We start from the raw sequence: 53,195 nt of genomic DNA on the forward strand, positions 1-53,195 counted from the left end.
TCGGCGAAGATCGTCTGCGGTGACGTCGCCACGGAGAACGCAACGGTTCAGCTCATCGACACCGTGCTGATGCCCAAGTCCTGACAGGACTCCGGCGTGCTGAGTACAGGGCTCCGGGCATTCCGTCGCGGTGAGTGGTGTCAGAACGCGTAGCGGATCGGCAGCCAAGGAGCGTGGGTGTGCACCAGGCGGCGTACGGTCTCCACCGCGGCCGCCTTGGTGGTGTTGCGGTACCGCACGTTCCAGCTGCCGTTCTCCGAGCGCTTGGGCTGCTGCAGGTCGGGGCGCCAGATGGCGTCCTCGGCGCGCGGATGCCAGGCCATGTTGACGTCGTGCAGGTCCCGGTTGTGGGTCAGCATGATCACTTCGGCCGCCGCATGGTCCTTGACCGTGCGGGGCAGGACATCGTCCATGTGCTGGAGCAACTGTGCCCAGGCCTGTTCCCAGCCGGGTCTGATGACGACGGGGGAGAGGTTGAAGTGGACCTCGTAGCCTGCCTCGACGAAGTCCGCCGCCGCCGCGATGCGGTGCTCCACGGGGCTCGTGCGGATGTCCAGCAGTCGTGAGTCGTCCGGCGGCATCAGGGAGAACCGGACGCGGGTCCGTGCGCGGGGTTCGAGCAGCAGGAGGTCGGGGTTGACGAACTTCGTCGCGAACGACGCCTTGGCCGTGGGCCACCGGGCGAAGGCGTGCACCAGGTCGGCGGTGTTCTCGCTGATCAGGGCATCGACCGAGCAGTCGTTGTTCTCCCCGATGTCGTAGACCCACGCGCTCGGGTCGCACTGGTTCGCAACGTTCTTGGGTCCTTGGCCGGCGACATGGCGTCTCAGGCGGGCGATGATGCGGTCGGTGTTGGTGAAGACGGTGACCGGATTGGCGTAGCCCTTGCGTCGCGGGACGTAGCAGTAGGCGCACGCCATGGCGCATCCGTTGGCGGCGCCCGGGGCGATCCAGTCGGCCGACCGGCCGTTGGGCCGCACGGTCAGTGTCTTCTTCTCGCCGAGAACCAGCACCGTGCTCTTGATCCGCACCCAGCGTTCGGCGCTTCCCCTGTTCCCGTGCAGTTCCGGGATGCGCCAGTGCGAGCTGACGGGCAGGACCTCGGCGTCCGGGAAGCGCGCGAGGATCTGCTCGCCCCGCGGGGAGGCCGCCGCGCCGGGCTCGGCATGGATCTCCCGTACCGACAGGATGCGGCGCGCCTGCTCCGAATCGCGGAAGAGCGGGCCCGGAGGCGTCGGCACCTGCGGGCCTGTGCGCAGCTCCTCAAGGCCGAACAGGGCGTCGGGGTCCTGGTCCGGGCTGCCGGACGGCTGGGAGGCGGGCTTGGAGGGGGTGGGCATGGCTGCTCCGAAATGTGTCGCGTCACGACCAACCGTACGAGAACGCCAGGTTCGGTGGAATTGGATGACGAGTCCTTCCTGACACGACCGAACCGCCCATCGTGGTGGAAACCGGATGTCATTGCATCTGTCAGAGGCGCATGAGGGGAATCCAGATCATGAAGCTGCGAGACGAACTGCCGGTGGATCACCACCTGGCCCGCGTGTACCGCTACGGCGCCGCCTTCTGCGGCGTCATCCTGATCGTCTTCGGGTGTCTGGGCTTCGCCGACTCCCTGAGCCCGTTCGACACCGCGGGTGACACGATCGCCGGCATGACGACCAACGGCGCACTCAGCGTCATCTCGACCGTCGTCGGGCTTCTGCTGATCGCCGGGGCGCTCGTGGGCGGCAACTTCGCGTCGACGCTCAACATGGCCGTCGGCGCACTGTTCCTGATGAGCGGTTTCGCTCACATCTTCGTGCTCGACAAGCCCGCGAACATCCTCGACTTCGGCATGACGAACGTGATGTTCAGCTTCGTCATGGGTCTGGTCATCCTCACGTTCGGCATGTACGGCCGGGTCACCAGCAAGCTCTCGCACGACAATCCCTACTGGCGGCGCCGCCACCCGGAGCAGGCCGCCCGCGAGTCCCAGGCCCGCCGACGAGCGGCCAAGGCGCTGACCGCCGCCGACGAGCAGTCCACGGAACGCACGTCCCCGTACCCGCCTCCGCTGAGTTCCGAACAGCCCTGAGGCCGGTGCCGCCCTTCGGCCCCGACCGGCCGGAGGGCGCCGGGAGCGGACGTTCAGACGTTCACCGAACCCCGTGCCGGCCGTCCGGGTGGCTGCTCATGCCCTTGGCCGCCGCCTGGGCGATGTTTCGCGCCATGCCACCGAACACCAGGGCGTGGAAGGGCGAGACGCTCCACCAGTAGGCGTGGCCGAACAGCCCCCTCGGGTGGAACAGTGCCCGCTGCCGGAAGACGGTGCGTCCGCGGCCGTCGCGTTCCGCGTACATCTCCAGCCAGGCCAGGCCAGGCAGTCGCATCTCCGCGCGCAGCCGCAGCAGGTGCCCCGGCTCGATCTCCTCCACCCGCCAGAAGTCGAGCGAGTCCCCGACGCGCAGCCGCTCGGCGTCCCGTCGGCCGCGACGAAGACCGACGCCGCCCATGAAGCGGTCCAGCCAGCCCCGCACGGCCCAGGCGAGGGGGAAGGAGTACCAGCCGTTGTCCCCGCCGATACCCTCGATGACCTTCCAGAGGGACTCGCGAGGTGCGTCGACCGTCATCGTGCGCTCGTCGCGGTACAGGCTGCCGCCGGCCCAGCCGGGGTCGGTGGGCAGCGGGTCGCTCGGGGCGCCGGGCACGGCCGCCGAGGACCAGCGGGTCGCGACCTCGGCGTCCTGCACGCGCCTGAGCGCCAGGGCCAGGGCTTCGCCGTAGGGCAGGGGCCGCCCGGGGGCGGCGGGGACGTACGCGGTGATGTCGTCCTCGTGGCAGACCACCTCGTGGCGCAGGGACTCGGTCAGGGGCCGGGCGATGGAGCGCGGCACGGGTGTCACCAGCCCCACCCAGTGGCTGGAGAGGCGGGGCGTGAGTACGGGCACGGGCACGATCAGGCGCCTGCGCAGACCGGCCACGGTCGCGTAGCTCCGCATCATTTCCAGGTAGGTGACCACGTCGGGTCCGCCGACGTCGAAGGTCCGGTTGACGCTGGCCGGCATGTTCGCGGAGGCGACGAGGTAGCGCAGAACGTCCTGCACTCCGATCGGCTGGCTGCGGGTGCGGACCCACCTCGGGGTGACCATGACCGGCAGCCGTTCGGTCAGGTAGCGGAGCATCTCGAAGGACGCCGACCCCGAACCGATGATCACCGCGGCCTGGAGGACCGCGGCAGGCACGGGCGCGTCGAGGAAGATCTGCCCGACCTCGGCCCGGGAGCGCAGATGCGGCGACAACTCGTGCGCCGGGACGCCCCGCGGTGTCAGGCCCCCGAGGTAGACGATCCGCCGCACCCCGGCCCTGTGCGCCTCCGCGCCGAAGACCTGCGCGGCCCTGCGGTCCGTCTCCTCGAAACCGGACCCGGTCCCGAGCGCGTGCACCAGGTAGTAGGCCACGTCGATCCCGCGCATGGCGCCGGCCACGGCGCCGGCGTCGGTGACATCGCCCCTGACGGTCTCGACGTCCGCGGCCCACGGGTGGTCGCGCAGTTTGCCGGGGGAGCGGGCCAGGCACCGGACCCGGTGGCCGGCCTTCAGCAGTTCCGGGACGAGCCGTCCCCCGATGTAGCCGGTGGCCCCTGCCACCAGACACGTCGATCCTGTCGCGCCCTTGGTCGCGTCGCCGCTCACTGAGCCTCCCTGACCTGGTGTTCCGGCTTCGCCGGTCCGTTCGTCGGTGTGCTGCCCGGCGGTATCAACCGCTTGCCACGGGTTCGGGCTGTGTGGACGGCAGGGAGCGCCTGCCGCCGCCCCCGGCGGTGCCGGAACCTTGTCCGATCCGGTCCCGCAGGCGGTGCAGACCTCTTCGCGCGTGGCTCTTGACGGTGCCGAGCGGGATGCCGGTCCGCTCCGCGATCTGCGCGTGTGTGAGGTCGTCGTAGAACGCCATGCAGAGCACTTCCCGCTGTTGGCTCGGGAGCCGGATCAGCTCGTCGACCAGGAGCACCCGGTCCAGCGACGCCTCCGGTGCGGGGGCGCCCTCGTGGGGTGCGGACACGGCGAGGGTGTGACCGACGGTGTCGACGAGCCTCAGACGCCGGGTCCTGGCGGCGAGCGCGTCGATGATCTTGAGGCGTGTGATGCCCACGATCCAGGCTCCGAGCGGTCCGCGCTCGGGACGGAAGCCGGCCCGCCCCCGCCACGCGGCGAGAAACACCTGCTGAGTGACGTCCTCCGCCTCATGGCTGTCGCCGAGGGACCGGCTCGCCATGCTGTGGACGAGTGGCCTCCATCGCCTGTACACCGCCGCGAACGCGAGCTCGTCGGCCCCGATGAAGCACCGGACGAGTTCTTGGTCGCCCGGAGTCTGCCCGGCGGGAAGCGACGGCTCGGCGGGACGACTGGTCGTACGCATGTCCTGGTCCTCCTGCCGGAGCGAAGTACGCAGGGCGCCGGAGCCATCTGTCTGCCGACGTCTGCACCTGTGCCACCAGTTTTGGAGGCACAAACGACGCAAGCAACACGCCTCGCTTGTGCGTCGTATGGTGAGGAGGTGACTCGCCCTGACGCGACCGGAAGAGACAGTGGCGGCCTCACCACCGGGGAGGTGGCCAGGAGGCTCGGCGTCGCCCCGACGACGGTCCGCTCGTGGGACCGCCGGTACGGACTCGGCCCGCCGCAGCACACCGGCGGCAAACACCGTCGATGGACAGCCGTGGACATCGCACGGCTGGAGCGGATGTGCGCGCTCACCGCTACCGGCCTGCCGCCCGCGGAGGCCGCAAGGCTCGCACTCGCCGACGAGCCCTACGACGCGGCTCCCACGGCCAGGAGCGCCCCCCCGGACGGTGTGCGCGCACAGATCGCGCGCAACCGGGCACGCACCGGCCTCCAGCTGGGCGACGTGCGCCAGGAGTGCCGGGGCATGGCGCGCGCCGCTCTCCGGCTCGACGCCGGCGCCCTGGACGAGCTCCTCACCACGGTGATCGCCGACTACGGACTGGTGTCCGCCTGGAACGAGGTGATCATGCCGACGCTCCAGGCCGTCGGCCGCAAGTGGGAGAGCGCGGGCGAGAGGTACGTGGAGGTCGAACACTTCCTGTCCTGGCACATCGCCGGCGCCCTGCGCCGTAGTGCCCCACCGGCCTCGTCCGAGCGGTCGGGCGCCACGACACTGCTCGCCTGCGTCCCCGGCGAGAACCACACCCTGCCCTTGGAGGTCCTCGCCGCCGCGCTCGCCCAACGGGGCCTGCCCGTCCGGATGTTCGGCGCCGCGCTGCCGGTCGAGGCCCTCGTCGAGGCGGTGCGCAGGACCGGGCCCGCGGCCGTCGGCCTCTGGGCCCAGTCCCGTACGACCGCCAGCCGGCCGCTGGCCCACCACGTCGCCGCCATGGAGTGGGGCGTACGCGGAGCCCGGCGGAATCCGGTCGTACTGGCTCTCGGCCCGGGCTGGGCCGGACACGCCGTACCGGGCCTGCTGCGACCGTCGGGACTCTCCGAGGCGCTGTCGGCCTTCGAGGCCGTCGTGACCAGGTGACGGCCGGATTCTCTGCTACAGATGGGCCGATGCCCGTAGCGGTCCCCAGCAGCGGCGCCCGGTGCGTGGCCGGCTGACAGCTGGTCAGTTCCTGTGTCGCGGCATGGCGAAGGAGACGGATGATGAACGATCGACAGCACTCGACGCCTGACGCCCTCGTCGTCGGAGCCGGTCTGGCAGGCATCGCCTGCGCGCTGGACCTGTGCCGGGCGGGACTGCGCGTCAAGGTGCTGGAAGCCTCGGACGGCGTCGGCGGCCGTATGCGCACGGACCGCAAGGACGGCTTCCTGCTGGACCGGGGCTTCCAGGTCTTCAACACCTCCTACCCGCAGGTGAGAAGGCGCCTCGCCCTGCGGGACCTGCGCCTGCGGCCGTTCACCCCCGGGCTCCTCGCCCTGACGTCCGCGGGACGGGTGCGGATCGCCGACCCCACCAGACGCCCCGGAGCTGCCGGGAGCCTGCTGCCCGGACGGGTCCTCTCGGCACGCGACATCGCCGCTCTCACCGCCCTCACCGCACGCGACGTCCTGCTTCCCGCAGGCTCCGTCAAGCGTCGGCCCGACCGCACCACCTCGGCCGCGCTCTCCCGCGCCGGAGTCTCACCGCGTGCGGTCGAGGACCTGTTGCGGCCGTTCCTGTCGGGGGTGTTCCTGGAACAGGAGCTGGCGACTTCCGCCCGCTTCTTCCACCTCGTCTGGCGCAGCATGGCCCGGGGCACCCTCTGTCTGCCCGCCGGGGGCATCGGCGCGGTGCCGGCCCAGCTCGCCGCCGGCCTGCCGGACGGCACACTCCACCTCGAAACACCCGTCGCCGCTGTGACCGACACGGGTGTGCTCCTCGAAGACGGCAGCGAACGGGCGGGAGCCACCGTCGTCCTGGCCACGGACGGGCCGACGGCGGGCCGTCTGCTGCCGGGCCTGCCGGTTCCGGACGGCCGCACGGTGACGACCTACTACCACGCGACCGACTCCTCGCCGCTGACGGAACCGACCCTGATCGTGGACAGCAGCCTGGCCGTCCTCAACACCTGCGTACTCACCGAGGTCACGCCCACCTACGCCCCGCCGGGCACCTCCCTGGTGTCGACCTCCGTGCTCGAAGGCGGTCCGCCGGCCGGGGACGCCACGGTACGGAGCCGCCTCGCCGAGTTGTACGGCACCGGCACGGACGCCTGGGAACCCATCGCCACGTACACGGTGAGGAACGCCCTGCCCGCGATGGTGCCGCCCTGGCCGCTGAGCCGCACCACGCGCTTCGCGCCGCGGCGCTACGTCTGCGGGGACCACAGGGCGACCGGTTCGGTACAAGGCGCCCTGGCCTCGGGTACCCGTGCCGCGCGGGAGGTACTGGCCGATCTGGCCCACCCGTGACCGCACGCGCCACGCACCGCGCATCCACGTACGGAAGACCGGCCGAAGTAGCCCGGGCGGCCGGACCCGGGGAGCGGAGCGCACTTCGAATCGGCTGCCGGGACGAGCGCCCACCAACGAACGAAAGGCCAGGTGACCGGTGCCCGAGGAGCACGGACAGGTGAAAGCGGTCGTCGTCGGGGGCGGGGCGGCCGGGCTTTCCCTGGCGCACTGGCTGACGAGGACGGGAACCACGGCTGTGACCGTGATCGAGGCTCCCGACGGGCCGTCGCGGCCGGCCGAACGGACCTGGTGCTACTGGGACGACGGGCCCGGTGAGTACGAGGAAGCGGTCGTCGCCTCCTGGTCGCGGCTGCGGATCACCGCGGCGGACGGTGCGAGGACCACCTGCGACCCCGCGCCCCTGCGCTACCGGATGCTGCGCTCCGCGTCGTTCGAGGAGCTGATCCGCTCCCGGCTGGCGCGGTACCCCGCCGCGCGCGTCCTGCGTGCCACGGCCCACGACGTGCGCGACGTGAGGGGAGGAGCCGAGGTGTACTGCACAGCCGCCGAAGGAAACGCGCTGACCGTGCGCGGCAGCCACGTCTTCGACTCACGGCCCCTGCGCCGCCGGCCACCCGCCCGCACCACGCTGCTCCAGCACTTCCGCGGCTGGTTCGTGCACACGGCGACCCCGTGCTTCGACCCGGAAGTGGCGGACCTGATGGACTTCCGGGTGCCGCAGCCACCCCGCGGACTCGCGTTCGGCTACGTCCTGCCGCTGGCGCCGGACCGGGCACTGGTCGAGTACACCGAGTTCTCCCGGGCCCCCCTGTCCACCACCGCCTACGAGACGGCCCTGCGTCGCTACACCGGTGACGTGCTGCGGCTGGGACCGCTCCGCGTCGAATCCACCGAGCAGGGGGTCATCCCCATGACCGACGCACGCTTCCCGCGCGGAGCCGGGCGGTCCGTCTTCCGCATCGGGGCGGCCGGAGGCGCCACCCGTCCGGCGACCGGCTACACGTTCTCCGCCGTGCAGCGCCAGAGCCGCGCCATCGCCGTCGCGCTCCGTGATGGAGGCGAGACCGTGCCGCGTCCCCACGGCCGGCGGGCACTGGCCATGGACGCGGTCGTCCTGCGCGCGCTCGACACGGGCCGGATCGACGGCCCCCGCTTCTTCACCGACCTCTTCCGCCGCACCCCGACGGAGCGGCTGCTGCGCTTCCTCGACGGCGCGAGCACCCCGTGGGAGGAGTTCGGCATCGGTCTGCGTACGCCCGTGGTCCCGATGCTCCGCACCGCTGCGGAGCTGCCCTTCCTGCCCCGCCGCACCCCCACCACGCACGAGGAGACATCCCGATGAGGACGACCCCCCAGCGCACCGCCGCCCGCCGGGGCCGGGACCGGCGGGCGGAGGTGATCCTGCCCGTCCCCGGGCGGGACCGCTTCACAGGCGACGCACCCCGCACCGCGGTGATCGGCGGCGGAATCGCGGGCCTCGCCGCAGCCACGGCACTCGCCGAACGAGGGGCCCGCGTCACCCTCTACGAGCGCGAGACGTCGCTCGGCGGCCGCCTGCGCGGATGGCGCACCGGCCTGACTGACGGCTCGGACGCGACCATGAGCCGGGGCTTCCACGCCTTCTTCCGCCAGTACTACAACCTGCGCGGTCTGTTGAGGCGCACGGATCCCGCGCTGGCGGCCCTCACACCCCTGCCCGACTACCCCCTGCGGCACAGCGGCGGACTGACCGACAGTTTCGCCCACGTACCGCGCACCCCGCCCTGGAGCGCACTCGGTTTCGCGGCCCTCAGCCCCACGTTCGGATGGCGCGACCTGGCCGCGATGGACCCGCGCGCGGCACTGCCGCTGCTCGACGTGCGGGTGCCCGAGGTGTACGAGCGGTACGACGAGGTCAGCGCGGCGGACTTCCTGGCGGACATCCGGTTCCCCGAGGCCGCGCGGCACCTGGCCTTCGAGGTGTTCTCGCGCAGTTTCTTCGCCGATCCGCGCGAACTGTCGGCCGCCGAGATGCTGCTGATGTTTCACATCTACTTCCTCGGCTCGTCCGAGGGCCTGCTCTTCGACGTACCTCGCGAACCGTTCCCGCAGGCCCTGTGGGAACCACTGGGCGCATACCTGGACCGGCTCGGCGCCGATGTGCGCACGGGCGCCTCCGTGCACGGCGTCCGGCCGGTCGAGGGCGGTGACGTGGAGGTGGAGAGCGAGGCAGGGGCCGAGCGTTACCAGGGTGCGGTCCTCGCCCTCGACGTGGCCGGCCTGCGCCACCTCGTCGAGGCGTCGCCCTCGCTGGGAAGCGCCGCCTGGCGCGAGGACGTCGCCGGGCTGCGCAACGCGCCGCCGTTCCTCGTCTCGCGTCTCTGGCTCGACCGGCCCGTGGGCGAGGGACGCGCCGGATTCCTCGGCACCAGCGGATACGGAGGCCTGGACAACGTCAGCGTGCTGGACCGTTACGAGGGCGAGGCGGCACGGTGGGCCCGGCGGACGGGCGGCTCCGTGGTCGAACTCCACGCATACGCCGTCGACGGGGGAGCCGAGCCGAAGGAGGTCCAGGAGCGGCTCGTCGCCCGGCTCCACGAGGTGTACCCGGAGACCGCGAACGCCCGGATCATCGACGCCCGCCACGAATGGCAGGCGGACTGCCCGATGTTCCCGGTCGGCGGCTACGCCCGTCGGCCGTCCGTGCGGACGCCGCTCCCGCGCGTGATGGTGGCGGGAGACACCGTCCGCTGCGACCTGCCGGTCGCCCTCATGGAACGCGCCGCCACGACCGGTTTCCTGGCGGCCAACGCCCTGCTCGCCGGATGGGAGGTGCGCGGACAGGTGCTGTGGACGGTGCCCCGCAGGGGCCGCTCCCCGGTCCTCCGGGCCCTGGCCGGCCTGGCCGGACGGCCCTGACCGGCAGGGTCAGCCGGGGAAGCGCCCCGCACTGCGCAGCGACCAGCGGCGCTCCGCGTAGGCCAGGTCGTCGCGCCACAGCCGCCCGGCGACCCGGCGCATGAGCGGCCTCAGGGCCGGGGCGGCGGCCTGTGCCAGCGCGAAGCCGCGCCGGCCCGACGCGGCGAGCACCGCCTCGACCACGGCGGTCCGCGGGCTGTCGCTTCCCTGCGGGGTCAGGGGCGTCGCATGGGTCTCCACCACGGAGGTGGCCCCTTCCCCCTCAGCGATGTGCATGACGACCGTCCGGGGTTCGGGCGCCGTGAACACCGCCCGCACGGGCACCACGAGACGTCCGGCGACCCGGAAGGAGACGTCGACGGCGAACGCGTCGTCGAGGTCGCCGGTGGGGGTGCCCACCACCCGCAGGTCGACGAACGAGTACGGGTGGAACCAGGATCCGTGCCACGGGTCCAGCCGGTTGGCGATCACGTCCTGCGGCTCGCACCGGCCCACCGTGGTGAAGACCGAATCCACCGCGTCGGCGGACGACGGGCGGGTGGGGAGCACCGGCCGGTCCAGTGGCTCCTCGCCCCCCGCCTCGTCGAGCCGTACCCATACCAGCACCCCGTCGTCGTGCGCGGGGTACGGCTCCCATCCGGCGAACGGGCCGCCGTCGAGGGCCAGTCCGTGCCAGCGGCACAGGAGCGTCCCGCACACCACCCTGCCCTCACCCAGCGGAGCCCCGAGGTGCGGACACGCGCCGGGCCCGGCCCGTACGGCGCCCGTCGGCGTACGCCACAGCACGACCTCCACGCCGCTCACGGTTCTGCCGTACGCACGGTCTCCGGTGATGGCCCGGGAGGAGCCGACGACGAACCAGTTCCCCGAGGGCCTCGCCGACGCCCGTTTCAGGGCCGCCGAGATCACGGACGGCTGCGCCTCCCGCCAGGTCGGGGCCTGTTCGAACCAACCGGGCCCCCGGCGCACCCGTAGCGGTGGCCTCCACCGTCCGCCGCCTGACAGGTCCTTCATCGGCTGTATTCCTCCCCTTGGGTCACCGGCCCGCGCACGGAGACGACCGAGGCAGGTGCCGGGGTACGGATCCGGGCACCCAGGATGCGTACGAGTCCGGCGGCCGCCGTGCCCGCCCTGCGGCGGCGCGGAACCACGCAGCGGCGGTGCAGCACGGGGTACCCGTCGGCGGCGATCGCGTCCAGGATGCCGCCGTACAGCGTGCGGGCCGTGCGGATGCAGGGCCGCACCCGGGGGTCCAGCATGTCGATGCCCGGCTCCGCCTCCTCGTACACCGCCCGGGTCATCGCGTCGACGGCCTCGAAGGCGGCGCGGATGCGCGGATCCGACAGACCCGTGCGGCGGCTCCACTCCAGCATCGGGCGGTCCACGCCGTGCGCGGCGAGCAGATCCGCCGGAAGGTAGACGCGCCCCCGGTCCAGGTCCTCGCCCACGTCACGCAGGAAGTTGGTGAGCTGGAACGCGACGCCGAGGGCAGCCGCGTGCGGTGCCGCCTCCTCACGGGGGGCGACCGTCCCGAGCACCGGCAGCATCTGCAGTCCGATCACGGCGGCCGAACCGTGCATGTACGACCGCAGGTCCCCGTACGTCGGATAGTCGGTGGCGCTCAGATCGCTGCGCATGGAGGCCATGAAGTCGGCGAACAGCCGCGTTTCGATGCCGTACCGACCCGCCGTGTCGGCCACGGCCCGCACCACGGGCTCCGCGCAGTCGCCCGTGTGCAGCCCGTGCGCGAGGTCGCTCTCCAGCCGCCGCAGCAGCCGGTCGCGTTCCTCCGGTGTCTCGCGCCGGTCGAGGTCGTCGACGATGTCGTCCGCCCAGCGGGCGAACCCGTAGAGGGCGTGGACCGCGCAGCGGCGTTCGACGGGCAGCAGCCGGGTGGCGAGGAAGTAGGTCTTGCCGTGGCGGGCGTTGAGCCGTCGGCAGTCCGCGTAAGCCGCGCGCAGACCGGGATCGGTGATGCCGGCGGCATCGAGTTCACGACGGGTCATGGGCGTTGCCCTTCGAAGCCGCTACGACGGTCCGCCCGGCGCCGGCCGGCTTCACCCGCACCTGCCGGGGCGGTCCCGTGACGCGGGCCGCGGCGAGCCTCCCGCTGATGAGGACCGTGGGCACGCCCACCCCGGGCGTCGTCCCGCATCCGGCCAGGACGACGTTGTCCCAGCCCCGCACGAGGTTGCGCGGCCGGAACGGGCCGGTCTGGGCGAAGGTGTGGGACACCGAGAAGGGGGTGCCCGCCGCGTGTCCCTGGGCCGTCCAGTCCACGGGTGTCACGAGCGTTTCACGGTCGATGGAGTCGCCGAATCCGTCCAGCCCGCGGCGCTCCAGCTCGGCGACGAGGCTGTCGCGGTAGCGAGGCCCGAGGTCGTGCCACGCGGCGGCCGACGGTCCGGTCGTGGTGTTCGGGCACGGAGCCAGGACGTAGTGCAGGTGTTTACCCTCCGGCGCGAGGCCCGGGTCGTGTGTGGTCGGCCTGGTGATCAGCAGCGACGGGTCACTCATCAGCTGCCCGGTGCGTGTCAGTTCGTCGAAGGTGCGCTCCCACGCGGCGCCGAAGGAGATCGTGTGGTGGGCGAGCTCGGGCCACGTGCGGTCCGTGCCCGCGTGGAGGATCACCGCGGACGGCGAGTGGCGCAGTGGGACGGGACGGCGCGGAGCACGACCCAGGAGGCGGTGCACCACGGGCAGATCAGGTGTCAGGATCACCGCGTCGCAGGCGATCCGCTCCCCGGACGCCAGGTGCACGGCCCGCGCGCGACCGGCGGAGCGCTCCAGTTCGGTCACCTCGCTCGACCAGCGGAACCGGGCCCCGGCGTCACCGGCAGCGTCCGCCATGGCCCGCGGCAGCGCGTGCATCCCGCCGCGGGGGTAGTAGACGCCCGCCACCGTGTCCATGAAGGCGATGACGGCGTAGGCGGCCAGCGCCCGGGCCGGTGCCACCCCCGCGTACAGCGCCTGGAAGGAGAACACCCTGCGCAGCCGTTCGTCGGAGATGAACCGGCGGATCTGTGGATCCAGCCGGCCGAAGCCGCCCAGGGCGGCCAGCCGGGCGAGGTCCGGGTGCAGGAGCTGGAAGGGGGAGTCGAAGTTCGTGTCGATGAACCGGCGCATCTGGGCCCGGTACAGCTGCTGCAGCCAGACGCGGAGCCTGCGGTACCCCGCGGCCTCGGCAGGGCCGGCGAAGCGGCGTACCTCCTCCTCCATGGCATCCGCGTCCGTGTGGACGTCCGCGTGGGTGCCGTCGGCGAAACGGGCCCGGTAGGCCGGGTGCAGCTCGACGAGCTCCACCCGGCGGTACAGGCTGTCGCCGACCGCGGCGAAGGCCTCGTCGGCCAGATGCGGCATGGTCAGGACGGTCGGGCCGGTGTCCACCTGGTATCCGCCGAGTTCGAGCCGGCCGGCACGGCCGCCCGGTACGGCGCCCCGCTCGACGACGGTCACCTGACGGCCCGAACCGAGCAGGTGCAAGGTGGCGGCCAGACCGGACAGACCGGCGCCGACGACCACCACATGGTCCGTGGACCCGGACACGCTCTTCACGCGGTCTCCTCGGTGTCGGCCGGCGCGGTGGTCCTGTCCGACGTGGTCCCGCTGTTCGGCGGGGTGTTCCGGTCCGGTACGTCGACCGCGGCCTTCTCCACCAGCGAGGCGAATTCGTGGCAGGCGTACGGATCCGCCCCGGAGGCCTCGAAGTGGCGCAGGCTCAGGGCACAGAGATCGGCGATCTCGGCCTCCACCACCGCCCGCGCGCCCGTGCGTTCCACGGCGGCACGCATCCGGGCGACCTCGGAGTCGGAACGTGCGACACCGTCCGGCCGCAGCGCGACGACCGCCTCGGTGTCGTCCGACGCGGAGGCGAGCCCCACGGCGACCGCGAGGAGGTAGGTGAGCTTCCGCCCGCGCAGGTCCTCGTCCGCGGGCTTGCCCGTCACCGCCGGGTCACCGAAGGTGCCCAGCAGATCGTCCCTGAGCTGGAAGGCCAGACCCGCACACCGGCCCGCGGAGCGCAGTGCCTCCACCGTGCGGGCGTCGGCACCGGCCAGTGAAGCGCCCATGGCGAGTGGCCGCTCCACTGTGTACAGGGCGCTCTTCAAGGTGGCGATCCGCACGGCGTCGTCCACTGCGGAGGATCCGGCCGCCTGAGCACGCATGTCCAGGTACTGCCCGGCCACCATCTCGCAGCGCATCGCCTGCCACTCGTCATGGAGCAGTCGCCCGTGCCGGGAGCCGAGCGCGGTGTCGGTGAGCAGGTCGTCGGCCCACGCCAGGGCCAGGTCGCCGGCGAGCACGGCGGCAGCGGTCGAATACGCCTCAGGTGCACCGATCATCTTCCCCGCGCGGTGCATACGGGCGAAGTCCGCGTGCACCGCGGGCGCCCCCCGGCGCGTCGGCGAGCCGTCCATGACGTCGTCGTGCATGAGCGCGCACCCCTGAAGAAGCTCAAGGGCCGCCCCGATCCGCAGCAGGGTCGCGGGATCGCCCTCGCCGCCGACGGCCCGCCATCCGCACCACAGGAACGCGGTCCGGAATCGCTTACCGCCTCGCTGGACGAACGCGGCGACCCGGCGCGCGACTTCTCGCGCGAACACGTCGTCCACGTCGTGTGCCTCACGCAGCCGTACGTCGAGATGCCGCGCGAGAACGTCGTTGACGGCCGCGGTGGCATCGCGAGCGGTACGCGGGGCTTCGCGGCCGCCGGTAGGGCCGGCCGTGCCGGCCCGCTCCGTCCGCGTATCAAGCATGGGGAGCCCCTTCGATCTGCATGCCTCGCATGACACGTGATTCGGCCGGCGGCCGGGATGCGGATGCGCCTGATTCCGTCCGGTGCGGAGCCTTGCCGGGCCGGACACCGGTGCCCGCGCCCCTCCGCCTGCTCGGTGCGTGCCCCGACAACTGGCCGTAGCCGTGGGCGAAGCACGACGGAGCCGGCGCTGTCGTGCTTCGGTCCCCGCATGTCGGGCGGGGCAAGGCTCCGCAGCGCGCGGTCAGGGCTGGGTGCGTGCCTGGTCGGCTGCCTGGGATGCGGCGCCGCTCTCGGTCGACGCTCCGGCGGTGCTGAGCTGTCCCCCGCTGGACTCGAGGTGCGCGCGGACGAACCACTGGAAGAGCTCCAGCCCGCGCAGCTGCTCGATGAGCATGTCCTGCGTCACCGGGTCGGATTCCTCGGTTTCCTGCATCGCGGACCGGTGGTCCTTGATGACCTCCGTGTACACGATGTTGAGGGCGCCGAGGTGTTCGATCGCCTCGGCTCTGCCGATCGAGTAGTCGTTCCACGAACGGTCGGCGACCAGGGCACCCGGTGTCCCCTGCGGCACGCCGCCCAGGGTGGAGATGCGCTCGGCCAGGTCGTCCGTCATGGAGCGCACCTGATCGACCTGCGGGTCGAGCATCTCGTGCACGGCGATGAAGTGCGGCCCGACGACGTTCCAGTGAATGTGTTTGAGGGTCAGGGCGAGATCGTTCAGTGAGTGCAGTCGCATCTGCAGCAGGGAGATGACCTCGCTGCTTACCTCTGTGGTCATGCCCGGCACGGTGTAGGAAAGCTGTGGACGCTGGGGTGACACAGTGGTGCTCCTCGAAGGTTGGCCGTTGAGGTTTTCAGACAACCAGCCGGGTGAGGTTCCCGCCTTCCGGCCGCGCCGGGACGGGCGGCCGTTCACCGGGGCGGGCGCATGGGGCGGGCTCGTGCGGCCGGCCCGGGTGCCCGTGGCCGCGCCGGGGAGGTCGTCATATGCCGCCCTCATATCCGTGCGTGGCGCCCGGGCCGCGCACCGGCCTCGACCGGTTCGGCGGGCTCGGTCGGCGGCTTCAGCACTCCGCGCCGCTGATGGCCGGACCGAGGGGCCTCCTCCACGTCTCCGAGGTGCCCGGCCCCAAGGAACGGAGCATGCTGACGGGAGGACCCCGCTCAGCCGGGCAGTCCGCATCCCGTCGGCGAGGGAGCAGCGACGTGGCATCCGACCGCATTCCGCAGAGCCCCTCCGACCTCGACGCCGTAGTGGCCGCACTGCTCGACGAGTACGGCCGGGTCGTCTGGTGGTCGCGAGGTGCGACGGAACTGCTGGGCTGGTCGGGTGAGGACATGGCAGGCACGCCGGCACGGCGTTTGCTGCGGGCTCCCGCTCCCGGGGCCCGGCCACGCAGCGAAGGGACAGGGCGTTCCCGGACGCTCCGGCTGCTGCACCGCTCCGGCCGGGTGATCGACGCCGACGTCCGGCTCGTGGAGGCGGACACGGAGACCGGAGTTCTGGCCCTGGCGTTGCCGCCCGGCGGGCCGGGCAGCTGGGACCAGGCGCGCGATCTCGCCAGGGCCCTTCTGGCGCAGGGCGCTTTCGGTGTGGCCCGGCTCGACATGGACCTGCGCCTCGTGCACGCCAACGCGGCCTTCGAAGCCCAGCGGCCGACGGGAGCCGACGACGACTGGTTCCTCGATCTGCCGGACGCCCGGGGGGCGGCGACCGTACGGTCGACCGTCCAGCACGTCGCCGAGACCGGCACCTTCGCGACCGGGGTCGCGTACGGCATCGGGCCGGGCCGCGAGGAGGCGGCGCTGCTGCTGAGCTGCTTCCGCATCGAGGACCCGTTGGGGGAGCCCGTCGGCGTGGCGGTGGTGGCGACCCTCGGCGACGAGCCACGAGGTCCGCGGCTCAGGGACGCCTACCGCCAGGCGCTGGAGATCGGCGACTCGCTCGACGTCGTGAAGGTAGCCCAGGACCTCGCGGAGGTCCTGGTGCCGGCGCTCGGCGACCTCGCCCATGTGGACTTCCCCGACGACGTACTGCAGGGGCGGGAACCGCCTCACGGCTACATCGGGCAGCTGGCTTCCGCGCCGCGCCGGGCGGCTGTGAAGTCGGCGGACGGCCCGTGGCCGGCCGCACTGGTGCAGGTCGGCGAGAGGGTCCCCACGGTTCCCGAGCGCCCCGGGACGGACGCCAAGATCATCGGTGACGTGCTGGTCGCGGACGCCGAGCGCGCCCGCGAGATCCTCGGCCACGATTCCGGACTGATCGCCAAGTTCATGCCCGAGGGCATGCACGACTCGCTCGGCTGCCCGCTGTACCGAGCCGGGAGGTTCTACGGCTGGGCCTCCGTGTACCGCGTCCGCAACGCCGCTCCGTTCGACGACGCCGACGTCAAACTGATGCGGGACCTGTGCGCCCGTACAGCCCTGGCCATGGACAACGCCTTCCGCTACACCCGGGAGCACCAGACCGCCGTCGTGCTGCAGCGGAGCCTGCTGCCGCCCGCCGCGACAGAGAGCGCGGCGGCGGAGACCGCGGGGGTCTACCTCCCGGCCGGCGGGAGCGTCAGCGTCGGAGGGGACTGGTACGACGCCTTCCCGATGTCGTCCCTGCGGATCGCGCTCGTGGTCGGCGACGTCGTCGGCCACGGTCTGGAAGCCGCCGCCACCATGGCCCGCCTGCGGACCGCCGTGCAGACGCTCGCCGATCTCGACCTGCCGCCGGACGAACTGCTGACCCACCTCGACGACCTGGTGCAGCGGATGCGGGTCGAGGCCGACGATCCTGAAGCACTCGGCGGCTCCTGCCTGTTCGCGGTGTACGACCCCGTCAGCCGGACGTGCCAGATGGCGTCCGCGGGGCATCCCCCGCCCGCCGTGGTACTGCCCGACGGCGGTGTCGCCTTCGCACCCGTGGTGCCCGGACCCCTCCTTGGCGTCGGCGACAACCCGTTCGAGGTGTGCAGCGTCGAGCTCCCGCCGGGAAGCATCCTCGCCCTCTACTCGGACGGGCTGGTCCAGCACGGTCACGATCCCGAAGCCGGCATGGCCGAGCTGGAGACCAACCTGGCCGAGCTGTGCACCGGCGACCGGTCACTGGATCGCATCGGCACCGGCCTGATCGGGCGGCACCCGAGCACGGAGCATCCGGAGGACGACATCACCCTGCTCCTCGCCCGGACCCGTGCCATCGCCGACGACGCCATGGCGACGTGGGAGTACCCCGCCGATCCTGCCGCCGTGCACGAGGCGCGGGCGCACGTGAACGCGCAACTCGAGGCGTGGGGGCTGGACGACCTGCTGTTCACCACCGAACTGATCGTCAGCGAACTCGTCACCAACGCGATCCGCTACGCGGGCGGGCCCGTCAGTCTGCGGCTGATCCGCGACCGAGTCCTGGTGTGCGAGGTCTCCGACCCCAGCAACACCCAGCCCCGGCTGCGGCGCGCCCTCATCACGGACGAGGGCGGACGCGGCCTCTTCATGATCGCGCAGCTGACCACGCGGTGGGGCTGCCGCTACGGAGCGCGGGGAAAGACGATCTGGACCGAGCAGCCGATCGCCTCGGGGCCGGGTGGATGAGGCGGAGTCTCTTCGCCGGCGCGGTCGCCGGCCCCTCTCGGCGCCGGCCCCTCTCGGCGCCGGCCCCTCTCGGCGGCGGCCCCGTGACAGGGCCGGCGCCGGAAGTCCCGCCGGGGCCGACCTCGGCGCGGCCCCGTCAGAAGGCCACGGCATCCCGGATCAGGGGGCAGGTCATGCAGTGCCCGCCACCGCGGCCCCGGCCGAGTTCCGCGCCGACGATGGTGATGACCTCGACACCCGCCTTGCGCAGCAGGGTGTTGGTCTGGGTGTTGCGGTCGTAGGTGAAGACCACGCCCGGTTCCAGAGCGACGGCGTTGTTGCCGCTGTCCCACTGCTGGCGCTCGGAGGCGTACACGTCACCGCCCGTCTCGATGACCTGGAGCTCCGGGAGACCCAGCCCCCTGGCCACCACGTCGACGAAGGCCGCCGATCCCTCGTCGGTGATGTCGATGCCGGGCGCCTTGTCGCTCGGGCGCAGCGAGAACGTGTGGACGGCGTCCATGATCGCCGGGTAGAGCGTGACGATGTCGCGGTCGGCGAAGGTGAACACGGTGTCGAGGTGCATCGCGGAGCGCAGCTTCGGCATACCCGCGACGATGACGTGCTCGGCGGCCCTGTTCGCGAACAGGGACCGGGCGACCTGGGTGATGGCCTGGCGCGAGGTGCGCTCGCTCATGCCCATGAGGACGACGCCGTTGCCGACCGGCATGATGTCGCCGCCCTCGAAGGTGGCCTGGCCCCACTCCTGCTCAGGATCGCCCCACCACACGGTGGAGTCGGTGAAGTCGGGGTGGAAGAGGTAGACGGCTTTCATCAGCAGCGTCTCGTCGTGCCGGGCAGGCCAGTACAGCGGGTTCAGGGTCACACCGCCGTAGAGCCAGCAGGTGGTGTCCCTGGTGTACAGGGTGTTCGGCAGCGGCGGCATGAGGTACTCGCGGACGCCCGTGGACTCCCGGGCGAGGGCGACGTAACCGGAGCGGAACTCCTGCGGCAGATCGGCCGTGGCGAGGCCGCCGATCAGGTGCTCGGCCAGTTGTCGCGGAGTGAGCGTCTCCAGGAAGGTCCGGGTGTCCTCGATGAGGCCGACACCGACCTCGTTGGCGGTGATCTTCCGGTCCAGGAGCCAGTCCCTGGCCCCGGGCACCGTCATGGTCTGCGCGAGCAGCTCGTGCAGTTCGACGACGTCGACGCCGCGCTGCCGCAGTTTGTTGACGAAGTCGGCATGGTCGCGCTGCGCGTTCTCCACCCACATGACGTCGTCGAAGAGGAGATCGTCGGAGTTGGTGGGGGTGAGACGGCGGTGCGCCATGCCCGGCTCGCAGACCAGGACTTTGCGGAGCCTGCCGACCTCCGAGTGGACGCCGTGAGCGGTTGTGGCGGCTTCAGTGGTGTTGCTGGCCATGCTGACACCTTCCGGGTGGGGTTCGGCGGTACGGGGCGGCGCTCAGAGGTCGATCCAGCCCGTCGCGACAGCGACGATGCCGCCGATGGCGCCGAGGACGGAGACGGCGAGAATGACGAGCTCGCGAGGGGAGAACAGCTGTTTCCCCTGCTCACGGCGGGCCTTGACGAAGAGCAGGGTGGCCGGGGCGTAGATGATGAAGGAGACGAGGACGAACTTGGGCCCGGCGGCGTACAGCAGGAAGGCCGTGTAGAGCGTCGCGATGACGGCGACGACGAGTTCCCTCCGTGTGCTGCGACCGGACACCTCCTCCTGCGGTCCGGAGGCGATCTTCACGGCGAAGGCGGCGGCGAGCAGGAAGGGGATCAGGCTCAGCGCACTCGTCAGGTCGAGAGCGAAGTTGAACGCGTCGTCGGAGAAGGCCGTGACGATCAGGACGACCTGACTGAGCGCCGTGGTCATCAGGAGGGCCGGGACCGGTACGTCCTCGCGACTGGCCTGGCCGAGGAAGCGCGGCATGTCCTTGTCCTTGGCGGCGACGAACAGCACCTCGGCGGCCATCAGGGTCCAGGCGAGGTAGGCGCCCAGGACGGAGATGATCAGGCCGACGCTGACGAAGACGTTGCCCCACGTGCCGACCGCGGCCTCCAGCACGCCCGCCATGGACGGCTGACGGAGTTCGGCGATCTCGCTCATCGGCAGGATGCCGTACGACACGATGGTGACCGAGGCGAAGACGGCGAAGACGCTGAGGAAGCCGAGAAGCGTCGCCTTTCCCACGTCCTCCCGCCGTTTGGCGTGGCGTGAGTAGACACTGGCACCCTCGACTCCCAGGAAGACGAACACCGTGGCCAGCATGGTGCCGCGCACCTGGTTGAACAGGGATCCCGCGTAGTCGGCGCCGGCGAAGTTGTCCGCGAAGACGCCTGGATCGAAGCAGAAGAGGGCGATCAGCACGAAGACCAGGATCGGCACGACCTTTGCCACCGTCACGATCCTGTTGATCGCCGCGGCCTCCTTCACACCCTGCTTGATCAGCAGGAAGAAGGCCCACAGCCCGGCGGACGACACCACCGTGGCGAGGAAGGTGTCCCCCTCTCCGAGCGCGGGGGCGATGGCGCCGACCGTCGACATGATCAGCACCCAGTAGGTGACGTTGCCGACGCAGGCGCTCGCCCAGTAGCCGAAGGCGGAGAAGAAGCCCAGGTATTCGCCGAAGCCCGCCTTGGCGTACGCGTAGACACCGGCGTCGAGGTCCGGCCTGCGTACGGCGAGCGCCTGGAAGACGAGGGCGAGCATCAGCATGCCGACGCCGGCGACCGTCCAGGCGATCAGCGCCCCGGCGACCCCGGTCTCCTGGGCGAAGCGGCGGGGCAGCGAGAACACCCCTGCGCCCACCATGGATCCGACGACCAGCGCGGTCAGCGTCGGGAGGGTCAGCTTGCTGGGGGACGGGGGTCCTACGTGGGCGTCGTGCGCCCCGGTACCGACGTTGGTCATGACCTGCCTCAGGGACGTGCTCGGGTCGTGGTGGGTGGTCTATTCGCCGGGCACGGAGCCGGCCCGGCCGTCGTTGTTCGTCTCGTCCAGTTTTTCGATCTTGAAGCCGGTGATTCCGTAGAGCACGCTCAGGAAGGGGCTGGCGTAGTTGAAGACCGCGTACGGCGCGTACGACAGGGTCGGCACCCCCAGGACGGCGCCCATGAAGGCCCCGCAGGAGTTCCAGGGCACGAGGGGCGAGGTGACGGTGCCGCTGTCGGCGGTCAGCCGGGAGAGGTTCGTCGGCGCGAGGCGCCGCTTCTCGAACTCCAGCCGGAAGACGCGGGCGGGGAGGACCAGGGCGATGTACTGGTCGCCGGCGACGACGTTGAGCCCGAAGGAGCACGTGAACACGGTGAGGAAGAGCCGCCCCGTGCCCGTGGCCGAGCGGATCAGCGGATCCACCAGCCGGGAGATGAGTCCGAACTCCTCCAGCAGGGCGCCGAACGTGACCGCCCCGATGATGAGCCACAGCGTCAGGAGCATGCTGTCCATGCCGCCCCTGGACAGCAGTTGGTCGATCAGCGGAATGCCGGAGTCGATATCGAAGCCGTTGGCCATCGCCCGCCAGACGCCCTTCAGCGACTCCACCACGATGTTCCCCGTCCCGGAGACGAACGCCCGCATCACATCCGGCTGGAGGAACGCCCCTAGGACGCCGGCGAAGAGCGCCGAGCAGATCAGGGCGAGGGACGGGGGCACCTTCCTGACCGACATCAACGCCAGCAGGACGAGCGGCAGGAGGTTCAGCGGCGTGATGGTGTAGATGTCGCCGAGCGCCGAGAGTTCGATCTCCTCACCCACCGGGTTGACCACGTCCGAACTCTTGACCAGGCCGATCACGAGGAAGACGACGAACGCGATCAGGAAGGCCGGAACCGAGGTCCACGCCTGGCGTTTGATGTGCTCGTACACATCGACCTTCACCATCTGTGCGGTGAGGACCGTCGTCTCGGACAACGGGGAGAGTTTGTCCCCCAGGTACGCACCCGAGATGACGGCCCCGGCGGTGATGGCCGCCGAGACCCCCAGCATGTCCGCGACACCGACGAGGCCGACGCCGATCGTCCCGGCCGTCGTCCAGGAGCTGCCGATACTCATCGCGATCGCGCCGCAGATCATCGCGGTCGCGGCGTAGTACCAGCTCGGGGACAGGACCTGGATCCCGTAGTACACCAGCGTGGGAATCGTTCCCGACAGGTTCCAGACACCGATGAGGGCCCCCACCGCCAACAGGATGAACACCGCGCTGGTGATCGAGGACAACGCGCCCTGCCCTGCGCGCTGCACCGACTCCCAGCTGTGGCCGTTCTTCATCGCCACCAGCGCGGCCACCATGGCGCACAGGATCAGCGCGACCTGGATGGGCCCGTCCAGGGCGTCGAGGCCGAACAGCGCGAGGGATCCCGCGACCAGCACCGCCAGCACCACCATCGGCACGATGGCGTCCGAGAGCGAAGGCTCGCGCACAGGACGCTCGGCGCTGTCCTGCTCGTCCTTCGTCACGAGGACCCCGTTCACGGAAGGGCGGTCGGGGTGCCGGTCACCTCGATCCTCCGTGAACGAGAACCTAATCCATTTCGTGCGGCTATGCCCCTATTCGTGAAGGTGTGTGTGGGCCGATGGGAGTCGCTGTCCATGTCCTGAGATCTGGATCGTTTCAGATTAAGGTTGGAAGCGTTCGACCCGACAGTCTCTTGACGTCTTCATTCTCCAGGGCTAGATTCCCGGGAATTCGTTGAAACATTTCATTTGTGGGTCGCTCCGCGCCCGCACAGGAGACCGTCCATGGCGCACCCCGAATCGGAGAGGAAGGGGATCGAACCTCGAACTCCTCCCGACGGTCGGGGTGGCGGGACGGAGGCTCCGTTCGGTATGCCGACGACTTCGACCCGAACCGACGTCAACCGTCCGGCCTCTGATCCGACGTCCGATCCGACGTCCGCTCCGGCTCCTGCTCCACCCATCGAGCCGCACGGGACCGGAGGGCCACCTCGCGAGGGGTGTCACCTCCGGCCGTGCCGGAGGTGACACCCGTGCAACGCGTCTGCTTTCTTCTCAAGGTCCGGGCCGAGATGGCCGAGGAGTACCGGGAGCGCCACCAGCACGTCTGGGCCGACATGAGGGCCGCGCTCTCCAGGACGGGCTGGCACAACTACTCCCTCTTCCTGCGTGAGGACGGCCTGCTCGTCGGATATCTGGAGACCCCGGACTTCGAGCGGGCGCGTGCCGCGATGGAAGCCACGGAGGTCAACGCCCGCTGGCAGAGGGAGATGGGGCATTACTTCGAGGAGCTGGACGGTCAGGCACCGGACGCCGCCATGCGCCCGCTCACCGAGGTCTTCCACCTCGCCTGACGCGGGGCCGACGCCCGGCAGCCGCGTGTGCACCTCCGCGGCCTCGCCCCGGGGCGATCCCTTCCGGGCGCCTGGCCCACCCGTGCGGTCTGAGGGGCTGCCCCGGCAAGCTGTCTGCCGTCCCTCCGACCGCCCCGCACCGGAAGCCCCACCACTCCACGAGCAGAAGGAGCGACACCCCGTGACCCCGACAGCGGACTCCCGGCCGACGCCCCAGCCCGCATCCCCGTCCGTCGACACTCCGGCACGGGACACCGGTCCGGACACGACGTGGTTCACCACCGACCGGTTCGGCATGTTCGTCCACTGGGGTCTGTACTCCCTCGCCGCCCGGCACGAGTGGGTCAAGCACCGCGAGCAACTGACCGAGGAGCAGTACCAGGTCTACTTCGATCACTTCGACCCCGACCGTTACGACCCGGTCCAGTGGGCGAGGACGGCGAAGGCGGCCGGAATGCGGTACGTCGTGCTGACCACCAAGCACCACGACGGCTTCTGCCTGTGGGACAGCGCGCTCACCGACTACAAGGTCACCAACACCCCGTACGGCCGCGATCTCGTCGAACCGTTCGTCCGGGCGTGCCGGGCGGAGGGGCTCAAGGTCGGGTTCTACTACTCGCTGATCGACTGGCACCACCCCGCCTTCCCCGTGGACGGCACGCATCCGCAACGCGACGACGAGGAGTTCAAGGCGGCCGGAGCCGACCGCGACATCCGCGACTACCAGCGGTATCTGCACGGGCAGGTACGCGAGTTGCTCACCGGCTTCGGGCCCGTCGACTACCTGTTCTTCGACTTCTCCTACGAGGGACGCCACTGGTGGGGCGGCAAGGGCCCCGACGACTGGGACTCGCCCCGGCTCCTGGAGATGATCCGCGACCTCCAGCCGCACGTCCTCGTCAACGACAGGACCGGTCTTCCCGGCGACTTCGTCACCCCCGAGCAGTACCAGCCCCCCGGACCGATGGTGAAGGACGGGCAGCCCGTGATCTGGGAGGCGTGTCAGACGCTGAACGGTAGCTGGGGCTACGACCGCGACAACCTCGACCACAAGAGCGCCGACCTTCTCATCCGGATGCTCGTCGACGGAGTGTCCAAGGGCGGCAACCTCCTGCTCAACGTGGGCCCCACCGGCCGCGGCGACCTCGATCCGCGCGCCGTCGCGGTCCTCGGTGAGCTCGGCCGGTGGACGGACCTCCACGAGCGGTCGGTCCGCGGCTGCGGCCCGTCCGCGTACACCGCCCCCGCCGACTGCCGCTACACGCAGCGCGGCGACCGGCTCTACGTCCACCTGTTCTCCTGGCCGCTGCGCCATCTGCACCTGCCGGGACTCGCGGGCCGGGTTCGCTACGCCCAACTCCTCGACGACGGCTCGGAGATCGGCCGTACCGAGATTGCCCCCGGGCAGCCCGCGCTCAACACCGAGATGGGCGGGCAGCCCGCGGGCACGCTCACACTCCAGCTCCCCGTGCAACGCCCAGGCACACCCGTGCCGGTCATCGAGCTGTTCCTGGACACCCCGTCCGGTGGCTGAGGTCGCGCCGGGCGACGACCCCGGCGCACTGGCGGTCGGGGCGACGCGCGGGCGGGCGGCCCACCGGCGGGGGAGGCCGGAACTGCCGTCCGGACCCGCACGTTGATCCACTGGAACGCCCGCAATCACCACCCCGACGCCAGGACGGCAGACATGCTCCTCACCGCAGACGACAGGCTCCTGTTCATCGGTGACTCCATCACCGACGCCGGCCGCGACTACACGGATTCCACCTCGCTCGGCAACGGGTACGTCCGCGAGATCGCCCGGGCGCTCCGCTCCGGGGACGGCCCGGGCCAGAGCCCCACCGTCATCAACAAGGGCATCAATGGCGAACGTGTGTACGACCTTGAAACCCGCTGGACCACGGACGTCATCGACCAGCGGCCCACCGTGGTCACGGTCAAGATCGGAATCAACGACACCTGGCGGCGGTACGACGGCGGCATCCTCAGCCCGGTCGACGAGTTCGAGAGCTGTTTGGACCGCATCCTCTCCCGCACCACCCGGGACCTGGCCGCGCGGCTGCTCGTCATCACGCCCTTCCTCCTCCCGGTCACACCGGACCAGGAGACCTGGCACGAGGACCTCTCACCCCGCACCGAGGCCGTGCTGCGCACAGCGCGGTCCCACGGCGCGGAGGTGGTCCGGGCCGACGTGCTCCTGCCCCGCGCCGCGGAGGAATTCGGCCGGGCGGCACTCGCCCCGGACGGAGTCCACCCGAGCCCGCAGGGCCACGAACTGCTCGCCGAGGCCTGGCTCGCCAAGGCCGAATCGGCTGTTCCCAGGCGCTGAGGGCCGCTCCCGGGCCCGTTCCCGACGCGGTACCTGATCTCGTTCGACGACGGCGCGATGACCTTCCCCGAGGAGGACCGAGGAGGACCTGTCCGAGAAGAACGAGGCCGCCCACCGCGTGGTGCGGGAGGCTCAGGACGCCGCTGTGTGGGCGCCGACCCTAGGATGCCCCGTATGGCTCACTTCGACGAGGTCAGGAAGACGTTCTGGGACAGGGACCCTCACGGGGCCCAGCCGCCGCTGACCGACGCGATCGTCCGTGAGGCCGAGGACCTGCTCGGTGTTCGGCTGCCGTCCTCGTTGCTGGAGATCCTGCGCGTCCGGAACGGGGGCGGGGTGGCGTCTCGGTGGAACGCGTTTCCGACCGGGGTGCCGACCTCGTGGAGCGCGGACCACGTTCCGCTCGACGAGATGATGGGCATCGGCAGGCTGGAGAGCCGGACGTCGCTGCTGGACACGCCCTACCTGGTCGAGGAGTGGGGACTGCCGTCCCCGCTCGTGCTGCTCTCCGGTGACGGGCACTGCTGGATCGCGCTCGACTACCGGCTCCGCGGCCGGCACGCCGAGCCGTCGGTGACGTGGTTCGAGACGGACCTCGAAACGGAACTTGCCCTGGCCCCGGACTTCACTGCCTTCGTGGAGCGGCTCACCTGCGCCGAAGAGGCGGACTCCGGGACACCGGGCGCCACCTGAGGGCTGTACCGCGATTCCGGCGGGCGCGCGACGACCGCTGCGGCACCTCGCCGCGTCGCCGGAACGCCGACCACATCCGGTGTGCGGACACCCTCCGCCTCGCGATCCACCGCATCCGACGCCGCGCGCCGCTCCACCAGGGACTACGGGACAGCCCTCGGGCCACCATCCGACGCATCGCATCACCGAGCCGGGGTACTGGCTTGCTGGACGGGACAGGAGTGGCAGGTGAGTTTCTTATGTCAGAGCCTGGAAGTGCAGTCGTCCAGCGCGGGAGGTGCGGTGACCGTTCCAGATGCCGATGCGGGGATCGTCGATGATCTTCCGTGGCCGGGAAGGATCGTGCGCCTGCCCGGGGTGTACGGCCCGCAGGCGGACAGCCTGCTGCTGGCTGCCGCGATGCGCCGTGAGGGCATCCGGTCCGGGATGGAGGTCCTGGACCTCTGCACCGGCAGCGGGCTCCTGGCGCTCCATGCCGCCAGGCTGGGCGCCCGCGTCACCGCGGTCGACATCAGCCGCCGCGCCGTCGCGTCGGCCCGGCTGAACGCCGTGCTCACCCGGATGCCGGTCTCCGTGCACCGAGGCGATCTGCTGACCGGATTGCGGGGCCGTACGTTCGACGCGGTCGTCAGCAACCCCCCGTACGTACCCGCGCCGAGCGTGTCGCCGCCGCGGTGGGGCGCCAGGCGCGCCTGGGACGCCGGACTCGACGGGCGGATCGTCGTGAACCGGATCTGCGACGAAGCCCCGGCCGCGCTGCGACCCGACGGGCTGATACTGATCGTGCACTCGGCCCTCAGCGCACCCGAGGAGACCGTGCGGCGGCTTTCACGGGCCGGGATGGAGGCGTCAGTCAGCGACCGGCTGTCCATCCCCTTCGGGCCGGTGACCCGCGGGCGGCTCGCGTGGCTGCGCGCCCGGGGTCTGCTGCCGAGCCACATGGACCAGGAGGAGCTGGTGGTGATCCGTGCACGGAAGCACTGAACCTCCGCGTCGTGTCGTGGTCGAACAGGACGGACCGGTCCTCGTCGAGGGCCCGGTCGAAGTGACGAAGGCCGACGGCGAGGTCGTCAGGTCCGAGCGCTTCGTCGTGGCGATCTGCACCTGCCGCCGCAGCCGGATCTACCCCTGGTGCGACACGAGCCACCGTCGCCGGGAACCCGCAGAGGAAGGTGAGGACACCGCATCGTGACACCGTTTCCCGTAGCCCGCTTCGACCGGACCGAACCGGAGCCGAAGCTCCCCGAACCGCGAGGAGATCTCTCCGAGCGGGTCCTCGCCACGCTGGCCGGGCGGCCGGGTGCGTCGCTGCCGTCCGACCGCGAAGTGGAGCGCGCCGGCCCGTACGGTGACGATCTGCACCTCCTGCTGTACGTCCTCTACGAGCTCCACTACCGAGGCTTCGCGGGAGTGGACGAGGCCCTGGAATGGGACCCCGCGCTGCTGACGGTGCGCGCCGCCGCCGAACGTGTCTTCCTGCACGTGCTCCGCGAGGACGCCCCGGGCGGAGAGGACGTCACACGGACCGTGGACGCCCTGCTCCTGGAGCCCGCCAGGGACGACGGGCACAGCGTCAGCCACCACCTCCAGCGAGAGGGCACGCTCGAACAGCTCCGTGAGTACGCGGCGCTGCGCTCGCTCTACCACCTGAAGGAGGCGGACCCGCACCTGTGGGTGGTCCCGAGGCTCCGGGGCCGGGCCAAAGCGGCCATGATCGCCGTGGAGTTCGACGAGTTCGGAGCCGGCCGCGCCGAGAACATCCACGCTCAGCTGTTCGCCGATCTGATGGCGGACCTCGCACTGGACACGACGTACGGCGGCTACCTCGACGCCGCCCCGGCCGAGGCCCTGGCGACCGTGAACCTGATGTCCCTGTTCGGACTGCACAGGCGTCTGCGAGGGGCGCTCGTCGGGCATTTCGCCGCCGTGGAGATCACCTCGTCCCCGGGTTCCAGGCGGCTGGCGAAGGCCCTGCGCCGCACCGGAGCAGGGCCCGCCGCCCAGCGTTTCTACGACGAGCACGTGGAAGCCGACGCGGTCCACGAACAGGTCGTCCGCCGGGATGTGATCGGGGGACTGCTGGAGGACGAACCGGGGCTCGCACCGGACATCGTTCTCGGCATCGAGGCCACCGGACTGCTGGAGGAGCGGCTGGCCGCGCATCTTCTGGCGAGCTGGCGCGGTGGTCGTACGGCCCTGCGTAGGGCCCTCCCCGCCCGCTGACCCCAGCCGCCCCCGCCGCGCCGGTGCGTACGGCGTCAGGTCTGCCGCTCGGCCGCGCGGCCGCCCGGCCCCAGCAGGCCGGTGGGGGAGAACTCCGAACGCGTCAGTTCCTGCCGCGCGTACCGGACGATCAGCCCGGGCAGGACCGCGCGCACCGCCTGGACGCCACGCATCCACCGGGGTGCGTAGACGGTGGGCGAGCGCCGTTCGACGGCGGTCACCAGGGCCTCGGCCACATACCGGGCAGAATGGACCTTCCGGGCGGGCGGGGGCAGGTGGGCGCGCAGCTCACGCAGCACCGGGTGCTGGTCGGCGTCCCGGATCATCTCCGTGTCGGTCCAGTTGAGGTAGGCCGTGCCCACACCGACGCCGCGGGGGTCGAGTTCCGCGCGCAGTGAATGGGCGAACGACTCCACGCCGGCCTTCGAGGCGCAGTAGGCGCTCATCAACGGCGCCGCCCCGATCGAGGCGAGGGACGCGACCTGGAGGTAGTAGCCGCGGGTGTCGAGGAGTTGGGGGAGGAACGAACGCGCCGTCACCGCGCTCCCCACGAGGTTGACCTCGATCACACGGCGCCAGGTCACAGGGTCGGAGTCGACGAAGGGACCGCCCTCGGCGACCCCGGCGTTGGCCACGACCACCGACGCGTCGCCCAGGAGGCGGCGTACCTCTTCGGCGGCCTCGGCCATCGCCGCGTCGTCCGTCACGTCGACATGCCGGTACAGCGTCTCGGTGGGAAGCGTGGCGGCCACGGCGGCGAGCGCCTCCTCCTCCAGACCGAGCAGGGCGACCCGGGCCCCGCGTGCCGCCAGCTCGCCGGCCACGGCCGCTCCCACACCGCGTGCGGCGCCGGTCACCACGGCGGTCCGGCCCTTCAGGACGTGCCGTCCGGCGGTCATCGGAACTCCTCGCTGTCGAGCGGGCGGCCGGTCGAGCGACCGGCCGGCCGGGGCGGACCGCCTGTGCGTTCCGACCTCTCGGCCCGGCCCCCGACCCATGGTTTCAGCGGTCCCGGCCGCGCGCACTCCAGGCGTCAGGGCGCCGCATACGGCGCGCCCGTGAGCAGACGTGCGAGATGCGTCGCGTTCACGGCGACGGTACGGGTCGTCCTGGCGACCGCGTCCGGCCTCTCGTCCAGATCCTTGAGTCGGTGCCGTGCATGGGGGAGTCTCCGTCGGCCGGACGGGTGATGCCGGCCCTTGGGTCCCGCAACAGCGGGATCCCTCCCCGGGGCATCCTAGAATTCGACCTTCTCCGCCGTCCGGATGACGGCGCCCATGTTGCGCTCCATCATGCGCAGAGCGGCCTCGGCGAGATCCTTGTGGATATGGGCCACCGCGTCGTCCGGAACACTCACCCGGATATGGCGGATATGTGCGTCGAGAGCGGAATACAGGACGCACTGCTCGGTGACCTGACCGCAGAGAACGACGTGATCCACGCGCAACTGCGAAAGGAGATAGCCGAGCGGCGTTTCGTAGAAGATCGAATGCCGGGCCTTCACGACGAACAGGGAGTTCTCGTCCGGCAGGACGGGTTCGACCAGCTCCGCGTTCGCCCCCGCCAGCGTCGTTTCGATGATTTCGCCGTGGTGGGACCGCCACTCGCCGAAGTTGTCATTGACGTAGATGACGGGAACACCTTCCGCGCGAGCGCGTTCGATAACGCGGACGAGGTGCGGCAGTGCGGCGCGAACGGACGGGATCAGGCGTTCCGCGTCCGGGTGATCGTAAGTGTTGATCATGTCGATGACGATGAGAGCACTCATTCCCATCCTTCCATGCTCCCACCGCGTCCTGCGGCTTTCCCTTCGTCTCCTGCCCCGCTCCGCATGTTTCACGGAAGGCCTCAGGGGAACCCGGCACGCGTCCGTAGCGGAGGAGAAACGGCGAATCAGCGTGGAAAGTGAGCTGCACCATGCGCGCACTGACCTATCAGGGAAAGCGGGATGTCCGGGTCGAGACCGTGCCCGACCCCCGGATCCAGGACCCGACCGACGTCATCGTCAAAATCACCTCCACCGGAATCTGCGGCTCGGACCTCCATCTCTACGAGGTGCTCGGGCCCTATCTCGATCCCGGTGACATCCTCGGCCACGAGCCGATGGGGGTGGTGGAGGAGGTGGGGCCGGACGTCACCGCCGTCGCCCCGGGGGACAGGGTCGTCATCCCGTTCAACATCTCGTGCGGCCACTGCTTCATGTGCTCCCAGGGACTGCACTCCCAGTGCGAGACCAGCCAGGTGCGCAAGTACGGCATGGGTGCGTCGCTCTTCGGCTACACCAAGCTGTACGGCCAGGTGCCGGGCGGACAGGCCGAGTTCCTCCGCGTCCCCTTCGGCAACAGCCTGCCGGTCAAGGTTCCGCACGGCCCGCCGGACGACCGCTTCGTCTACCTCTCGGACGTACTGCCCACCGCGTGGCAGGCCGTCGAGTACGCCGACGTCCCGCCCGGAGGTTCGCTCACCGTGCTCGGGCTCGGCCCGATCGGCGCCATGGCCGCGCGGATCGCCCTGCACCGCGGCGCGGAACTGGTCGTGGGCGTGGACCTCGTGCCCGACCGGCTGAACCGGGCGAGCGAGTACGGCGTCAAGTGCCTCGACCTGCGCAGGCACGGCAAGCACCTCGGCGACGCCGTCCGGGACCTCACCGACGGGCGGGGCACCGACGCGGTGATCGACGCCGTCGGCATGGAGGCGCACGGCGCGCCCGTCGCCAAGGCGGCGCACGCGGCCGTCGGAATGCTGCCCGACGCCGTCGCGACACGACTGATGGAGACGGTCGGCGTGGACCGGCTCGCCGCGCTGCACACGGCGATCGACGTGGTGCGCAGGGGCGGCACGGTATCCGTCTCCGGTGTGTACGGCGGCGCCGCCGACCCGATGCCCCTGCTGACCATGTTCGACAAGCAGATCCAGTTCCGCATGGGGCAGGCCAACGTCTGGCGCTGGGTGGACGACCTCCTGCCGATGCTGGTCGACGGCGACCCGCTGGGTGTGGACACCTTCGCCACGCACCACCTGCCGCTGGAGCAGGGCCCGCAGGCGTACGAGACCTTCCAGAAGAAGGCCGACGGCATGATCAAGACGCTTCTCCTGCCCTGACCGCGGCGCGACGCCCGCAGGTGCTGACCGGCGCGACGCCCCGCAGGTGCTGACCGCCGGGCGTCCGCCGTGACCGGGCGCGCACCCCTCGCCTCAGTCGTCGAACACGTCGAACACGTCCATGTCCATCGGTTCCAGGGGCCGGACCGCCGGACCCTGCAGTACCGCTCCGTCGACCCCGAAGCGCGAGCCGTGACAGGGGCACTCCCACGACGTCTCGGCCTCGTTGAAGGCCACCAGGCATCCGAGATGCGTACAACGGGCGGACACGGCATGGGTCGTGCCGTCCTGGTCGCGGTAGACGGCACGGCGGCGGCCGTTGACGCGTACCACCGCGCCCGTTCCCGGGCGGATGGCGTCGACCGTGTCGACGTGGGTGACCTTCAGGCGGTCACCGGCGAAGTGCTTCGCCACCTCCGCCTGCATACCGAGCAGCGAGGGGGCCTCACGCAGCGCGCTCCCCAGCCGCCGGGGGTCGTAGAGGCCGGCCCACGGCAGCTCGTCGCCCGTTCCGGCGACGAGCGCGCTCAGGAGGCGGCCGGAGAGGACGCCGCCGGTCATCCCCCAGCCGCCGAAGCCGGTGGCGACGTAGGTGTGGCGGGCGCCGATGTGGAATGGGCCGACGAGCGGCACCGTGTCGCTCGGATCGTTGTCCTGCGCGGCCCACCGGTAGGCGGTGGGACCCACAGGGAAGCGTGAGTGCATCCAGCCGTCCAGGCGGAGGAACGCCTCGCGCGCGTCACCGGTGCCCGGTGTGAAGCTCTCCCCGGTGACGATCAGGAGCCGCTGCCCGTTACCCAGGGGGGCGGTGCGGACGGAACGCTTCCCCTCGTCCTCCGTCATGTAGATGCCCTTGGGTGCCCGGTCCGCGTCGATGGGCGCGGCCACCACCAGTTCCCGGCGCGGCGAGAGACGGGCGAACAGCATCGCCCGGTCGAAGACCGGATAGTGCGTGGCGACGACCACGTCCCGCGCGGTCACCGACGATCCGGACTCCGTGGTCACCCGGCACGGCGTGCCCTCACTCAGCCCGGTGACCCGGCTCCGTTCGAAGACGAGACCGCCACGCCCCAGCAGGTCGTCCGCGAGCGCCAGCAGGTACTTGCGCGGGTGGAACTGGATCTGGTCGTCCAGCCTGACCGCCCCGGCGACCTCGAAGGGGAGCTCGGTGCCGGTGACGTACGACGCAGGCAGCCCCGCCTCGACCGCGGCCTCGGCCTCCGCCTCGATCGCGGACCGGGAGGCGTCCTCGGCCGCGTACGAGTAGGCGCTCACCCGTTCCAGGTCGCAGTCGATCCCCAGCTCCCGGACGATCTCCGCCACCCGCTCCACCGCGTCCTGCTGCGACAGCGCGTACAGACGGGCGGCGTCGGCGCCGTGCGTACGGCGCAGCCCGTCGTACACGAGGGAGTGCAGGGCGGAGACCTTGGCGGTGGTGTAGCCGGTGACTCCCGAGGCGATGCGGTCGGCCTCCACCACAGCGACCTGCCGGCCCGTCCGGGCCAGTTCCCACGCCGTGCTCAGGCCCGCGATCCCGCCGCCCACCACGACCACGTCCACCTCGATGTCCTCGGTGAGTGGTGGGTGCACGGGATGACCGGTGGTGGCCATCCAGAAGGATTCGTCCTGTCCGGGAAGTCTGCTCGGATGCGTCATGGCGTGCTCTCCCAGATCGTTGACGGGTCGGGCCGGCGAACCATGCGTGTGCCCGGCGCCGTCGCAGGCACACTCCGTGGTTTCCGCCCGATTTCAGGTTATTTCCCCCGGTGTCTGGTTACCCGACGGGAAACGCCCGAGCCGGCGGGGGAGCCGCAGCGAAAGGGGCTGCGGGGACGTCGGCCCGGCAACAACAGTGAGTGAGCGATCCATGGCCACCGACCCGTCCCCCGGCAAGCGCATCGTGGTCACGGGAGCCACCGGCAACGTCGGAACCAGCGTGGTCACCGCGCTGTCCGAGGACCCGGAGGTCGGCTCCGTCCTCGGCCTGGCGCGCAGACGGCCGAAGTTCTGGACCGAGGGTGTGCAGTGGGAGACCGTCGACGTCTCCAAGCCCGAGAGCGCCGGTCCGCTGGAGACGCTGATGCGCGGCGCGGACGCGGTCGTCCACCTCGCCTGGCGGTTCCAGCCGACGCACGACCCCGTCGTCACCTGGCAGAGCAACGTGCTCGGTTCCATCCGCGTCTTCGACGCGGCGGCCGAGGCGGGAGTCCCCGCCCTGGTGCACGCCTCCTCGGTGGGCGCCTACTCGCCGGGCCCGAAGGAGGAACCCGGGGTCGACGAGCACTGGCCCACCCACGGCTGGCCGGACGCGGCCTACTGCCGGGAGAAGGCCTACGTGGAGCGCGTACTGGACATCTTCGAGCTGCGCCACCCGCACATGAGAGTGGTCAGGATGCGGCCCGGTTTCCTCTTCAAGGAGACCTCGGCCAGCGAACAGCGCCGCATCTTCGCCGGCCGGTACGTCCCCGGCGGCCTTCTCAGGCCCGACCTCCTGCCCTTCGTGCCCGATCTGGACGGCCTGCGCTTCCAGGTCCTGCACACCGACGACGCCGCTGAGGCGTACCGGCTCGCCGTCCTCCAGGACGTGCGCGGAGCCTTCAACCTGGCGGCCGACTCGGTGACCGATACCCAGCAGCTGGCCGACCTCTTCGACGCCCGTGTCGTCCGCGTCCCCCGGGCGGTGGTGCGGACCGCGCTCGCGGCCGCGTGGCAGGCGCACGCCGTACCGGCGTCCCCGCATCTCTTCGACGCCGTGCTGCGGCTTCCGGTCATGGACTGCACCAGGGCGCACGAGGTGCTGGGCTGGCGGCCCGCCCACACCGCGGCCGAGGCGTTGAGCGCTTTCCTGCGCGGCGTGCGTCAGGGAGCGGGTGAGGACACGGCGCCGCTGGCCGGCGCGCGGGTGGGATGAGGGACGGGCCGGGGCGAACGCGGTGACGCGACCGAAGAGGAGCAGCGATGGACACGGCGAAAGTGGCGTACAAGCCGGTGGGTCTGATCTTCGGTTCCATGAGCGGGCTGGTGGCCGGCGCCCTGTTCAAGACCGTGTGGAAGCACGTGAAGAGCGAGGAGGACGCGCCGGACGCGACCGACGAGAGCCGGAAGTGGCGAGAGATCCTGCTGGCGGCGGCGATCCAGGGCGCCATCTTCGCCGCGGTCAAGGCAGCCGCCGACCGGGGTGGCGCGACGGTCGTCCGCCGTCTCACGGGGAGCTGGCCGGGCTGAGCCGAGGATGCGGCGGGAGGCCCGTGGCGGAGCCGCCACGGGCCTCCCGGCACACGTACGCGCCTCCGGGGGCGGTCTACGGGAGGCAGAGGCAGAAGGGATGTCCCGCCGGGTCCGCGTACACCCGGAACCGGCGCTCGCCTCCCTGGTCGTCCAGATCCAGCGGTGTCGCCCCGAGGGCGAGCACCTCCTCCTGGGCCCGGTCGATGTCCGTCACGTCGAGGTCCAGGTGTGCCTGCTGGGAGTTGCGGTCGCCGCGCGGCCACTCCGGCGGCCTGTGGTCGGGCACCCGCTGGAACGCGATCCGGGTACCGCCGGGAACATACAGGTCGTACCAGTCGTCGTACTTCTTGACCTCGCCGCCCAGCACCGCCCGGTAGAAACCGGCGAGCGCCGGAGGATCGGGGCAGTCGAGAGCGACAAGGGCGTAGGTGGCGATGGGCATGTCCGTCCTTCCGGAACGAGGGGATCAGTTGGTCAGGGGCTCTCGCCGTCCGCGCATGGGCGGACGGCGGATACGGCGTCGGCATCTCCGCCGCATGGCTGATGGTCCGCCGGCATGACGGACGCCTTCCCGGCCGGCTCAAGGTCAACCACGGTCAGGGCGGACCGGTCACGGCAGAGGCGTTCCGCCGGTCGCGTTCATGATCTCGCCGGTGATGAACGACGCGTTCGCCGAGGCGAGGAAGACGTAGGCGGGCGCCATCTCCGCCGGTTGCGCCGGGCGGCCCAGCGGGCTCTGCTTCCCGAACTTCGTCGTGTCGGGCATCGTCGCCGGGATGAGGGGTGTCCAGACGGGCCCCGGCGCCACCGCGTTGACGCGGATGCCGGAGGAGGCCAGCATCTGCGCGAGCCCCTGCGTGAAGGTGACGATCGCGCCCTTGGTCATGGCGTAGTCGAGCAGGTGCGGACTGGGTTTGTACGCCTGGACGGAAGTGGTGTTGATGATCGAACCACCGGCCCGGATGTGGGGCAGGGCCATCTTGCAGAGCCAGAACATCCCGTACAGGTTGGTGCGCACCACACGGTCGAACTGATCGGTCGAGATGGCCGCGATGCCCTCCGGCTGCGACATCTGGTACGCCGCGTTGTTCACCAGGACGTCGATGCGTCCGAGCTCCGACAGGGCCCGCTCGATCAACGAGCGGCACTGTTTCTCGTCCCTGATGTCGCAGGCGACGGGCACGGCCTTGCGGCCCGCCTGTTCCACCAGCCGCGCGGTCTCCCGGGCGTCGTTCTCCTCGGCCGGGAGATACGTGAACAGCACGTCGGCCCCTTCCCGCGCGAAGGCGAGGGCGACGGCGCGGCCGATTCCCGAGTCACCCCCGGTGACCACCGTCCTGCGGTCGAGCAGGAGCTCATGGCCCTCGTACGAGTCCTCGCCGTGGTCCGGTGGCGGGTCCATGGGCCCGGTCCAGCCCGGGTGCTCCTGGTCCTGCTGCGGGAACTCGGGCCGAGGGTGCTTCTGCGTCGGGTCCTGTGGCTGTTCGCTGTCGGTCATGACGATGTCCTTCTCCCTCGTGGCCGGTGGTGCGCGCGTGGCACGCCGCCCGGGTTCCCAGGAGACGGCGGAGCAACCCCCCGCTCGAAGGGCGGGCGCCCGGCACCGGGCGCCACGCGTAGCGTCATGAGCGCCATGGATGTCTCCGCGGTGGGGGAGGGGATCAGGCGGAGGTGATCTCGCCCGACCGGCCGCGCCGGGCGAGCAGTCGTTGGGCGTTTGTCAGCGCGGCGGCGGTGCCCCGGGTGCCACGGATCGCGGCCCGTGCCGCATTGGCGCCGGGGGCGCCGTGGACCCCGCCGCCCGGATGCGCGGAGGCCGAGGCCAGGTAGAGACCCTTCACCGGTGTCTCGGGCCTGCCCGTCCCGGGCAGCGGACGGAACACCAGCTGCTGGTGCAGCGCGGCCGTGCCGCCGTTGATGGCCCCGTCACGCAGGTTGCCGTCCGCGTTCTGGAGGTCCGGCGGCGTGAGCACGCGCCGTGCGCGGACCCGGTCGCGGAACCCGGGGGCGTACCGCTCGACCTGCTGTTCCACCCGGTCCGCCATGATCTCCCGCTCCCGGGCGTCCCACCTTCCCGTCAGGCCGTCCGGCCCGGCGTCGGCCTTCACCCGCCGGGGCACGTGCGTGTACGCCCACGCCGACTCCGTGCCCAGCGGTGAGCGGGTGGCGTCCGCCGTGGTCATCTGACCCACCAGGAGGAACGGGCGGTCGGGAACGAGGCACCGGGCGATCTGCGCGGCGAACCGGGTCAGCTCGTCCACGCCGTCGGCCAGATGCACGGTGCCCGCCGTCGCCGCGTCCGGGCAGCTCCACGGAACCGGCCCGTCGAGCGCCCAGTCGACCTTGAAGGTGGCGAAGTCCCACTGGAACCGACGCAGATCGTCGAGGACCCGTGACGGCAGATGCTCCGGGGCGACCAGCTCTCCGTACAGGGCGGGGGCCGACACATCGGCCAGTACGGCCTTGCGTACGGGAATGGCCTCCCGGGCAGCCGTGCGGACGCCCACGGCACGCCCCCGCTCCACGACGATCTCGGTCACCCGCTGCCCGCACCGGACGGTTCCGCCGCGTCCCTTCAGGCGCCGTACGAGGGCGGCGGTCAGCGCGCCCGCCCCGCCGACCGGAACGGGGAAGCCGAAGAACTGCCCCAGCATGGACATCAGCCAGCCGTAGCCCCCACTGCCGGCGGCTTCGGGAGCCAGGTCGGCATGCAGCGCGTTGCCCGCGAGCAGGAGCCGGCCGCCGTCACCGGCGAACTCCTCCTCGCCGAGCCGGCGTACCGGCAGGATCAGACTGCGGGCCAGTCTCAGCCCGCCCACCCCCCGGAGACGTGCTGCCAGCACGGCGGTGGAACGGACCGGCGGAAACGGCGAGAAGAGGGCGTTGAGCACGTCGGCGCCCAGCCGGTCCCAGATGTGGCAGAGGTCCAGCCAGCTCTGCCCGTCGCCGGGTGCGAAGCCTTCGAGGCCGGCCGCGGTCACCGCCCGGTCGCGGTCCAGTACGGCGCACCTGCCGTCCAGCAGCGGGTGGGCGAGCACCCTCGGGGCATGGGTCCAGCGCAGTCCCTCCCGGCCCAGGTCCAGCCGTGCCAGGACGGGGGACGCGGCGGCCAGGGGGTAGAAGGAGCTGAACACGTCGTTGACGTAGCCGGGGTGGACGCCCTGGTCGCTGCGTACGGCCCCGCCCGGCTCGCTCTCGGCCTCCAGCACCTCGACCCCCCAGCCCGCGTCGGCCAGCAGGTTGGCCGCGACCAGACCGTTGGGCCCGCTTCCGATCACCACCGCGTCGACCATCGCGCCTCCTTCCGGCGGAGGGACGGGGCGGGGGACGGGCGCGGGGACCTCACCGGCCCGGTCCGGTACCGGCCTCGGCGCCGGTGCCTGAGGTCCAGGCCTCGACCACCCGGGACAGACGCTCAAGCATCCGGCGGTGCCGGATCTGCATCGCCGCGTCCAGCAGGCTGTTGTGAAGTACGCCGCCGGGTCCCCGGAGCGGATGCTCGTCGAGGATCACCAGGGTGTCGTCGCCCCAGGGACGGATGTCGAACGCGATGCGCGCGCTCCCCAACGGCCCGCTCTCCGCCTCCAGTTCGAGGGCGTGCGGCCGCTCGATGCGCCGGACGACGGTGCGGCCGGTGAACTCCTTCGGGCCCAGCCGCACGGTGTACGTGATCGACGACCCGGTCTCCGGCCAGGTGCCGGACTCCCTTCGGGAAGAGGATGTGCCCACCACCCACTTCCCGTAGAGGGTCTCCTCCTCCAGCACGGCCCACAGGGCGGACGGCGGTCGGTCGATGAGGTGATGCCTGACGGCCATCGGTTCTCCTGGCTGGTCGGATCGGTTCGGCGGGCGGAACCCCGCTCACCCGGCTCCCTGCAGAGCCTGGAGGCGTACCTGTTCGCAGGACTGGCTGAGCAGGCGGGAGACGTGCATCTGGGAGATGCCGAGCGTCTCCGCGATGCTGACCTGCGTCATGTCGCGGAAGTACCGCAGATAGAGGATGGTGCGCTCGCGCTCGGGCAGACGGCGCAGTCCGGGCTTCACCGCCTCGCGGTCCACGGCGACGTCCATCGCCCTGTCCCAGCAGCCGAGCGTGTCCCCCAGGGAGTAGCCGTCGTCCGCACCCGGCAGATCGGCGTCCAGGGAGAGGGTGCTGTAACTGTCCAGGGCCTCCATCCCGAGCAGGACGTCCTCCTCGCTCAGGCCGGTCTCCGCCGCTATCTCCGCACAGGTCGGAACGCGTCCTTCGCAGGTCTGGGTGAGGTCCCGGCGCGCGATCCGGACCCGGTTGCGCAGGTCCTGGATCCGGCGGGGTACGTGCACGTCCCAGGTGTGATCCCGGAAGTGGCGCTTGAGTTCGCCCACCACGGTGGGCACGGCGTAGGTCTCGAACGCCTTGCCCCTGAAGGGGTCGTAGCGGTCGACCGCTTTCACGAGTCCCATCGCCGCCACTTGGCGCAGGTCGTCCATCGACTCGCCCCGGTTGCGGAAGCGGGTCGCCAGTCGATGGGCCATGGGGAGCCAGGCGCAGATGGTCTCCTGGCGCAGCTGGTCCCGTTCGTTTCCGGGCGGCAGGGTACGCAGCCGGCGGAAAGCGGAGTCGGTCGACGGGGTCTCGGCGTACGGACGCCCCATGACGGAGGATGCGTCAGCCATGGTGATCACTCCTCGACGGTGATAACTCCGGTCACCGCGGGAGCGCACGAGCCCGGACAGGCGGCGCCCGGAGTGGAAACTCCCGCGGGCGTACCTCTTGTCCGAAGCACGAAAACACCTATACCCATCGAATTATAGACCAAACGCAGTGGTCATGATCAAGGAAATCCGACGGGTGCGACCGGGTGACGGCGGCCGGGACCGGGGTTCTCAGCGCGTACGGCCGCTTCGTATCGCGGTGTGCAGCACATGGCGCGTGGCCGGTGGCAGAGGCACCCCGTGATAGCTCGCGACGAGCTGATGGGCGAGATCGCGGAGCTTGACGTTGCTGTTCTGGGAGGCGTGGACGAGCATCTGCCACGCCTGCTCGCCGGTGCAGCTGCCCAGGGCCATGAGGATGCCCCGGGCCGTGTCGATGACGGGCCTGGACGCGAGAGCGAGGCGCAGTCCTTCGACCTCGCTCCGCAAGGACTCGTTGCTCTGCTCGTCCGGTGGTGTGGGCCGGACGCGCTCGGGAACGCCGGACGAGGTGTGCGCCCGTACGTCCTGCGTGAAGGAGTGGTGCTCCTGCATGGGTCCGCTCCTCTCCCCTTCGTGGGGTGTGGCGACAAGCGGGGGAAAGAGCCTCCGGCCGGGGCGGCGGTGAGACCCGGTGACGATGCGGCTCGTGGGGCGGGCCGTATCCGCCGTAGATCTCCCGCATGCGGCGATGCACGCGGGGCCGGCCCGTGAACGGCCGACGTTCAGGGCAGCCGGGGTGTGATGCCGGGCCTGCCCTTTCACGGCAAGGAGCATAGGGCGCGGCGCACGACGGCGACGGGCATCGACACGCTCGCCCCCGCGGTTACGTCCGGGCGGCGGCAGCGTGCGCCCGGCGCGGGAGTACGGACGGGGGCACGCCTCGGGCCTCCCGTTCGAACCGGGCATGAGCCCGGCTGGATCGAACGAGAGGCCCGGAGGTCACGGACGTGGAAGAGCCGGTCAGGCGGGCTGCTCGCCGGCCTGCGCCTCGCGCTCGGCGTTCTTCTCCTTGATGCGGACGGTTTCCTTGCGGACCTCCGCCTGGGTCGCGCGCTCCTTCTGCAGCCACTCGGGGCTGTCCTGCTTGAGCGCGTCGATCTGCTCCGTGGTGAGCGCCTCGGTGACACCGCCACGCGCGAGGCCGGAGATGGAGATGCCCAGCTTGGCCGCGACGACCGGCCGGGGGTGCGGGCCGTTGCGTCGCAGTTCGAGCAGCCACTCGGGCGGATCGGTCTGGAGCTGACTCAGCTCGGTGCGTGAGACGACACCCTCCTGGAACTCGGCGGGGGTGGCTTCGAGATACACACCCAGCTTCTTTGCCGCGGTTGCGGGCTTCATCGTCTGGGTGCTCTGGTGCGACGTCATGGTGTCAAGAGTATCGAGCATGTGCGCTACCGCCGACCACGACCGGTAACCTGGCGGTGTGACAAGCCCGGAAGTACGCCCCTCGTTCCGGCTCGCGTACGTTCCGGGAGTGACACCCACCAAGTGGGTGCGTATCTGGAACGAGCGACTGCCCGACGTCCCGCTGACCCTCGTGGCGGTGGCCCCCGCCGACGCCCCCGACGCCCTGCGCGGCGGTGAGGCCGACGCCGGTTTCGTGCGGCTGCCGATCGACCGGACAGCGCTGAGCGCGATCCCGCTCTACACCGAGACGACCGTGGTCGTGATCCCGAAGGACCACCTCGTGGCGGCGGTGGAAGAGGTGACGGCCGCCGATCTGGCCGACGAGATCGTGCTGCACCCCCTCGACGACACCCTCGGCTGGGAGGACGGTCTGCCGGGCAGGCCCGCGATCGAGCGTCCCGCCACCACGGAGGACGCGATCGAGCTGGTGGCCGCCGGAGTGGGCGTGCTCGTCGTGCCCCAGTCGCTCGCCCGTCTGCACCACCGCAAGGACCTCACCTACCGCCCGCTCCTGGACGCCCCGGAATCCCGTGTCGCGCTGTCGTGGCCCGAGGAGGAGACCACCGAGCTGGTGGAGGAGTTCATCGGGATCGTCCGCGGACGGACCGTGAACAGCACCCGCGGCCGCCCCCCGACACCGCCGCAGCCCAAGGGCAGGCGTACGGAGACCACGGCCGCGAAGCGGAAGCCCGCCGGCGGCAGGGCCTCGGCCGGAAAGAACCCCCGGGGCGGCTCGGGTAGTCCCAAGGGTGCCAAGAGCACCAAGGGCACCAAGCGAGGCAAGCCCCACCGCTAGGGCTTTTCGTCTGGATCAGGCCGGATCAGGCACCGGACCCCCGCGAGCCCGCCATGATCGAACGGCGGGCCCCGGCCACCGGCCCGAACCGGGTGGTGACGGGTCTAGGAACCTGTCACTCCCGGCGCTACCCTCCGCCGCATGATTTCCACGGTTGTCTGGGGTACCGGCAATGTCGGCCGCGCTGCCATCCGCGCCGTCGACGCCCATCCGGCGCTGTCGCTGGCCGACGTGCTCGTCCACGACCCCGGCAAGACCGGCCGCGACGCGGGCGCTCTCGCCGGGTTAGGCAGGGACCTCGGCGTCGCCGCCACCGACGACATCGGCGCGGTCCTGGCCGCCGGCCCCCGCGCCGTGGTCTACGCCGCCTCCGGCGACATCCGGCCCGACGAGGCGCTCGCCGACATCTGCCGGGCGATCAGGGCCGGAGCCGTCGTCGTCACCCCCGCGATGTACGGGCTCTACGACCAGCTGAACGCCCCTCCCGAGCTGCGGGAGCCGGTACTGGACGCCATAGCCGACGGCGGCGGCTCGCTCTTCGTCTCCGGCGTGGACCCCGGCTGGGGCAACGACGTGCTGCCGCTGCTGATCAGCGGCCTCGGCTCCGTCGTGGACGTCGTCCGCTGCCAGGAGATCTTCGACTACTCCACGTACGACCAGGAGGAGTCGGTCAGGGACCTGATCGGCATGGGCCGTCCGATGGACTACGAGCCCCTCATGCTCGCGCCGTCCGTCCCCTCCATGGTGTGGGGCGGGCAGATACGTCTGATGGCCAGGGCGCTGGGCGTCGAGCTCGACGAGATCCGCGAGACCATGCACCGGCGTCCGCTCGACGCCACGGTGAGCACCAGGACCATGGGTGATTTCGAAGCCGGCACGCAGGGCGCCGTGCGCTTCGAGGTCCAGGGAATCGTCGGGGGCGAACCGCGCATCGTCGTCGAGCACATCACCCGCATCCATCCGTCCTGCGCCCCGGACTGGCCCACGCCGCCCGACGGCGCCGGCGCGCACCGCGTGATCATCGAAGGCCGCCCCCGCATCGAGGTCACGGTCGCCGCCGACGACGAGGGGGAGAACCGTTCCGCGGGCGGGAACGCCACCGCGGTCGGCCGCCTCGTCGGCGCCATCGACTGGCTCGTGGCCGCCGGACCCGGACTCTACGACGCGCTCGACGTCCCGCTGCGCCCGGCGGTGGGCAGGCTCGGAAGGAGACAACGATGAACATCGACATCCCCGAGGGCAAGAACCCCATCGAGTACGTCTGGGGTGACATGGTGCCCGGCATCGGGATCGCCGCCTCGAACTTCTCGCTGGCGGTGTACGCCCACACGACCCTCGGCCTGCGCGAGTTCGAGGCGGCGCGGCTGCGCGTCGCGCAGATCAACGGGTGCGCGTTCTGCCTGGACTGGCGTACCGAACGCGACGGGCAGAAGGTCGAGGAGGGGTTCGCCGACGCGGTCACCCAGTGGCGTACCACCACGGCGTTCGACGACCGGACCCGGCTGGCCGCCGAGTACGCCGAGCGGTACGCGCTGGACCACCACGGCATCGACGAGGCGTTCTGGGACCGGATGACCGGGCACTACGGCCAGGTGGAGATCGTGGAGCTCAGCATGAGTATCGGCTCCTGGCTGGCGTTCGGCCGGCTCAACCGGGTCCTGGGCCTCGACACCGTGTGCGTGCTGCCGGGGCACTGAGGCGGTACGGGAGGCCGGCCGAACACCACGGGTCGTCGTACGCGGCGTCACAGGTCGGTGGCGATGATCCTCTCGATGTTCCGCTCGGCGAGCGCCGTGATCGTGACGAACGGGTTGACGCTCGTGTTGCCCGGGATCAAGGCGCCGTCGATGACGTACAGACCGGAGTAGCCGCGGAGGCGGCCGTAGTTGTCGGTGGCCTTGTCCAGCACCGCGCCGCCGAGCGGGTGGTACGTGAGGTGGTCGCCCCAGATCTTGTAGAGGCCGAAGAGGTCGGTCCGGTAGATCGTCCCCTCCTTCGAGTTGATCCGGTCGAAGATCGACTTGGCCATGTCGATGGACGGTTGCTTCCAGGCGGTCTGCCAGTCCAGGTCCACGCGCCCGGCGGCGGCGTTCCACGTGAAGCGCGCCCGGTTCGGGTTCTTGGTGATCGACAGGTAGAACGACGCGTAGGTCTCGATCCCCGTCGGCAGCGGAGCGACCTCGGCGAAGGCGCCGCCCGCCGCCCAGTTGTCGATGCCGGAGCACGGAATGCTCGACTGGAGCGCACCGGTCGGGTCCCACATGTGGTTGGCGCGCCCGCACATGACGTTGCCGTTGTCGCCCCAGCCCCTGCCGATCTCGTCGTTCAGTCCGGGCAGCGCCCCGGTGGCCTTGAGCCGGGTCAGCAGCTTGCTGGTCCCGACGCTTCCGGCGGCGAAGAACACCTTGTCCGCCGTCACCGTCTTCGTGGCCGCCGTGCCGCCGGTGGTGGTGATCTGGTCGATGACGACGGTGTACCCGCCGCCGGGTGACGGGGCGACGGACGTGACCTTGTGCAGCGGTGAGATGGTCACCCTGCCGGTCGCCCTGAGCTGGGAGAGGTAGGTCTGCTGCAGCGACTTCTTGCCGTAGTTGTTGCCGTAGAGGATCTCGCCCGCGAGTGCCGATCTGGGGACCGTTCCCGCAGCCTCCTGCTTCATGTAGTCCCAGTCGTACACATCGGGCACGAAGACGAACGGGAAGCCCGACCGCTGGGCGTGCTTGCGCCCGACGCGGGCGTACCGGTAGCAGTCGGCGGACTCGAACCAGGCCGGGTCGACGCTGCTGACCCCGAGTCCGGCGTTGGCGCGCGGGTAGTAGGTGCTGTACATCTCCTCGGGGTTCACCGTGGGGAGGATGGCGCCGAAGTTCTCGCGCTTGGGGGTGACGGCCATGCCGCCGTTGACCAGTGAGCCGCCACCGACGCCCCGGCCCTGGTAGACGGTGATGCCGCTGAAGTCCTCGGCGTCCAGGATGCCCGTGTAGCGGGGGACGTCCTTGTCGATCGGGAAGCCGAGGAAGTTGCTGAGGGGCTGCTTGGTCCTGGTGCGGAGCCAGAACGACCGGTGGTCGGGGGTGGTGGTGTTGGCGAAGATCTTGCCGTCCGGGCCCGGGGTGTCCCAGGACATGCCCATCTCGACCATGTGGACGTGTACGCCCGCCCGCGCGAGCCGGAGTGCGGCGACCGAACCGCCGTACCCGGTACCGATCACGAGGGCCGGTACGTGTGCTCCGCCGCCGATGACCGGATCGGCGGCGGCCGCCCTGGCCCGAGCCGCGGGGAAGGTGCCGGAGAGGGCGACAGCCCCCAGAACGGAACCTGTTCCGGCTAACAGACTGCGGCGCGAGACACCCGGGGCGGCTCTGCCGCCGGGGCTGGAATCGCTCATTTCGCGTTCCTCACTCTCGATGGAATGGGAACACGTTCTACTGTCAGACGCGCAATAAGTCACGACATACCGGTCGGTAATGTGGTGTGGGCAGCGGGTGGGTGAGTCCGCGTCGCGGCAGGGCGCCGACGCCCCACCCGCTGCGCGGCTCAACCGTGCTTGCGTGCGGTGACCAGCAGGTACTCCCAGTCCATTCCGGTCGTGCCCGCCCCGTCCGAGTGGCGCGACGCGAGGTCGTCGAGGGCGCTGTCCAGCGCGGCGACCTTGTCCGGGTCCTCGGCGATGTTCCGGTACACGGCGATGGTCGGCCCGTAGTTGGTCTTGAAGAACTCCCTGAAATCAGCCGGCTTCCCGAAGAGTTCGACCCGCACGGTCCGACGGTGCGCCTCGACGTCCGTCACCCGGTCGGCGAGCAGGGCGCGGACGTGGTCCTCCTTGCCCCACAGCGGCGGGGGCTGCGCGCCGGGCGGAGGCGCGGGGGCGTACGGCTTCATCGCGGCGAACATCTGGCCGATGAACCCCTCCGGGGTCCAGTTCAGCAGGCCGATGGTGCCGCCCGGCCGGCAGACGCGGACCAGTTCGTCCGCCGCCGCCTGGTGGTGCGGTGCGAACATGACGCCGACGCACGACATCACGGTGTCGAACGCGTCGTCGCCGAAGGGCAGCGCCTCCGCGTCGCCCTCACGCCACTCCAGCCCAACGCCCTGCCCGTCCGCCAGGTCCCGCCCGGCCGCGAGCAGTTCGGGGGTCAGGTCGCAGGCGACGACGTCCGCCCCGGCCAGCGCGGCGGGGATGGCCGCGTTGCCGGATCCGGCCGCGACGTCCAGTACGCGTTGACCGCCCCGCACACCGCAGGCCCCGACCAGCTCCGGGCCGAGGTCCGGGATCAGGCGGGTGGCCACTGCGGGATAGTCGCCCAGGGCCCACATCTTGCGGTGCTTGGTCTTCAGCGCTCGGTCGGCTTCGACGGGATCGGTCGCTTCGGTCATGACGGCTCTCCTTGAGGGTGCTACCTGTGGCAGGGGGTACGCCGGCAACTCTCCGTACGTGCCCTGCCACCGAGAGTAGGAGCCATCGGGGGGAGCGGGCCCCGGCCGACTTCATGTGGCCGGAAGATTGGGCCCGGACGGGCCGAGGCGCTCTACTGCATCTGGCGCCGTACCAACTCGTGCAGCCGTCCAGCCGGGTCCGCGAGCAGCTCGGCGGGAGGGCCCTCCTGGACGACGCGGCCCTCCGACATGACGATCACCCTGTCGGCGTCCAGCACCGTGGAGAGCCGGTGCGCGATCACCACCCGGGTCGCCCGCAGGGCACGGGTGCTCTCGATGACGGTGCGCTGGGTCTCGTTGTCCAGTGCGCTGGTCGCCTCGTCGAAGAACAGGATGCGAGGCCGGCGCACCAGCGCCTGGGCGATCATCAGCCGCTGGCGCTGACCACCGGACACGGCGCCACCGCCGGCGATCATGGTGTGCAGTCCCATCGGCATCAGCTTGATGTCGTCGGCCAGCCCCGCCAGCGCGGCGGCCTCCCAGACCTCCTCCTCGGTGAAGACCTCGGAACCGCTCACGCACTCCAGGATCGACCCGGTGAACGGCTGGGCGTTCTGCAGCACGACCCCGCACTGGCGGCGCACGGCCGCCTGATCCAGGGCCGCCAGGTCCTGGCCGTCGTACAGGACGCTCCCGGTGGTCGGGCGGTCGAAGCCGATGAGTAGCCGCAGCAGCGTCGACTTCCCGCAGCCGCTGGGTCCCACGACGGCGACGAACTCGCCCGCCCCCACCTTCAGCGACACCTCGTCCAGCACCGTCGGACCGTCGTCGGTGTAGCGGAAGGAGGCGCCCTTCACCTCGATCTCCCCGGACAGCGGACCCGGCTGGGTGCTCGCGCCGCGCACCTCGGGTGCCTCGTCGAGCACCGGCCTGATCTGCTCGAACATCGGCAGAGCCGCCGCAGCCGACAGCGCCGCCCCGGTGAGCTGGGTGACCGCCGTCAGCAGCATCGTCACGGAGGTGTTGAAGGTCAGGAAGGCGGCGGCCGACAAGGAGCCGCTGGCCGGCCCCGCCAGCAGGACGAACATGGCCAGGGAACAGAGCGGCAGGTACGTCGCGTTGAGGACCGTCGTCACGTTCTTGATCCGGCCGGCCCGTTGCTGGAGCTCACGGCTGCGGGCGAACTCCCGCGCCCACGCGGCGTACGCGAAGCTCTCCGCCCCCGCGACGCGCAGCTTGGGCAGCCCGCGCAGCGTCTGGAACGCCTGGTTGTTGAGCCTGTTGCCCAGCTCCACCAGGTCGCGCTGCCACCGCAGTTCCCACATGCCCATGGTGAGGAACACCGCGACGATGACGATCAGCATGGCGATCGCCGCCAGCGCCAGCGGAACGCTGAACCAGAGCAGCAGGACCAGGTTCATCACGCCGACGGTGCCTGCCTGCAACGCCACCGGGCCGACGCCCGACAGCACCCGCCTGATCGCGCTGACACCCATCGCCGCGCTCGCCAGCTCCCCGGTGGAGCGCTCGGCGAAGAAGGACGTCGGGAGCCTCAGCAGCCGGTCCCACACGGCCGGCTGGAGGGTGCTCTCGATTCGCCCCTCCATGCGCAGGACGGTGAGGTTCTGCAACAGCGCGAACGCCGCCGAGACCACCCCGCTGATGATCACCGCGAGGGACACCTGCACGATGAGGCCGGTCTCGGCGTTGGGTACGTAGACACCCAGGATCCGTCCCGTCGCGAGCGGGACCAGCGCGCCGAGCACGACCGTCACCAGCCCGGCCAGTGCCAGGCTGCGCAGATCGGGTCCCGTTCCGCGCAGGCCGAAGCGCACCAGCTGCCATCTGCTCATCGGCCGCTCCGGCAGGGGGCGGTAGAACATCACGGCCCGCTGCTCGTAGTCGCCCGCGGTGCTCCGGTCCACGCGCGCCCTGCGGCCGGTCACCGGATTCACCGCCTCGTACCGGCCCCGCCGCCAGAGCAGGGCGACCGGGGCGCCCGTCGCGGCACGGTGGCCCACCAGCGGGCCGGTGTTCTCGCGCCACCAGCGGCCGGCCAGCCGGACCGGGCGGGTCCGCACCCGCGAGTGGACGGCGACCCGCTCGACCGGGTCGGTCCGCTCGTCGCCGACATCCCCCGCCGGGGGCCGCGCGAGCGTGACGCCGGCCGCCCCCGCGACCAGCCGGCAGGCCGCGTACGTGGCATCGTCACCGGCCGAGGCGGACGGGCGGGTGCTCCTCCCGGTACGGCCGATGGAGGTCAGCAGCGCCCGGTCCGCCTCGTCCCGCACGTCTTCGCCCGCCTTGAGGCCGGCCGCCGCCCGGTCCTCGTGCGCCCGCTCAAGACGCTCGATCCAGCGGTCCAGCGCGGACAGCAAGCGGTACTGACGGTTGACCATGCCCTGCCACAGCTCGCCGTCGACGAGCAGGTCACCGGCCGCCTCCGCGCTGAAGGCGGCGCCGTACTGCACGCTGCCCGGAGCGACCGGGAGCCACATGACGTCGTCGTCGGTCACCGTCTCGTCGAGAGCCGTCCGGCCGTCAAGCGGAGCTTCGAACAGGACACGCTGCCCCCGCCCCACCCCCAGCGAGAAGGCGTGCTCCAGCAGACTCAGGGTGCCGTCCCCGGCGTCGTACCGGCTGAGGTAGTGGCCTTCGTACGCCCCGGGATGGGGATGCTCGGGCCGGTACAGCTCCCGCAGTGCGATCCGGCGAAGCACGCAGTCTTGCGACGGCCTGCCGATCAGCGTGTGCTGCGGCCCCTCGACCGGTCCGAGCAGCAGCGTCCCCGGTTCGAGCCGGCCGAGGAAGTGCCAGTGCCCCTGCTCCGCGGTGTCGACGGCGAAGAGATCCAGCGCCCCGTCGACGACGAGCCACAGCACCTGCGGCCCTTCGAGGGACAGGCTGCGCAGCCCCGTGCAGTCGGCCGGTGCGCCGAGTGCTCCCAGGGCGCCGATGACCGCGTCGTGCCCAGGGGCAGCGGTGTCCGCGACGGGTACCGACGGAGGATGTACGGATGACACTCAGTGCTCCTTGACCAGCTGGGCGTACGGCCCCCCGGCGGCGACCAGATCCTCGTGGCGTCCGCGCTCGACCGTGCGGCCGTGGTCGAGGACGACGATCTCGTCGCTGTCGCGGACCGTGCTCAGCCGGTGCGCGATCACCACGCAGGCACAGCCGCGCCGCCGCAGCGCGTCGATGACGAGCCGCTCGGTCTCCGCGTCGAGCGCGCTCGTGACCTCGTCGAGCACCAGGACGCTCGGCCGGCGCACCAGCGCCCGCGCGATCTCCAGACGCTGACGCTGACCGCCCGAGAAGTTGCGCCCGTCCTGCTCCACCCGGCTGTGGATGCCACCGGGGCGGCGGGAGACGACCTCGTACAGGGCCGCGTCCTGGAGGGCGGCGACGACCGCGTCGTCCGGCACCGACGGATCCCACAGCGTCACGTTGTCCCGGACCGTCCCCTCGAAGAGGAAGACGTCCTGGTCGACGAAGGAGACCGACGCGGCCAGAGCACCCCGGGGAATGTCCTCCAGACGCTGTCCGTCGATACGGATCGTGCCCTCCCACGGGCTGTACAGACCCGAGATCAGCCGGGACACCGTGGACTTGCCGCTGCCCGATCCGCCGACCAGCGCCACCTGCTGCCCGGGCCCGACGGACAGCGAGAAGCCGGTCAGCAGTGGCTTGTCGAGCGGGCTGTACCCGAAGGTGATGTCCTCCAGCGTCACATGCCCCTTGAGCCTGCGGGTGCTCGGCGAGACCTCGTCCCGGGAGTACAGCGGGTCGACGGGGAAGTTCTCCACGTCCTTGAGCCTGGCCACGTCAGCCGCGAAGTCCTGGACGCGGCCGGCCACCCCGTTGAGCCGGGTGACCGGGGCGGTGAACCGGGTCACCAGAGCCTGGAAGGCGACCAGCAGACCGATCGAGATGTGGCCCTCGACCGCGCGCAGCCCGCCGATCCACAGGATCAGCGCGCTGTTGAGCGTGGCCAGCGCGGGGGCCACGATGCCCAGCCACGCGCTCGGCACACCGAGCCGCTGCTGCTCGTCCAGGGTCGTCGCGTGCTGCCCGGCCCAGCGACGGAAGTAGCCGTCCTCGCCGCCGGTCGCCTTCATCGTCTCGATCAGCTGCAGCCCGGTGTACGAGGTGTTGGTCAGCCGGGCGCTGTCGGCCCGCAACTTCTGTGTGCCGGTGGCCCGCAGGCGCACGACGACGCGCATCGCGACGACGTTGAGGAGGGCGATACCCACCCCGATGACGGTGAGCTGCGGATCGTACGTCCAGAGCAGGAGGGCGTAGAGGAGTACGACGATCCCGTCGACGCCCGCCGCTGTGAGGTCCCGGGCCAGGGTCTCGGCCACCGCGTCGTTGGACTGGAGGCGCTGCACGAGATCGGCGGGGCTGCGCTGGGAGAAGAAGGTGACCGGCAGCCTCAGCAGGTGCCGGAAGAACCGGGCGCTGCCGAGCGTGGACGAGATGACCCGCCCGCGCAGCAGATTCGCCTGCTGCAGCCAGGTCAGCACGACGGTGAGGGCCACCATGCTGCCCATCGCGGCGAACAGCACACCCAGCAGCGAGCGCTGGTTGCCGATCAGGAACATGTCGATGTACGTCCGGCTGAGCGCCGGGAGCGTGGCGCCGACGGCCACGAGCAGGAGGCTGGCGAGCAGCGCGGCCAGCATGGTGCCGGACGTGCCGCGCAACCGTGCCGGCAGGGCCCTCATGACGCCGGGCTTCCTGCCGCCGCGCCGGAAACCCTCGTCCGGTTCGAGGACCAGGACGATTCCCGTGAAGCTGGTGTCGAAGTCCTCCTCGGGCACGAAACGGCGGCCCTTGTCGGGGTCGTTGATGTACACCCCGCGCCGTCCCAGGCGCCGGCCCATGCCGTCGTACACGACGTAGTGGTTGAACTCCCAGAACAGGATGGCGGGGGCCGGGACCTCCGCGAGGGCGGCCGGCTCCATCTGCATGCCCTTGGCCCGCAGTCCGTAACTACGGGCGGCCTTCAGTACGTTGCTGGCCCGCGAGCCGTCGCGCGAGACACCGCAGGCGATCCGCAGCTCCTCCAGGGGCACGTGTCTGCCGTAGTGGGCCAGCACCATGGCCAGCGAGGCGGCGCCGCATTCCAGCGCTTCCATCTGGAGCACGGTCGGACTGCGGACGGTCCTGGGCTTCGGCGCCCTCCGCGTCTTCGGTGCGGAACGGGCGCGGCCACGGGAACGGCCCCGGCGAACGGGCTCCTTGCCCGGACGGTGCCGGCCCCGGCCGGGCGGCGGGAGCTGCTGCGCGGAGGGGGCGGAGGTGTGCGGGGCGGTCACGGGAGCAGCCAATCGATCGGACGCTGTTCGGCCAGGTGCACGACGCCGGTGGCCGGAGTCATGGTGCCGATCGCGTACGGGGGTCCCTGGCGCGACGACCAGCGGAAACCGGATTTCGTGGCGGACGACCGGTCCAGCCGCACGAGCACCGCGACCGGCCTGCCGTGGGCGGAGAACTGCTCGCCCAGCTGGGCGTCCCCGAGAGAGCGGGCGATCTGCTGCCGCGTCAGGGCGGCCCTGCCGACGGCGGTCACGCTGCCGCGCAGGACACCGAACTGCTGGGCCGACACCGACTGGACCGTGAGGTCGACAAAGGCGCCCACCGGGACGCCCTGCCCGCTGTCGCCCGGCACGTACAGCACCGCCATCAGCGGATCGTCGGCGCTCTTCATCCGTTCCACGCTCGCCACGTCGGCGCCCGTGGCGACGACGGCGCCGATCGTCGCCGAGAGAGTGGTCAGCCTGCCCGCGTCGATCGTGCGGACGAGGCGGTCCCCCTGTTCGGTGCGGACCTTGAGCAGGGGAGAGCCGGCGGGCAGCGTCTCGCCCTCGTCGGCGAGCACGCCGGTGATCTGACCGGCGACGGGGCTCTGGAGAACGTAACTTCCCTGCGCGTGCGTGAGAATTCCGGGGGCGCTCAGTGTGGAGGAGACCGTGCCCGTCGTGGCCCAGAAGCAGGCCGCTGCCATGACCACCAGGGTGACGCAGAGGACGAGCCGTCCCTGGGGCCGGGCGAAGCGCACCGGGAGGTCGAGCTCCTCCGGCGACTGGAGTTTGGAAAGGGCCTGTTGGCGGAAGCGCACGGAACTCTTCCCTCACCTGTCGCTTTCGGCGGTGAGCCCCGGAACCGATGGGTTCCGGGGCACACGTACGGTCTCAGAGGCCGGCGACGAGGCCGGTGGCGAGGCCGGTGACGGCGCCGGTGTTGACACCGGTGGTGGAGCCGACGAGGCCCGTGACCGAACCGACGACGCCGGAGACCGGGGCGATCGAGTCGGCGGTGGCCGTCACGTTGCCGAGGACGCCGCCGACGAGGCCGCCGGAGACGTTGTCGAGGTCGGCGTCGGAGATCTCGAGGGTCTCGACCTGGGGGGTGAGGTTCATGATGGCGCTGCCCTTCGTACGGAAATTCCGGTAACGCCTTTGTGCGTTCCCGGCATTGGCCAGGATCAAAGCACGGCGACGCCCGGCGCAGCGAATCGAACACTGCCTGATCAGGGGGTCTTCCCTTCACTCAAATGGCTTTACGTGCAGACGCGTTCATGTTGTGCGAGCAGATTCCACATGAGCTTCACGGGATGAATTCCATTTGGTCGGAAGTCGCTTTACCGCTACTCGGACACTTCCGCACCAATGGCGCCTTGTCCGGGCCGTATCCCGGCCCGCCGATGGGTGGGCGTGACCGGTCTGCGCATGAGGTGTGCAGGTTCCGCATCGTGTTCCGGTCGCGTCGGGGGAGGCGGGAAACGCGAAGGCCCGGGCGGTCGGCCCGGGCCTTCGAACGTGCGGTGTGCTGTTTGTCAGCCCTTGCGGGTCTGTACTTCTTCGGTGAGTTGGGGGACGACGGTGAAGAGGTCTCCGACGACGCCGTAGTCGACGAGGTCGAAGATGGGGG

47 protein-coding genes (1 of these 47 running past the window's edge) are annotated in these 53,195 nt (G+C 71.1%); 20 read left to right on the top strand and 27 right to left on the bottom strand.

The features are described 5' to 3' along the window. A protein-coding gene (locus AB0C82_RS26875; RefSeq protein WP_362846561.1) for a fasciclin domain-containing protein crosses the window boundary here: on the top strand, positions 1-84 show its 3' end. 498 nt of this gene lie to the left of the window's left edge; the window shows 84 of its 582 coding nt (coding positions 499-582); its start codon lies off the left edge, out of view; it ends in the stop codon at positions 82-84. Between the two features lie 56 nt (positions 85-140). Here the strand turns inward: AB0C82_RS26875 and AB0C82_RS26880 are convergent, their stop codons facing one another. After that, positions 141-1,340 (bottom strand): spore photoproduct lyase family protein, encoded by a 1,200-nt coding sequence (locus tag AB0C82_RS26880; RefSeq protein ID WP_362846563.1) that lies wholly within the window; start codon positions 1,338-1,340, stop codon positions 141-143. A 158-nt stretch (positions 1,341-1,498) separates the two neighbouring features. On the opposite strand from AB0C82_RS26880, the gene AB0C82_RS26885 reads away from it, so the two are divergent. Next, a complete protein-coding gene (locus AB0C82_RS26885; RefSeq protein ID WP_362846565.1) occupies positions 1,499-2,077 on the top strand; it encodes a DUF4383 domain-containing protein in 579 nt (192 codons plus the stop codon). 61 nt (positions 2,078-2,138) lie between these two features. Here AB0C82_RS26885 and AB0C82_RS26890 read toward each other — a convergent pair whose 3' ends face one another. Beyond that, the gene (locus AB0C82_RS26890; protein ID WP_362846567.1) at positions 2,139-3,674 is read right to left on the bottom strand and encodes an SDR family oxidoreductase; all 1,536 of its coding nucleotides are present in this window, start codon (positions 3,672-3,674) and stop codon (positions 2,139-2,141) included. 64 nt (positions 3,675-3,738) lie between these two features. Continuing rightward, positions 3,739-4,398: a sigma-70 family RNA polymerase sigma factor gene (locus AB0C82_RS26895; protein WP_362846569.1), complete on the bottom strand. Its 660-nt coding sequence runs from the start codon at positions 4,396-4,398 to the stop codon at positions 3,739-3,741. 138 nt (positions 4,399-4,536) lie between these two features. Between AB0C82_RS26895 and AB0C82_RS26900 the strand changes: the two genes are divergently transcribed. The 4 genes from AB0C82_RS26900 to AB0C82_RS26915 all read left to right on the top strand — a co-directional run bounded on the left by AB0C82_RS26900 (position 4,537) and on the right by AB0C82_RS26915 (position 9,791). Further along, positions 4,537-5,520, top strand: coding sequence for a MerR family transcriptional regulator (locus tag AB0C82_RS26900; protein WP_362846570.1), 984 nt, complete (start codon positions 4,537-4,539; stop codon positions 5,518-5,520). A gap of 122 nt (positions 5,521-5,642) precedes the next feature. Then, positions 5,643-6,890, top strand: a complete 1,248-nt coding sequence (locus AB0C82_RS26905; RefSeq protein ID WP_362846572.1) for an NAD(P)/FAD-dependent oxidoreductase — start codon at positions 5,643-5,645, stop codon at positions 6,888-6,890. A 139-nt stretch (positions 6,891-7,029) separates the two neighbouring features. Continuing rightward, complete coding sequence (locus tag AB0C82_RS26910; protein ID WP_362846574.1) at positions 7,030-8,235, top strand: lycopene cyclase family protein; 1,206 nt, start codon at positions 7,030-7,032, stop codon at positions 8,233-8,235. After that, positions 8,232-9,791, top strand: coding sequence for an FAD-dependent oxidoreductase (locus AB0C82_RS26915; protein WP_362846576.1), 1,560 nt, complete (start codon positions 8,232-8,234; stop codon positions 9,789-9,791). Before AB0C82_RS26910 ends, AB0C82_RS26915 begins: the two co-directional genes overlap by 4 nt. A gap of 9 nt (positions 9,792-9,800) precedes the next feature. Here the strand turns inward: AB0C82_RS26915 and AB0C82_RS26920 are convergent, their stop codons facing one another. From AB0C82_RS26920 to AB0C82_RS26940, 5 genes are all read right to left on the bottom strand, one after another. Further along, positions 9,801-10,805: a DUF5914 domain-containing protein gene (locus AB0C82_RS26920; protein WP_362846578.1), complete on the bottom strand. Its 1,005-nt coding sequence runs from the start codon at positions 10,803-10,805 to the stop codon at positions 9,801-9,803. Beyond that, positions 10,802-11,797, bottom strand: coding sequence for a phytoene/squalene synthase family protein (locus AB0C82_RS26925; RefSeq protein WP_362846580.1), 996 nt, complete (start codon positions 11,795-11,797; stop codon positions 10,802-10,804). The genes AB0C82_RS26920 and AB0C82_RS26925 overlap by 4 nt, the downstream gene beginning before the upstream one ends. Further along, the gene (gene crtI / locus AB0C82_RS26930) at positions 11,784-13,346 is read right to left on the bottom strand and encodes a phytoene desaturase family protein (protein ID WP_362846582.1); all 1,563 of its coding nucleotides are present in this window, start codon (positions 13,344-13,346) and stop codon (positions 11,784-11,786) included. Before crtI ends, AB0C82_RS26925 begins: the two co-directional genes overlap by 14 nt. Next, positions 13,343-14,548, bottom strand: a complete 1,206-nt coding sequence (locus AB0C82_RS26935; protein ID WP_362846584.1) for a polyprenyl synthetase family protein — start codon at positions 14,546-14,548, stop codon at positions 13,343-13,345. The genes crtI and AB0C82_RS26935 overlap by 4 nt, the downstream gene beginning before the upstream one ends. 243 nt (positions 14,549-14,791) lie before the next feature. Further along, positions 14,792-15,328, bottom strand: a complete 537-nt coding sequence (locus tag AB0C82_RS26940) for a DNA starvation/stationary phase protection protein (protein ID WP_362846586.1) — start codon at positions 15,326-15,328, stop codon at positions 14,792-14,794. Positions 15,329-15,756: 428 nt separating this feature from the next. Here AB0C82_RS26940 and AB0C82_RS26945 point away from each other — a divergent pair, with 428 nt between their 5' ends. Continuing rightward, positions 15,757-18,129 carry a SpoIIE family protein phosphatase gene (locus AB0C82_RS26945; RefSeq protein ID WP_362846588.1) on the top strand — a complete coding sequence of 791 codons (2,373 nt, stop codon included), beginning with the start codon at positions 15,757-15,759 and terminating at the stop codon, positions 18,127-18,129. Positions 18,130-18,265: 136 nt separating this feature from the next. On the opposite strand, the gene AB0C82_RS26950 is transcribed toward AB0C82_RS26945, so the two are convergent. Genes AB0C82_RS26950 through nhaC form a run of 3 tightly spaced genes read right to left on the bottom strand, consistent with a single transcriptional unit; the run spans position 18,266 to position 22,576 of the window. Continuing rightward, a complete protein-coding gene (locus AB0C82_RS26950) occupies positions 18,266-19,531 on the bottom strand; it encodes an arginine deiminase (protein WP_362846590.1) in 1,266 nt (421 codons plus the stop codon). A 42-nt stretch (positions 19,532-19,573) separates the two neighbouring features. Next, entirely contained in the window at positions 19,574-21,031 is a 1,458-nt protein-coding gene (locus tag AB0C82_RS26955; protein ID WP_362846592.1) for a basic amino acid/polyamine antiporter, read from the bottom strand. 39 nt (positions 21,032-21,070) lie between these two features. After that, on the bottom strand, positions 21,071-22,576 hold the full coding sequence (nhaC, locus tag AB0C82_RS26960; RefSeq protein ID WP_362846594.1) for a Na+/H+ antiporter NhaC: 1,506 nt from the start codon (positions 22,574-22,576) through the stop codon (positions 21,071-21,073). 530 nt (positions 22,577-23,106) lie between these two features. Between nhaC and AB0C82_RS26965 the strand changes: the two genes are divergently transcribed. From AB0C82_RS26965 to AB0C82_RS26995, 7 genes are all read left to right on the top strand, one after another. Next, complete coding sequence (locus AB0C82_RS26965) at positions 23,107-23,427, top strand: L-rhamnose mutarotase (protein WP_362846596.1); 321 nt, start codon at positions 23,107-23,109, stop codon at positions 23,425-23,427. A gap of 181 nt (positions 23,428-23,608) precedes the next feature. Then, positions 23,609-24,961, top strand: coding sequence for an alpha-L-fucosidase (locus AB0C82_RS26970; RefSeq protein WP_362846597.1), 1,353 nt, complete (start codon positions 23,609-23,611; stop codon positions 24,959-24,961). 153 nt (positions 24,962-25,114) lie between these two features. Continuing rightward, complete coding sequence (locus tag AB0C82_RS26975) at positions 25,115-25,756, top strand: SGNH/GDSL hydrolase family protein (RefSeq protein ID WP_362846598.1); 642 nt, start codon at positions 25,115-25,117, stop codon at positions 25,754-25,756. 174 nt (positions 25,757-25,930) lie between these two features. Further along, the gene (locus AB0C82_RS26980; protein WP_362846600.1) at positions 25,931-26,449 is read left to right on the top strand and encodes an SMI1/KNR4 family protein; all 519 of its coding nucleotides are present in this window, start codon (positions 25,931-25,933) and stop codon (positions 26,447-26,449) included. 282 nt (positions 26,450-26,731) lie between these two features. Continuing rightward, on the top strand, positions 26,732-27,433 hold the full coding sequence (locus AB0C82_RS26985) for a HemK2/MTQ2 family protein methyltransferase (RefSeq protein ID WP_362846602.1): 702 nt from the start codon (positions 26,732-26,734) through the stop codon (positions 27,431-27,433). Next, positions 27,417-27,641 (top strand): CDGSH iron-sulfur domain-containing protein, encoded by a 225-nt coding sequence (locus AB0C82_RS26990; protein WP_362846604.1) that lies wholly within the window; start codon positions 27,417-27,419, stop codon positions 27,639-27,641. The genes AB0C82_RS26985 and AB0C82_RS26990 overlap by 17 nt, the downstream gene beginning before the upstream one ends. Beyond that, positions 27,638-28,672 (top strand): iron-containing redox enzyme family protein, encoded by a 1,035-nt coding sequence (locus AB0C82_RS26995; protein ID WP_362846606.1) that lies wholly within the window; start codon positions 27,638-27,640, stop codon positions 28,670-28,672. Before AB0C82_RS26990 ends, AB0C82_RS26995 begins: the two co-directional genes overlap by 4 nt. 35 nt (positions 28,673-28,707) lie before the next feature. On the opposite strand, the gene AB0C82_RS27000 is transcribed toward AB0C82_RS26995, so the two are convergent. Continuing rightward, a complete protein-coding gene (locus AB0C82_RS27000) occupies positions 28,708-29,571 on the bottom strand; it encodes a short-chain dehydrogenase/reductase (RefSeq protein ID WP_362846608.1) in 864 nt (287 codons plus the stop codon). 338 nt (positions 29,572-29,909) lie between these two features. Beyond that, positions 29,910-30,446, bottom strand: a complete 537-nt coding sequence (locus AB0C82_RS27005) for an isochorismatase family cysteine hydrolase (protein WP_362846610.1) — start codon at positions 30,444-30,446, stop codon at positions 29,910-29,912. A 143-nt stretch (positions 30,447-30,589) separates the two neighbouring features. Here AB0C82_RS27005 and AB0C82_RS27010 point away from each other — a divergent pair, with 143 nt between their 5' ends. Further along, positions 30,590-31,774: an alcohol dehydrogenase catalytic domain-containing protein gene (locus AB0C82_RS27010; protein ID WP_362846612.1), complete on the top strand. Its 1,185-nt coding sequence runs from the start codon at positions 30,590-30,592 to the stop codon at positions 31,772-31,774. Positions 31,775-31,867: 93 nt separating this feature from the next. On the opposite strand, the gene AB0C82_RS27015 is transcribed toward AB0C82_RS27010, so the two are convergent. Continuing rightward, positions 31,868-33,430, bottom strand: a complete 1,563-nt coding sequence (locus AB0C82_RS27015; RefSeq protein WP_362846614.1) for an FAD-dependent oxidoreductase — start codon at positions 33,428-33,430, stop codon at positions 31,868-31,870. A gap of 211 nt (positions 33,431-33,641) precedes the next feature. On the opposite strand from AB0C82_RS27015, the gene AB0C82_RS27020 reads away from it, so the two are divergent. Then, positions 33,642-34,685: an NAD-dependent epimerase/dehydratase family protein gene (locus AB0C82_RS27020; protein WP_362846616.1), complete on the top strand. Its 1,044-nt coding sequence runs from the start codon at positions 33,642-33,644 to the stop codon at positions 34,683-34,685. A 47-nt stretch (positions 34,686-34,732) separates the two neighbouring features. Beyond that, on the top strand, positions 34,733-34,999 hold the full coding sequence (locus AB0C82_RS27025) for a DUF4235 domain-containing protein (RefSeq protein ID WP_362846618.1): 267 nt from the start codon (positions 34,733-34,735) through the stop codon (positions 34,997-34,999). Between the two features lie 76 nt (positions 35,000-35,075). On the opposite strand, the gene AB0C82_RS27030 is transcribed toward AB0C82_RS27025, so the two are convergent. The 7 genes from AB0C82_RS27030 to AB0C82_RS27060 all read right to left on the bottom strand — a co-directional run bounded on the left by AB0C82_RS27030 (position 35,076) and on the right by AB0C82_RS27060 (position 41,044). Next, positions 35,076-35,444, bottom strand: a complete 369-nt coding sequence (locus tag AB0C82_RS27030) for a VOC family protein (protein WP_362846620.1) — start codon at positions 35,442-35,444, stop codon at positions 35,076-35,078. A gap of 168 nt (positions 35,445-35,612) precedes the next feature. Beyond that, complete coding sequence (locus AB0C82_RS27035) at positions 35,613-36,500, bottom strand: SDR family oxidoreductase (RefSeq protein WP_362846622.1); 888 nt, start codon at positions 36,498-36,500, stop codon at positions 35,613-35,615. A 163-nt stretch (positions 36,501-36,663) separates the two neighbouring features. Next, entirely contained in the window at positions 36,664-38,295 is a 1,632-nt protein-coding gene (locus AB0C82_RS27040; protein WP_362846624.1) for an NAD(P)/FAD-dependent oxidoreductase, read from the bottom strand. 49 nt (positions 38,296-38,344) lie between these two features. After that, positions 38,345-38,818, bottom strand: a complete 474-nt coding sequence (locus AB0C82_RS27045; RefSeq protein WP_362846626.1) for an SRPBCC family protein — start codon at positions 38,816-38,818, stop codon at positions 38,345-38,347. A gap of 45 nt (positions 38,819-38,863) precedes the next feature. Beyond that, positions 38,864-39,658: a SigB/SigF/SigG family RNA polymerase sigma factor gene (locus AB0C82_RS27050; RefSeq protein ID WP_362846628.1), complete on the bottom strand. Its 795-nt coding sequence runs from the start codon at positions 39,656-39,658 to the stop codon at positions 38,864-38,866. A 210-nt stretch (positions 39,659-39,868) separates the two neighbouring features. Continuing rightward, entirely contained in the window at positions 39,869-40,231 is a 363-nt protein-coding gene (locus AB0C82_RS27055; RefSeq protein WP_362846630.1) for an ANTAR domain-containing protein, read from the bottom strand. A 408-nt stretch (positions 40,232-40,639) separates the two neighbouring features. Next, positions 40,640-41,044, bottom strand: a complete 405-nt coding sequence (locus AB0C82_RS27060; RefSeq protein WP_362846632.1) for a DUF5997 family protein — start codon at positions 41,042-41,044, stop codon at positions 40,640-40,642. Positions 41,045-41,102: 58 nt separating this feature from the next. On the opposite strand from AB0C82_RS27060, the gene AB0C82_RS27065 reads away from it, so the two are divergent. The 3 genes from AB0C82_RS27065 to AB0C82_RS27075 all read left to right on the top strand — a co-directional run bounded on the left by AB0C82_RS27065 (position 41,103) and on the right by AB0C82_RS27075 (position 43,579). After that, a complete protein-coding gene (locus AB0C82_RS27065) occupies positions 41,103-41,882 on the top strand; it encodes a LysR substrate-binding domain-containing protein (RefSeq protein ID WP_362846634.1) in 780 nt (259 codons plus the stop codon). A gap of 141 nt (positions 41,883-42,023) precedes the next feature. Beyond that, positions 42,024-43,103, top strand: coding sequence for a dihydrodipicolinate reductase (locus tag AB0C82_RS27070; protein ID WP_362846636.1), 1,080 nt, complete (start codon positions 42,024-42,026; stop codon positions 43,101-43,103). Continuing rightward, the gene (locus AB0C82_RS27075; RefSeq protein ID WP_362846638.1) at positions 43,100-43,579 is read left to right on the top strand and encodes a carboxymuconolactone decarboxylase family protein; all 480 of its coding nucleotides are present in this window, start codon (positions 43,100-43,102) and stop codon (positions 43,577-43,579) included. The genes AB0C82_RS27070 and AB0C82_RS27075 overlap by 4 nt, the downstream gene beginning before the upstream one ends. Positions 43,580-43,626: 47 nt before the next feature. Here AB0C82_RS27075 and AB0C82_RS27080 read toward each other — a convergent pair whose 3' ends face one another. The 6 genes from AB0C82_RS27080 to AB0C82_RS27105 all read right to left on the bottom strand — a co-directional run bounded on the left by AB0C82_RS27080 (position 43,627) and on the right by AB0C82_RS27105 (position 52,684). Continuing rightward, the gene (locus AB0C82_RS27080) at positions 43,627-45,270 is read right to left on the bottom strand and encodes a GMC oxidoreductase (protein WP_362846640.1); all 1,644 of its coding nucleotides are present in this window, start codon (positions 45,268-45,270) and stop codon (positions 43,627-43,629) included. 149 nt (positions 45,271-45,419) lie between these two features. Next, the gene (locus tag AB0C82_RS27085; RefSeq protein ID WP_362846642.1) at positions 45,420-46,259 is read right to left on the bottom strand and encodes a class I SAM-dependent methyltransferase; all 840 of its coding nucleotides are present in this window, start codon (positions 46,257-46,259) and stop codon (positions 45,420-45,422) included. 152 nt (positions 46,260-46,411) lie between these two features. Continuing rightward, positions 46,412-49,282 (bottom strand): NHLP bacteriocin export ABC transporter permease/ATPase subunit, encoded by a 2,871-nt coding sequence (locus AB0C82_RS27090; RefSeq protein ID WP_362846644.1) that lies wholly within the window; start codon positions 49,280-49,282, stop codon positions 46,412-46,414. Beyond that, positions 49,283-51,580: an NHLP family bacteriocin export ABC transporter peptidase/permease/ATPase subunit gene (locus tag AB0C82_RS27095; protein WP_362846645.1), complete on the bottom strand. Its 2,298-nt coding sequence runs from the start codon at positions 51,578-51,580 to the stop codon at positions 49,283-49,285. Then, positions 51,577-52,383 (bottom strand): hypothetical protein, encoded by an 807-nt coding sequence (locus tag AB0C82_RS27100; RefSeq protein ID WP_362846647.1) that lies wholly within the window; start codon positions 52,381-52,383, stop codon positions 51,577-51,579. Before AB0C82_RS27100 ends, AB0C82_RS27095 begins: the two co-directional genes overlap by 4 nt. A gap of 73 nt (positions 52,384-52,456) precedes the next feature. Beyond that, the gene (locus AB0C82_RS27105; protein ID WP_362846649.1) at positions 52,457-52,684 is read right to left on the bottom strand and encodes a type A2 lantipeptide; all 228 of its coding nucleotides are present in this window, start codon (positions 52,682-52,684) and stop codon (positions 52,457-52,459) included. Positions 52,685-53,195: the final 511 nt, after the last annotated feature.

It is taken from the genome of Streptomyces sp. NPDC048560 (genome assembly GCF_040650955.1).
Lineage (GTDB): Bacteria > Actinomycetota > Actinomycetes > Streptomycetales > Streptomycetaceae > Streptomyces.

Coding starts and splice junctions, on each gene's coding strand:
- AB0C82_RS26880 (WP_362846563.1), bottom strand. CDS start 1,340: ATGCCCACCCCCTCCAAGCCCGCCTCCCAGCCGTCCGGCAGCCCGGAC.
- AB0C82_RS26885 (WP_362846565.1), top strand. CDS start 1,499: ATGAAGCTGCGAGACGAACTGCCGGTGGATCACCACCTGGCCCGCGTG.
- AB0C82_RS26895 (WP_362846569.1), bottom strand. CDS start 4,398: ATGCGTACGACCAGTCGTCCCGCCGAGCCGTCGCTTCCCGCCGGGCAG.
- AB0C82_RS26905 (WP_362846572.1), top strand. CDS start 5,643: ATGAACGATCGACAGCACTCGACGCCTGACGCCCTCGTCGTCGGAGCC.
- AB0C82_RS26915 (WP_362846576.1), top strand. CDS start 8,232: ATGAGGACGACCCCCCAGCGCACCGCCGCCCGCCGGGGCCGGGACCGG.
- AB0C82_RS26920 (WP_362846578.1), bottom strand. CDS start 10,805: ATGAAGGACCTGTCAGGCGGCGGACGGTGGAGGCCACCGCTACGGGTG.
- AB0C82_RS26925 (WP_362846580.1), bottom strand. CDS start 11,797: ATGACCCGTCGTGAACTCGATGCCGCCGGCATCACCGATCCCGGTCTG.
- AB0C82_RS26935 (WP_362846584.1), bottom strand. CDS start 14,548: ATGCTTGATACGCGGACGGAGCGGGCCGGCACGGCCGGCCCTACCGGC.
- AB0C82_RS26940 (WP_362846586.1), bottom strand. CDS start 15,328: ATGACCACAGAGGTAAGCAGCGAGGTCATCTCCCTGCTGCAGATGCGA.
- AB0C82_RS26950 (WP_362846590.1), bottom strand. CDS start 19,531: ATGGCCAGCAACACCACTGAAGCCGCCACAACCGCTCACGGCGTCCAC.
- AB0C82_RS26955 (WP_362846592.1), bottom strand. CDS start 21,031: ATGACCAACGTCGGTACCGGGGCGCACGACGCCCACGTAGGACCCCCG.
- AB0C82_RS26975 (WP_362846598.1), top strand. CDS start 25,115: ATGCTCCTCACCGCAGACGACAGGCTCCTGTTCATCGGTGACTCCATC.
- AB0C82_RS26980 (WP_362846600.1), top strand. CDS start 25,931: ATGGCTCACTTCGACGAGGTCAGGAAGACGTTCTGGGACAGGGACCCT.
- AB0C82_RS27000 (WP_362846608.1), bottom strand. CDS start 29,571: ATGACCGCCGGACGGCACGTCCTGAAGGGCCGGACCGCCGTGGTGACC.
- AB0C82_RS27005 (WP_362846610.1), bottom strand. CDS start 30,446: ATGGGAATGAGTGCTCTCATCGTCATCGACATGATCAACACTTACGAT.
- AB0C82_RS27010 (WP_362846612.1), top strand. CDS start 30,590: ATGCGCGCACTGACCTATCAGGGAAAGCGGGATGTCCGGGTCGAGACC.
- AB0C82_RS27015 (WP_362846614.1), bottom strand. CDS start 33,430: ATGACGCATCCGAGCAGACTTCCCGGACAGGACGAATCCTTCTGGATG.
- AB0C82_RS27020 (WP_362846616.1), top strand. CDS start 33,642: ATGGCCACCGACCCGTCCCCCGGCAAGCGCATCGTGGTCACGGGAGCC.
- AB0C82_RS27025 (WP_362846618.1), top strand. CDS start 34,733: ATGGACACGGCGAAAGTGGCGTACAAGCCGGTGGGTCTGATCTTCGGT.
- AB0C82_RS27030 (WP_362846620.1), bottom strand. CDS start 35,444: ATGCCCATCGCCACCTACGCCCTTGTCGCTCTCGACTGCCCCGATCCT.
- AB0C82_RS27035 (WP_362846622.1), bottom strand. CDS start 36,500: ATGACCGACAGCGAACAGCCACAGGACCCGACGCAGAAGCACCCTCGG.
- AB0C82_RS27040 (WP_362846624.1), bottom strand. CDS start 38,295: ATGGTCGACGCGGTGGTGATCGGAAGCGGGCCCAACGGTCTGGTCGCG.
- AB0C82_RS27045 (WP_362846626.1), bottom strand. CDS start 38,818: ATGGCCGTCAGGCATCACCTCATCGACCGACCGCCGTCCGCCCTGTGG.
- AB0C82_RS27050 (WP_362846628.1), bottom strand. CDS start 39,658: ATGGCTGACGCATCCTCCGTCATGGGGCGTCCGTACGCCGAGACCCCG.
- AB0C82_RS27055 (WP_362846630.1), bottom strand. CDS start 40,231: ATGCAGGAGCACCACTCCTTCACGCAGGACGTACGGGCGCACACCTCG.
- AB0C82_RS27060 (WP_362846632.1), bottom strand. CDS start 41,044: ATGACGTCGCACCAGAGCACCCAGACGATGAAGCCCGCAACCGCGGCA.
- AB0C82_RS27070 (WP_362846636.1), top strand. CDS start 42,024: ATGATTTCCACGGTTGTCTGGGGTACCGGCAATGTCGGCCGCGCTGCC.
- AB0C82_RS27075 (WP_362846638.1), top strand. CDS start 43,100: ATGAACATCGACATCCCCGAGGGCAAGAACCCCATCGAGTACGTCTGG.
- AB0C82_RS27080 (WP_362846640.1), bottom strand. CDS start 45,270: ATGAGCGATTCCAGCCCCGGCGGCAGAGCCGCCCCGGGTGTCTCGCGC.
- AB0C82_RS27085 (WP_362846642.1), bottom strand. CDS start 46,259: ATGACCGAAGCGACCGATCCCGTCGAAGCCGACCGAGCGCTGAAGACC.
- AB0C82_RS27105 (WP_362846649.1), bottom strand. CDS start 52,684: ATGAACCTCACCCCCCAGGTCGAGACCCTCGAGATCTCCGACGCCGAC.